Genomic DNA, 54,070 nt, shown 5'->3' with positions numbered 1-54,070 from the left:
GCGCCCCCGGCGAGAGGGGGGCGCCGCCGCTCGGCGTTCCCGCGGTGCTGTCGCCTCGAGGCGGTGCAGCGCGCCCGCGCCGGTCTGCGCTGGCTGCTCTCGCCGCTGCCCCTTCCCCTAGGGCCCTCTGACCGCCGGTTTTGATGCCCCTGCCCCAAAGGGGGCGGTGCAGGCCGCCGAAGAGGGGATTTTGATGCCGGTGGGCGAGGGGGGCGTTTTGTCCGGGCAAAATTATTTCTGTTAACAATTTTGCTATCATCGGGGGCGAAATATGGTGTACAATAAATCCGAATGGATGGATCTGGGATAAGATGCATAGAGATGGGATCGCGGGTGTTTCGCCGTCGGGCGGCCCCGCTCCCTTTTTCAAAATACAGGGCGCGCTGGCGCCCGCTGGGGGCAGAGAGATGGCATTTGTCGAGTTTCAGGACGTGGTCAAGGAGTACCGGATGGGGGAGGTGACCATCCGCGCGGCGGACGGCATCACCTTTTCCATCGAGAAGGGGGAGTTCTGCGTCATCGTCGGGCCCAGCGGCGCGGGCAAGACCACCGTCCTCAACATCCTCGGGGGGATGGACAGCTGCGACGGCGGCAAGATCTGGGTGGACGGCAAGGAGGTGAGCGCCTACTCCCGCAAAGAGCTCATCACCTACCGCCGCTACGACATCGGCTTTGTCTTTCAGTTTTACAACCTGGTGCAAAACCTCACCGCCAAGGAGAATGTGGAGCTGGCCTCCCAAATCTGCCGGGAGCCGGAGGACGCCGAGGAGGTGCTGCGCCAGGTGGGGCTGGGGGAGCGGATGAAGAACTTTCCCGCCCAGCTCTCCGGCGGGGAACAGCAGCGGGTGGCCATCGCCCGGGCCCTGGCCAAGCGGCCCAAGCTCCTGCTGTGCGACGAGCCCACCGGCGCGCTGGACTACGAGACCGGCAAGAGCATTTTGAAGCTGTTGCAGGACACCTGCCGCAACACCGGGACCACGGTGGTGGTCATCACCCACAACACCGCCCTCACCCCCATGGCGGACCGGGTCATCAAAATCAAAAACAGCCGGGTGCGGAGCATGGAGAAAAACGACGTCCCCACACCGGTGGAAAGAATTGAGTGGTAGACGGTGAAGAGACAGCGCAAGACCGCCCTCTGGAAGGACGCCTTCCGGGAGGTGCGCAAGACCAAAAGCCGGTTTTTCTCCATCTTCTTGATCGTGGCCCTGGGGGCCGGCTTCTTCGCGGGGATCAAAGCCACCGGGCCGGACATGAAGCTCACCGGCGACGCCTATTTTGACGAGCAGGATTTGATGGACATCAAGGCCCTCTCCACCTACGGCCTCAACGGGGACGACATCGCCGCCCTGGAGGCCGACGAGATGGTCAAGGCGGTGGAGCCGGCCCACTCGGTGGACACCCTGGTGCACGACGGCGAGAAGTCCAGCGTCATCAAGGTGCTGGGGCTGCCGGGAGAGGGGGGGATCAACGCCCCCCGGCTGATGGAGGGGCGGCTGCCCGAGGCGGAGAACGAGTGCCTCATCCAGTACGGCGGCCACCTGAGCCGGCGGCTGCAGATCGGCGACACGGTGACCCTCTCCCCCGGCAAGGAGGGGGAGGCGCTGTCGGACACCCTGCGGGAGAGCAGCTACACAGTGGTGGGGGTCGCCCAGTGCCCCCTCTACATCACCTTCTCCATGGGCACCACCAGCATCGGCAGCGGCACGGTGGACGACCTGCTGCTCATCCCCGATGAGGCCTTTGTCCTCGACTACTACACTGAGGCCTACCTGACCCTCAAGGGGGCGGCGGAGCTGGACTGCTTTGGGGAGGAGTACGGCCAGCTGGTGGCCGACGCCAAGACCCGCCTCGAGGGGGTGGGGGAGGCCCGCGCCCAGGCCCGCTACGACGAGATCTACGAGGAGGCCGCAGGCAAACTCGACGACGCCCAGGCCGAACTGGACCAGGCCAGGGCCGACGGGCAGGCCGAACTGGACGCGGCCAAGAAGAAGCTCGACAGCGCCGCCGCCGAGCTGCAGAGCGCCAAGAGCACCCTGGATGCCAGCGAGAAAAAGCTGGCCGACGCCAAGAGCCAGATCGCGGCGGGGGAGGCGGCCATCCCCCAAAACCAGGCCGCCTTTGACGAGAAGATCGCCGCCGGCCAGGCCGAACTGGAGCAATCCCGCAGCCAGCTGGCCCAGTTGGAGCAGGGGATCGCCGCCCTGCAGGGCCAACTGGCCGCCATGGGCGACCCCGCCCAGCTGCCGCCGGAACTGCAGGCGCAGTACCAGGCCCTGGCCGGGCGGATACAGGGGATGCAGGTCCAACTGGACGGGGGCCGCGCCCAACTGGCCAAGGGGGAGGCCGCCCTGGCCGCCGCCAAAAAGGACGGCCAGGCCCAACTCGACCAGGCCCGGGCCGACCTGACAAAGGCCAAGAGCGACTACCAGCAGGGCCTGGCGAAATACCAGACCGGGTTGGCCCAGTACCAGCAGGGCCAGCGGGAGTACCGCAGCGGCGCCGCCGAGTACGAGAGCGCCAAGGCAAGTTTTGCCACCCAGATCGCCGACGGGCAGGGGGAGATCGACGAGAACCGGGCCAAACTGGCGGACATCGCCCTGCCCAAGTGGTATCTCTACGACCGGGACGGGAACGTGGGCTACTCCGGCTTTGCCGACGACGCCGACCGCATCGACGCCATCTCCCTTGTCTTCCCGGTGTTTTTCTTCGCGGTGGCGGCCCTGGTCTGCCTGACCACCATGACCCGGATGGTGGAGGAGCAGCGCACCCAGGCGGGCACCGTCAAGGCCCTGGGGTACGGCAGCGGTGCGGTCATCTGCAAGTACCTGCTCTACGCCGTGACGGCGGCGGTGCTGGGGGCGGTCTTCGGCATCGTGGGGGGGCTGCTCCTCTTCCCCAACGTCATCTTCAACGCCTATGCCATCATGTACCGAATGACAAAGGTCATCGCCCCCATCCGCCTCGACTACCTCCTCTGGATCACCCTGGGGTCGGCGGCCTGTGCGGCCCTGGCGGTGCTCTACGCCTGTGTCAAGGAGCTGCGGGAGACTCCCTCCCAGCTGATGCGGCCCAAGGCCCCCAAGGCGGGCAAGCGGGTGCTGTTGGAGCGGGTGGGCTTTGTCTGGGATCGGCTGAGCTTCATCGGCAAGGTGACGGTGCGCAACCTCTTTCGCTACAAAAAGCGCATCGCCATGACGGTGCTGGGCATTGCCGGCTGCACCGCGCTGATGATGGCGGGCTTTGGGGTGAAGGACTCCATCTCCGACATCGTCAGCATCCAGTTCGGCGAACTGGATGTCTACGACGGGCAGGTGGTCTTTGACGAGGACACCCTCGCCGAGGACCGAGAGGACTTCGATGTCCTCCTGGCCGGGCAGTTGGGGCTGGGGGTGCACCAGTACGCCCGCGAGAAGTCGGTCACCGCCGGCAGCGACAGCCGCCAGCTGGAACTGACCCTGGTGGTGCCCGAGGAGCCGGAGCGGCTGGGCGAGCAGATCGTGCTGCGCACCCGCAAGGGGCACGAGCCCATCCCCCTCACCGACGAGGGGGCGGTCCTCAGCGAAAAGGCCGCCAACCTGATGGGGGTCTCGGCGGGGGACGAGATCTTCCTGGTGGCCGACTCGGGGGAGCAGCTCCCGGTCAAGGTGGCCGCGATCACCGAGAACTACGCCTTCCACTACCTCTACCTCTCCCCCGCCTACTACCGGCAGGTCTTTGGGGAGGAGATGCGCCCCAACACCCTGCTCTTGCAGATGGACGACCCGGGGCAGGAGGGGCAGGACGCCCTTTCCGGGGCGCTGTTGGAGCACGACGGGGTGCTGATGATCAGCTACACCAGCGGCATCAAAAACAGCTTTGGCGACACGGTGACCAGCCTCAACTACGTGGTACTGGTGCTCATCGTCTCGGCCGGGGCGCTGGCCTTTGTGGTGCTCTACAACCTCACCAACATCAACGTGGCCGAGCGGCTGCGGGAGATCGCCACCATCAAGGTGCTGGGCTTTTACGACAAGGAGGTCTCGGCCTACATCTTCCGGGAGAATGTGGCCCTCACCCTCATGGGCACCGTGGCCGGGCTTTTGGGGGGCATCTGGCTGCACCGGTTTGTCATCACCACCGCCGAGATCGACACCATCATGTTCGGGCGGACGGTGGCCCCCCTCAGCTACCTCCTCTCGGCGGCGCTGACCATCCTCTTCGCGGTGCTGGTCAACCTGGCCATGCACTTTCACCTGAAAAAGGTGGATATGGTGGAGAGCCTCAAATCGGTGGAATAGGGTTTTCGGCAGGGAAAAGGCGGTTGTGGAAACCGCCTTTTTTTGGTATAATGAACAGAAATTCTGGGAAGGAAAAGGGGGAGGTGACTCCCTTTTGGTGCTGGCGGTGCGGCTGGCTTCAATGCTGCCAATGAGGGGGATACTTGATTGAAAGACCTGCTGAAAAAGTACAAAGACGTTCTGCTCTACCTGATTTTTGGCGCCCTCACCACCCTGGTGAACATCGTCACCTACGCGGCCTTTACCCGGCTGGTGGGGATGGGGGAGATGGGGAGCAACGTCTGGGCCTGGGTGCTGTCGGTCCTCTTTGCCTATGTGACCAACAAGCTCTGGGTCTTTGAAAACCGGGATTTCGGGGCCCGCCATCTGGCGCGGGAATTCGGCTCCTTTGTGGCGGCACGGCTCTTCTCCGGCGCGCTGGACATGGGGATCATGTGGCTGTTTGTCACCCGGCTGGCCTGCCCCGACTTGATCGTGAAGATCGCCTCCAATGTGGTGGTGATCGTCCTCAACTACCTGTTCAGCAAGCTGTGGATTTTTAAAAAGAAGGATGGAGAGACAGCATGAGCGAGATCACCGTACTGGTTCCCTGTTACAACGAGCAGGAATCCCTGCCCTATTTTTACCCGGAAATCTGCAAGGTGGCCGGGCGGATGAAGGCCACCTACGGGGTGGATTTCTCCTTTATCTTTGTGGACGACGGCTCCAAGGACGGCACCCTGGGGGTGCTCAAGGAGTTGGCGGCGGGGGACGAGCGGGTGCGCTACCTCTCCTTCTCCCGCAACTTTGGGAAGGAGGCGGCCATCTTCGCCGGGCTGCAGCACGCCACCGGCGACTACGTGGCCATGATGGACGCCGACTTGCAGGACCCGCCCCAGATGCTCGAGGAGATGTATCGCGGCATCGCCGAGGAGGGGTACGACTGCGTGGGCACCCGCCGGGTCACCCGCAAGGGGGAGCCCAAGGTGCGCTCCTTCTTCGCCCGGCTCTTCTACAAGCTCATCAACAAGATTTCCGACACCGAGATCGTGGACGGCGCCCGGGACTTTCGGCTGATGACCCGGCAGATGGTGGATGCCATCCTCTCCATGAGCGAGTACAACCGCTTCTCCAAGGGGATCTTCAGCTGGGTGGGTTTCTCCACCAAGTGGCTGGAGTACGAGAATGTGGAGCGGGTCGCAGGGGAGACCAAGTGGTCTTTCTGGAAACTGCTGCTCTACTCCATCGACGGCATCACCGCCTTCTCCACCGCCCCCCTGGCCATCGCCTCCCTCATGGGGGTCCTCTTCTGCTTTTTGGCGGCCATCCTGATCGTGGTGGTCATCGTCAAGACCCTGGTCTGGGGCGACCCGGTGGCGGGTTACCCCTCGATGATGTGCTTTATCTTCCTCATCGGCGGCATCCAGCTGCTCTGTCTGGGCATTCTGGGGCAGTACCTCTCCAAGACCTATCTGGAGACCAAGCGCCGGCCGGTCTACATCCTCAAAGAGGACAACAAGAAATAAAAAAGAGGGGCGACAGCAATTTGCTGTCGCCCTTCTTTTTTTATGGCTTTAGCGCCCCACTCCCCAGCCCTTCCGGGGAAGTCACATTGCTTTCGCAGAGGGCTTCCCGAAAAAAAGAGCGTGAAGACGCAACAGGAAAAGCGATTTTGGGTTATAGATGATGCGAAATAGTCCCCGGGGCTGCCGGGTTGCCGGTGGCAGCGCGCGGAATGCGGGGCTGGGATTTCGGCGCTCCTTGCGGGGCTGGGCCTGTGCGGTGCCCTTTGGGGGCTGATGCCACAGCAGAGCAGCTCTTTGCCGGTGAGGCCTCTATCATGCCCGCAAAACGGCGTCCAGGGGCCGACCTTTGGCCAGTTCGTCCACCAGTTTGTCCAGGCGGCGGATCTCCTGCAGGAGGGGGTCCTCCACCGCCTCCACCCGCACGCCACAGACGGTGCCGCTGATTTTTTCCCGGTTGGGGTTCATCCGGGGCGCGCTCTCGAAAAAGGCGGCATAGCTGCCCTCTCCTGCGGCCAGCGCGTCGATCTCCCCCTGGCTGTACCCGGTCAGCCAGCGGATGACCTCGTCCACCTCGCCCTTGGCGCGCCCCTTTCTCACCGCCTTGTTGACGAGCAGGGGATAAATTTTGGAAAAGGGCATCTGCGCCGCCGTCTGCCGTCCCATCTGCCGCCCTCCTTCAAGAAGTTTGCCCGTGTCCCTCTCAGTTTGTCCGGGTGGCTTGCCAGTCATTCCCGCTGGGGGCGCGCCTTTTTTTGCAGTTGCCCGGCTCTGCGGGAAGGTGCGCCCTACTCCCCCACAAACTCCCGCCAGAACTGGAGGTAGCTTTCCTTGGTGTACTTGGGGACGAAGTTCTCCTTGACCCGCAGGGCCTCTGCCGCCCCGTCCCAGAGCAGGTCAACGGCGGTGGCGGCCATCATCTTGGCGGGGAGGATGTAGGCCATCTCCTCGTCGCAGATGGCGAAGTCCTTGGCATGGGCGCTGCCGCAAAATCCCCCCGCCACCGGGTGGATGGCCGGGATCACGTGGCTGAGATCCCCCATGTCCGACGAGCCGGCCCCCATTTTGGGGCCCACGGTGGCGTCGATGACGTGCTCCTCCCCCAGCAGGGCGCGGGCATTTTGCAGGAATACCCGGTCCAGGTCGGGGTTTTGGCGCATGGGCAGGTAGCCGGGCAGCTCCTTGATCTCGCACCGGGCCCCCACGGCGTAGGCCCCCGCCTCCAAAGCGCGGTTGACCTTGGCGCTGGCCGCCACCACCGCGTCGGTGTCCATCCCCCGCACATAGGTCTCGATGCGCACGTCGGCGGGGACGATGTTGACCAGGTCGCCCCCCTTGGTGATGATGGGGTGCACCCGGATGCCGTCGTCGTCTTTAAAGGTCTCCCGCTGGGCGTTGACGGCCATCAGCCCCAGCATGGCGGCGTTGAGGGCGTTGACCCCGTTTTCCGGCTCCACCCCGGCGTGGGCCTCTTTGCCGGTGTACTGCACGATCTTCCCCACAAAGCCGGAGGAGGGGGCCCCCACCACCGAGGAGCGGACGTCGGGGGAGCAGTAGGAGTGGACCATCATCGCCATGTCCACGTCGTCAAAGGCGCCCTCGGCGATCAGCTGCTGCTTGCCGCCCACAAATTCCACCTTGCCCTCGTCCCGCAGCTTCTGGCGGTACTCCAGCTCCACAAACTCCTCGGCGGGGACGGCCAGAAAGGCCAGGTCCCCGTCCAGCTGCTCCATCGCCCCCGAGAGGCAGAGACCCATGGCCGCCCCCAGCATGGCGGCGATCTGGGCGTTGTGGCCGCAGGCGTGGGCCGCGCCGGAGCGCTCGTCGGCAAAGGGGTGGGTGGGGGAGACCACTGCGTCCAGTTCCCCCAACAGGGCCACGGTGGCCCGGTGGTCCCGCCCGGCGGCCCGGGCCTTGACCCCGGTGAGCCCCAGCCCGGTCTGATAGGGGAGACCCAGCTCGGAAAAGACCGTCTGCACCAGTTCGCTGGCAAAGTGCTCCTTATAGCCCAGCTCGGGGTGGGCGAAGATGGCCCTGCCCGCGTCGATGATCCGCTCTCGGTTCTCGTCAATGGTTTGCAATACCCGCTCTTTCAGCGCCCTGTTGTCCATGGGTGCGCCCTCCTTGTTAAAGCGGCTGCCGCCGCAATCGATGTCCGCCTTTTGGCCCCTCTATGATACCGCGTTTTGCGGGCGGGGGCAAGCGGAAAGCCGCAGTAAAGAAAGGGGCGATGAGGTGCTGCCAATTGGATGAACTTTATCGAATTTTTGAGGGAAACAGCGAAAACCGGTGATTTTGAAATTTTATTTGAAGGGAATCCCCCAATTTGTCTCATAAAGGGGATATTCGGGGGATTTTTGTTGACGGGGGCCTGGGGGACCGATATAATGAGAGGGTGAGAAACAGGGCCGGCAGTGCCGGGGAAAGGCGGGTTGAACGTGATCGAGACCATTCTTCTCGCCGTTTGGTGGGCCCGGCGCAAGGGCTATTCCCCGGCCGGCCTCAGGCGGGCGAAGCTCCTCTATCCCGCCTATCTGCTGGAACTCTGCACCATCGCCTTTCAGGTCTGCGTCTTCTGCGGGGTCTACACCTTCATCCCCTACGCCCCCATCCTCAAGACCAGCTACATGCTGGCCCTGGCCCTCCCCCTTATCGGCTACCGGCTCTGGGACGCGGGTCTCCTGAGCGCAGGGTGCGTCTTTCTGGGCAGCTTTTTAAACAACCTGGTCATGGGCCTCAACGGGGGGAAGATGCCGGTTTTTCCCACCCTCTCCTACCTGACGGGGTATGTCAACAGCCGCAACCTCAACCTGGGCGGCGGCATCCACGTGCTGGGGGACAGCGGCACCCGCCTGAAGGTGCTCGCAGACTACATCGACATCGGCTACAGCGTGCTTAGCATCGGGGACGTGCTGGTGCGGGTGATGGGCTTTTTGGCCGTCTACGCGACCCTGCGCCACCTCTCGCAGAAGGCCGCTTCAAAGGAGTTGGGATAGATGATCTTTTTGGTGGAACTCTTGCTGCGCGACATCCCGGAGGTGCTGCTGCTCCTCTTCGGGCTCTATGTCTTTGCCGGCCAGCCGGTGGAGAGGCGGCAGTACTTCCTCTCCGCCGGGGTGCTGGTGATCACCACCATCATCACCCGGGCCCTCCCCCTGAACAACGGCGTCTACATCCTCCTCAACGTCATCGTCCTCATCTCCCTGGCCACCTATCTCTGCAAGATCGACCTGCTCACCTCCATCAAGTCCAGCCTGATCGTCACCCTGATTTTGGCCCTGTTGGAGGCGGTCAACGTCTTTCTCCTTCAGCTCTTCTTCCACGGCGACCTGGGGGTGGTCTTTGAAGACCGCCTCTACAAGACCGTCGCCGGCCTGCCCACCGTGCTGCTGTTGACGGCAGTGCTGCTGGGCGCTTACGGCCTCAAGAAAAAGCGGGCCGGGCGCGCCCGGCGGGACTGACCGGTGGGCTGGCTGGAAGGGGCGGCCCAGCGGGCGGCCGGGCGGGTGGGCAGCGCCCTGTCCTACCCGCCGGAGCGCGTCGAGGTGCTGGCCTACGGTTTTTTCGGCCTCTTTCAGACGGCGTTTCTCCTGCTGGCGGTGGGCGCGCTGGGCGGCTTGAGCGGCCGCCTGGGGGAAGCGCTGACCGCCCTGGTGGGCGGTTCCCTGCTGCGGCGGCTCTGCGGCGGCGCCCACGCGCCCAGCCCCTTTCTCTGCGGGGCGGTGAGCGCCCTCTCCTGCTGGGGGATGGCCCTCCTCTCCGGCTGGGCCCTGTCACTGTCTTTGCCCCGCCCCCTCTGGCTGGCGGGGGCGGCGGCCCTCTCCCTCCTCTCCATCCTGGCGATTTCCCTCTGGGCGCCGGTGGATCACCCCAACAAGCGGCTGCGGGATGCGCGGCTGCGGGCCGCCTTTCGCAGGCGGGGGGTGGCCCTGGCCTCCCTTTTGGCGGCCCTCTCCCTGGCCGGCGGCTTTGCCGGCGGCGGGTGGAGGAGCTGCGGGGGCGCGCTCTGCCTGGCGATCTGCTGGCAGGCGGCCTCCCTCACCCCGGCCGCGGTGCGGCTGGCAAAGCGATTGGCGGGCGCTCCGGCGCCCGCCGGGAAAGGAGGTGACATGACGTGAAAGGGAAGAAGTGGTATGCAGCGCTGGCGGCGCTGGCAACTGCAGCCGCGGCCCTGATGGCCTCTTCGGCTTGCCTGTGGTTTTTCTACCAGCCGAAGGAACCCGATTGCCTGAACAAGTAAGATGGCAAGGACTGCGAACCGCAAAAAAGAGCCGAAAGGCTCTTTTTTGCAGAACATCTGTCCTTGACAGGAGCACGCATCGGCCATACAATCGAGAGAGCAGCGACAAAAAACGACGGATGCCCGGACGACCTGTGCGCCCGGGCAGAAAGGGGGGCTGATGACAAGGATGGCAAGGATGACAAACATGACAAACAAAAAGACAGATCGCCTCAACATACAGGATTTTCTGTTCTCGGTCCGGCTCCTCTCCCTCTTCTTTGCCGCCATCGCCTTTTTGCAGTTTGCCTACTGGCAGGTGGATGCGGGGGCGGAGTTTGCCTCCTACGTCTGGTATGTCCCCCTGGCGGCCATTGCCATCGCCGCGTCCATCTACCTCTGCCTCTTCAACCTGCGCCGGGCCACCAAGCGGCAGCAGCGCTGGGGCAAGGCGCTGGAGTGCGGGCTGATGCTGGGGGTGTTCTTCTTCGCCATCGCCGTCACCGGCCTCTGGGAGAGCCAGTACAAGATCCTCTTTCTCTTCCTCATCATCAGCTACACCTTCGAGTCGGGGATGCGCGTCGGCCTGGGGCTGGCGGCCTTTTGCTCCCTGGCGATCGTGGCCATCGACGCGATCTGGGCCCCCACCCAGGGCGGGGTCAACCTGCAGATGCAAAACGACCTGCTCCTCTGCGGGGCCTTCATCGTCACCGCCTGGGCGCTGGGCTTTTACTCCCAGATCCGGCAGGAGTACATCGCCAGCTTGGAGAAGCAGGTGCGAGTGGACGGGCTCACCGGCCTTCTCAACCACCGCAGCTTTTACGACGCGGTGCAGGCGAGTTTTGAGCGGGCGGTGAAAGAGGACCAGCCCCTCTCCCTCATCTTTGCCGACGTGGACTACTTCAAGACCTATAACGACTGCCACGGGCACCAGGCCGGCGACACGGCCCTGGCGGCCATGGCGGGGCTCTTCACCCAACTGCTGGGGGGCGGGGAGCAGATTTTTCGCTACGGCGGGGAGGAGTTCTCCCTCATCCTCCCGGGGGTGGGGGAGGAGGAAGCCCGCGCCCTGGCCGAGCGGCTTCGCGCCGCGGTGGAGGAGCACCCCTTCCCCGGGGAGGAGGTGCTGCCCGGCGGGCGGCTGACCATCTCCTGCGGGGTGGCTGCCCGCACCCCCCAGCAGGTGGACTACAAGGAGCTGGTGCACAGCGGGGACGACGCCCTCTACCGGGCCAAGTTCTTCCGCAAAAACCGGGTGGAGGTCTACGTCTCGCTGCTGGAGCAGTTCCCCCGGGAGGGGAGCGAGGGGGTGGAGGAGGCCCTGGCCTCCATCAGGGCCCTCATCGCCGTGGTCAACTCCAGGGACATGTACACCTTTGGCCACACCGAGCGGGTGGTCTACTACGCCGACATGATGGCCCGGCAGCTGGCCCTCCCGCCGGAGGAGGCGGGGCAGTTGGTCTATGCCGCCTATGTCCACGACGTGGGGAAGATCAACATCCCCAAAGAGGTGCTGCTCAAACCCATCGGCCTCACCGACGAGGAGTGGGGGGAGATGAAGCGCCACCCCGAGGAGGGGGCCTACATCCTGCAAAACCTGCCCAGTTTGGCCTTTACCGCCGAACTGGTCCGCCACCACCACGAGCGCTACGACGGCAGCGGTTACCCCGACGGCCTGAAGGGGGAGGAGATCCCCTACCTGTCGCGGGTGCTCACCCTGGTGGACAGCTTTGACGCCATCCTCTCGGACCGGCCCTACAAAAAGGGGCGCACCTTTGAGGAGGGGATCGTGGAGCTGGCGCGCTGCCGGGGTACCCAGTTTGACCCGGTCCTCACCGACCAGTTCATCGAGGCCCTGCGCACCGTGCGCTGATGGGGGAGATGCGAAGATCGCCCAAAAGAGAGAGGGGGGACCAGTCGTCCCCCCTCTCTCTTTTTCATTCCCTGCCCCTCACCCCTCCTGGGGCGGGCGGCAGACGGCGTAGAGGTAGTGCAGCCGCTCGCCGCTGTAATAGCGGGTGAGAAAGGCCCGCTCCCGCTCCATCCCCAGGGCGCGGGCCACCCGGATGGAGGGCAGGTTGTCGGCTTTGATGACGGCGTGCACCTTCTCGGCCCCCAGGACCGTGAAGGCGTAGTTGACACAGGCGGCGGCCGCCTCCCGGGCGTAGCCCTGGTGCCAGCACCGGCGCTTGAGGAGGTAGCCCACCTCCAGCACCTCTGTCCCCTCGCAGGGCTGCCACGTCAGCCCTGCCTGGCCCACCATCTCGCCGCTGTCCTTTCGGCAGGCCGCCCAGAGGCCGTAGCCGCACCGGGCGTAGCGGCCCCGCTGCCGGTCCAGCCAGTCCTGCACCTCCTCGGGGGTGAAATCGTGCTCGTAGGCCAGCATCCCCTGCGGGTCCTGAAGCATCTGGGCCAGGTCGTCGAGATCCCCCTGCTCCATCTCCCGCAAAACAAGCCGCTCGGTCTCCAAAACAATGGCCATCCACCGCTTCCCCCTTCCAGTTTTGTCCGCCTATTTTACCAGTTTTTTGGCGGAGGGGCAAGGGCGGGGTGGACTGCGCTTGTCGGTGGGCCCCTCTTTCTGGGGGGGAGGGGGGGAAGGAAAACGCCCCGAGACGGGTCTGCCGCGGCCTTTGGGGCGGCCCTGCGGGCAGGGGCTTTTTCCCTGGTCTGCCCGCGGGGTCCTTCCCGGACCCCTGTACACGCCCAAAAAGGCGCCCGTCGCCCCCCGAAAAAGGGGGGGCGGCGGGCGCCAAAGGGCATTGGATGTTTTACTGGGCCTTGACGAATTCCCGCCAGAAGGCGAGGTAGGTCTCCTTGGTGTAGGTGGGCTTGTACTCGGCCTTGACCTGGCAGGCGGCCTCGGCCCCATCGCAGAGCAGGTCGACCACGGTGCAGGCCATCATCTTGGCGGGGTTGATGTAGGCCATCTCCTCGTCGCAGACCAAAAAGTCCATGGCGTGGGCGGTGCCGCTGAAGCCGCCGGCCACCGGCTGGATGGTGGGGATGACCAGGCTCAGATCCCCCACGTCGGAGCTGCCGCCCCCGGCGGGGATGGCGCTGGCGTCCACCACGTTTTTCTCCCCCACCAGCGCGGCGGCGTTTTGCATGAACAGGGCGTCCATCTGGCGGTTGGTGTCGATGGGCAGGTAGCCGGGCAGCTGCACGATCTCCACCTCGGCCCCCACGGCCATGGCCCCGCCCCGCAGGGCCCGGTCCACCTTTTTGCTGGCGTCGACGATGGCGTCGATCCCCCGGCCCCGCACATAGGTCTCAATGCGCACGTCGGCGGGGACGATGTTGACCAAATCGCCCCCCTTGGTGATGATGGGGTGCACCCGGATGCCGTCCTCGTCCTTGAAGGTCTCCCGCTGGGCGTTGATCCCCATCAGCCCCAGGCAGGCGGCGTTGAGGGCGTTGATGCCGTCGTGGGGGGCGGCCCCGGCGTGGGCCTCCTTGCCGCGGTATTTCACCAGTTTGCCCACAAAGCCCGAACAACCCGCGCCCACGGCGGTGAACTGGGGGGTGGGGGCCCCGGGCATCGAGTGGACCATCATCGCCATGTCCACGTCGTCAAAGGCGCCCTCGGCGATCAGCTGCTGCTTGCCGCCCAAAAATTCGATCTTGCCGTCGCGCAGCAGCTTCTCCCGGTACTCCAGCTCCACAAATTCCTCGGCGGGCACCGCCATGAAGACCGCGTCCCCGTCCAGCTGCTCCATCGCCCCCGAGAGGCAAAGGCCCATGGCCGCCCCCAACATGGTGGTGATCTGGGCGTTGTGGCCGCAGGCGTGGGCCGCGCCGGTCTGCTTGTCGGCGTTGGGGTGCAGGGGGGAGACCACCGCGTCCAATTCTCCCATCACCGCGACGGTGGCGCGGTGGTCCCGCCCGGCGGCCCGGGCCTTGACCCCGGTGAGGGCCAACCCGTTTTGGTAGGGCAGCCCCAGCTCCTCAAACATCTGCTGCACCAGGGCGCTGGTGCGGGTCTCCTTATAGCCCAGCTCGGGGTGGGCGAAGATGTCCTTGCCCAGGGCGATGAGCTTGTCCCGGTTTTGGTCGATGGCCGCGCAGACGGCCGCCTTGATCTGCTGTTTGTCCATTTGTCACTCGCTCCTTCTATCGGGCCGGCGCACAGCCGGCGAAATGGTCGCACAACAACACTATATCCGCCCGCGGCGGGGGCTGGCAATGGGGGCTTTGGCCAAAGTTTCACCCCCTTTTTTGGCGGCGGGGTCATTTCGCCCAAGGAAGGGCCGCCGCTTTTGTGAACTTTTGGCGAACAGGAAAAATCAGGGGTTTAAACGACAGGGGTTTTATAGTATACTGTTAGGCGTATAGGAGCGTTTTGAGCCGCCCTTTTGCAGCCGGTTGGGCGGCCTCTTTTTTTCGTTTGGAGGAGGGGTGCGCCGTGGGGGAGAAGCGGCCTTTTGTGTCGGCCATCGTGGTGGCCGCCGGCAGCGCCAGCCGAATGGAGGGGATCGACAAGCAGTTTGCCCCGGTGGGGGGGATCCCCTGTCTGGCCCGCGCCCTGCTGTGCTTTGAGGAGTGCCGGGAGATCGGCGAGATCGTGGTGGTCACCCGGGAGGAGTCGATCGCCAAGGTGGCCGACCTCTGCGCCCGCTGGCGGCTGGGGAAGGTGAGCCAGATCGTCCGCGGGGGGGAGAGCCGCCAGCAGTCGGCGGCCATCGGCCTTGCCTGTCTCGACGGGCGCTGCCAGTACCTGGCCGTCCACGACGGGGCCCGTCCCCTCTGCGACAAGGCCCTCATCCGCCGGGTGCTGCGCGACGCCATCGCCCACGGCGGGGCGGCGGCCGCCGTCCCGGTGAAGGACACCATCAAGGTGCGGGGGGAGGACGGCTTCATCGACTCCACCCCCGACCGGGCCACCCTGTTTGCCTGCCAGACCCCGCAGATCTTCGAGGTGGGGACCTACCGCCGCGCCATGGAGGAGGCCCTCGCCCAGGGGCGGGATTACACCGACGACTGCCAGCTCTTCGAGAGCGCCGGACGGCGCGTCTACCTCTCGCAGGGGAGCTATCAAAACATCAAGATCACCACGCCGGAAGACCTGGCTCTCTGCGAGCAGATCCTGGCCGTGAGGGGGGAGTAGAGATGCAAGCGATCCGCATCGGGCACGGGTATGACGTGCACGCCTTTTCGCCGGGGCGGCAGCTGATTTTGGGCGGGGTGGACGTGCCCTGCGACCAGGGGCTGCTGGGCCATTCCGACGCCGACGTGCTGCTGCACGCCGCCATGGACGCCATCCTGGGCGCCCTGGCGCTGGGGGACATCGGCGCCCACTTCCCCGACACCGACCCCATGTACAAGGGCGCCGACAGCCGCGCCCTGTTGCGGGCGGTGCGGGAGATGATGAAGGAGCGCGGCTACAAGCTGGGCAACCTGGACTGCACCGTCATCGCCCAGGCCCCCAAACTGGCCCCGTACATAGAGCAGATGCGCCGCAACCTGGCCGGCGACCTGCAGACCGAACTGGAAAACATCAGCGTCAAGGCCACCACCGAGGAGCACCTGGGCTTCACCGGCCGCCGGGAGGGCATTGCCGCCCACAGCGTCTGCCTGCTGCTGCCCATCGAGACCCCTCCCTCCCCCGACAGGGCGGGGGGACCCGCCCTGTAAACACCTGTAACCTTTGCCATAGAAGGGGGCTTATCCATGCAAGCCATCACCACGTTTTTCGACTCGCTGGTCAGCGTCATCAAGACCATCACCGTCATGGATGTTCTGGACGTGGCCATCGTCTCCTACATCGTCTATGTCGCCTTTATCCTGGTGCGGGAGACCCGGGCGGCCCAACTCCTCAAGGGGGTCATCGTCTTTTTGGTGGCCTATGTGCTGGCCTCCCAGCTGGGGCTGGAATCGCTGAAATTCCTCCTCAACGCCATCCTCCAATTCGGGGTGGTGACGCTGGTGGTGGTCTTTCAGCCCGAGATCCGCCGCGCGCTGGAGAAGGTGGGCCGCACCAAACTGCGCAGCCTGCGGTTTTTCTCCTCCGGCTCCACGGTGGACGAAGCCACCCGCAAAAAGGTGGAGAAGGCCATCGTCGTGGTCTGTGACGCCGCCGACATCCTCTCGGGCAAAAAGACCGGCGCCCTCATCGTCATCGAGCGGAAGACCAAGCTGGGGGACATCATCTCCACCGGCACCGTGGTGGACGCCGAGCCCAGCGTCGAGCTCTTCGGCAACCTCTTCTTCGTCAACACCCCCCTGCACGACGGGGCGGTGGTGATGCGCGACGGCCGCGTCTGCGCGGCGGGCTGCTTCCTCCCCCTCTCCCAAAACTTTGAGATCAGCAAGGAGCTGGGCACCCGCCACCGGGCGGCCCTGGGGGTCTCTGAAAACTCCGACGCGGTGGTGGTGGTGGTCAGCGAGGAGACCGGCCTCATCTCGGTGGCCTGCGACGGCCACCTCCACCGGGGCATCGAGCGCGACTACCTGCAGCGGCTGCTCTCCAACGAGCTGCTGCCCCAGGCCCCCGCCGCCGAGCAGAAAAAACGCCGCTTCCCCTTTGGCAGGAGGGAACACAGATGAAGAAACTCGATTTTCAGCGGCTGATGGACGACAGCCGCTTCATGAAGGTGCTCTCGGTGGGGGTGGCCATCCTCTTTTGGTTCGTGGTGGCCTTCACCATCAGCCCCACCATCACCACCACCGTCTCCGACGTGCCCATCACCATCTCCGGCAGCAACGAGACCCTGTCCTCGGTGGGGCTGGACGTGGTGGACGGGCAAAACCGCACCGTCCGCGTCAAGGTGGAGGGCCGCCGCGAGGTGGTGGGCTCCCTCAAGCCCTCCGACATCGTGGTCTACCCGGTGCTCACCAGCGTCACCGAGGCGGGGAAGTACACCTGTTCCCTGCGGGCGGTAAAGGCCGACTCGGCGGCCGACTTCACCATCCTCTCGGTCTCCCCCGAGCAGGTGGAGCTGACCTTTGACCGGGTCAAGACCCTCAAGACCGAACTGTCCGTCGCCGTTTCCGGCTACACCGCGGAGGAGGGCTACATCCTCGGCTCCTCCGCCGCCAACCCCAAGGAGATCACCGTCAAGGGGCCCGAGTCGGCGGTGGATCAGGTGGCCAAGGCCGAGGTCCGGCTGGACGGCAAGGACACCAAGTTGGCAAAGACCGCCAAGGTGGAGGCGGAGGTCCGCCTCTACGCCGCCGACGGCAGCGAGATCGAGCTGGGCAGCACCCTCTCTGTCGACACCCCCAAGGTGCAGGTGACCATCCCGGTGCTGAAAAAGGCCACCCTGCCCCTGAAGGTGGCCTTCACCAACCTGCCCAGCGGGCTGGACGGCAGCGCCCTGCAGTACGACCTGAGCGAGACCGCCATCCAGGTGGCCGGCCCCGCCGAGACGGTGGACCGGATGACCGCCATCACCCTGGGCTACGTCAACGTGCTGGACTTCGACTACAAAAACGGCTATACCTTCCAGGTGCAAGACCAGCTGCCCACCGGCTTTGTCAACCTGGACGACTTCGACTCGGTGGCCGTCAGCTTCGGCAGCCGCTACGACGGCGGCAGCTTCACCGTCTCCAACATCAACGTCATCAACGTCCCCGAGAACTACGACATCTCGGTGGTGACCCGCCGCCTCTACGGGGTGAAGTTCGTGGGGCTGCACGGCGACATCGACGCCCTGGAGGGGACCGACATCGTCGCCGAAGTGGACGGCTCGTCCATCGAGCTGAAAAACGGCCAGTACAACGTGCCGGTGCAGCTCTCCACCACCAGCGGGGCCATGGTCTGGCCCACCGGCAGCTATGAAGTGGTGGTGAAGGTGAGCGCCAAATAGGAGACCCACAAGAGATTTTTGAGAGAGGAGGCCGCCCCTTGGCCATCTTGGTGCAGAATATCCCCGTCCCCCTGGGGGAGGACCCGACCACCGCCTGCCAGAAGGCGCTCCGCCGCCTGGGGCTGAGACCCGCCCAACTGGCGGAGAGCCACCTGGCCAAGGTCTCCCTCGACGCCCGCCGCCGCGACCGGGTGCGCTATGTCTGCAGCGCCGAGTTGGCGCTGCGCGACCCCGCCCTGGAAGAGCGCCTCGCCGCCCGGGAGCAGGGGGTGCGCCTGGTGCGGGAGACCCCGCCCGCCTTTGCCCCCGCCGGGGCGCCGCTGGCCCACCGGCCGGTGGTGGTGGGCCTGGGCCCGGCGGGGATGTTCTGCGCCCTGGCCCTGGCGAGGCAGGGATACCGCCCCCTGGTGCTGGAGCGGGGCGCCCCAGTGGAGCGCCGGGTGGCGGCGGTGGAGCGGTTTTGGCGCACCGGAGAGCTGGACCCGGCCTGCAACGTCCAGTTCGGGGAGGGGGGCGCCGGCACCTTCTCGGACGGCAAGCTCACCACCCGCATCGGGGACGAGCGCTGCGGCTGGGTGCTGCGGCAGTTGGCCGCCTTCGGCGCGCCGGAGGAGATCCTGCACCGGGCCAAGCCCCACATCGGCACCGACCGGCTGCGGCAGGTGGTGCGAAATGTGCGGGGGGAGATCCTCCGCCTGGGCGGCGAGATCCGCTTCGATACCCGCCTGGAAGAAATCGAGATCGCCGGGGGCCGGGTGGTCTCCTGCACCGCCGGGGGGGAGAAGATCCCCTGTTCCCGGCTGGTGCTGGCAGTGGGCCACAGCGCCCGGGACACCTTTGCGCTGCTCTTTGACAAGGGACTGCCGGTGGCGCCCAAACCCTTTTCGGTGGGGGTCCGGGTCGAACACCTGCAGGGGGACATCGACCGGGGCCTCTACGGCGATCTGGCCGGGGACCCCCACCTGCCGGTGGGGGAGTACCAGCTCTCCCGCCGGGTGGACGGGCAGGGGGTCTACACCTTCTGCATGTGCCCGGGGGGAACGGTGGTCCCCGCCGCCTCCGAAGAGGGGGGCGTGGTGGTCAACGGGATGAGCGAGTACGCCCGCAGCGGCCCCAACGCCAACAGCGCCTTGGTGGCCGGGGTGGACAGCCGGGACTTCGGCCAGGACCCCCGGGCGGGCATCGCCTTTCAGCGCCAGCTGGAGCGGGCGGCCTTTGCCCTGGGGGGCGGCGGTTACCGGGCCCCCTGCCAGAGCGCCGACGCCTTTTTGGCCGGGCGGCCGGGGGCGAATTTTGGCCGGGTGGTCCCCAGCTACGCCCTGGGGGTCGCCCCAGCCGACTTCTCCCGCCTCTTCCCGCCCCGGGTGTACGGGATGCTTCAGCTGGGGCTGCGGGACTTCGGGCGCAAGCTGCCCGGCTTTGACGCGGCCGACACCCTCCTCACCGGGGTGGAGACCCGCACCTCCTCCCCGGTGCGCGTCCTGCGGGGGGAGGACCTCTGTTCCCCGGCGGCCTTCGGCCTCTACCCCTGCGGGGAGGGGGCGGGCTACGCTGGGGGGATCGTCTCGGCGGCGGTGGACGGGGTCCGGGTGGCCCAGGCCATCATGGGCAGCGGCAGCCCGGCCCGGTGAGCGAATGGATTTGAGAAAGACAACGGAAGGACTGTCATACATGGAACGAAAAACCCTTGCCGAGGGGATCTCCCTCACCACCCTGGGGGACGGGCGCTACGTCTGCAACCGCATCTCCGTCAACCTCTGCTTCCCCCGCAGCGAGGAGGCGTCGGCCCAGGGGGCGATGCTCTCCTACCTGCTGCGGCGGGGGAGCGAGCGCTACCCCGGCTTTGCCCCCCTCAACCGCAAGCTCTACGACCTCTACGGGGCCTACTACGACTGCACCCTCGCCACCCTGGGGGGCTGCCAGGTGTTGAGCCTGGCGGTGCAGACCATCGACGAGACCTTTGCCTGGAAGCGGGAGAAGATCAACGGCGAACTGGCCGACTTCCTCTGCGACATGCTGCTGCGGCCCAACGCCCCCGGGGGCGCCTTCCTCCCCGACGAGGTGGCGGTGGAGCAGAAAAACCTCTGCGAGGAGATCGACAGCGAGATCAACAACAAGCGGGCCTACGCCCTGGGGCGCAGCCGGGAGATCCTCTATGCGGGGACCCCCCTGGCCGGCTTCCGCCTGGGCACCAAAGAGGCGGTCCTGGCCCTAGACGGGGCGGCCCTCTACCGGGCCCTGCAGCGGCTGCTGGAGAGCGCCCAGGTGGAGATCCTCTGCAGCGGCCGGGGCGACTTCTCGGGCGCGGCCGAGGTCTTTGCCCGGCAGTTGGGTGGCCTGCCGCCCCGGCCCGCCGTCTTCTCCCTCCCCCCGCTGCCCTCGACCGAGGGCCCCAGGGAGGTGGAGGAGGCCCTCTCGGTCACCCAGTCCAAGCTGGCCCTGAGCTTCCTGCCCGCTCGCCGGTTCGCCCCCGAGCAGTACGGGGCGGTGCGGGCGGCCGTCGCCCTCTTCGGGGGGGCGCCCTTCTCCCGCCTCTTTGCCAACGTGCGGGAGAAGCAGAGCCTCTGCTACTACTGCGACGCCCGCTTCAACCGGGTGACCGGGGTGCTGACAGTGGACTGCGGGCTGGACGAGAAGGACGTCCCCCGCGCCGAGGAGAGCATCCGCCGCGAACTGGCGGAGCTGGCCGCCGGCAACTTTACCGACGAGGAGTTGCAGGACGCCAAGGCCTACCTGAAAAACAGCATGACCGCCATGGAGGACTCCCTGGCCGAGCTGGACCCCTGGTACCTGGGCCAGGTGCTGGAGGGGGACGCCCAGTCCCCCCAGGACGCGGCCGCCCAGATCGAGGCCGCCACCCGGGAAGAGGTCATGGCCGTCTGCGCCAGCTTCTCCCAGCGGCTCCGCTACCTGCTCAAGCCCCGGCAGCGGGCGCTCTAGGGGGGCGGCGAGATGGAAGACAAGCGACTGTTTGCGAGAGGAGACGGGATGGATTTGGTTCGCACCGAGACGATTCGCGCCAAGGGGTTTGCAGGCGGCTACCAGAAGGCGGTCATGCCCTCTGGGCTGACGGTCCTGCTCTACCCCACCGAGGGGCTCTCCACCGCCCACTGCCTGCTGGGGTGCAAGGTGGGCAGTCAGGACTGCGCCTTTTTCGACGGGGAGGAGGAAGTGCACATCCCCGCCGGGGTGGCCCACTTTTTGGAGCACAAGCTCTTTGAGAGCGAGGAGGGCGACCTCTTTTTGAAGTTCGCCAAGACCGGGGCCAGCGCCAACGCCTACACCAGTTTTGACCGCACCTGCTACCTCTTCACCGCCACCCAGAACGTGGCCCAGTCGGTGGACATCCTCCTGGGGCAGATCGGCGCGCCCTACCTGACCGACGAGAACGTGGAGAAGGAGAAGGGGATCATCGCCCAGGAGATCAAGATGTACGACGACGACCCGGACTGGCGCTCCACCTTCGACCTGCTGGGCTGCCTCTACCACAACGACCCGGTGAAGGAGGACATCGCCGGCACGGTGGACTCGATCCAAAAGATCGACCGCGCCACCCTGGAGCGGGTGCACCGCCTCTTCTACGACCCCCGCAACATGGTGTTGGCGGTGGCCGGCAACATCGACCCGGACGAGGTGCTGGAAGTCTGCCGGCAGCGCTGCAGTCAGGCCCCCGAGGGCCCCTTCTCCCTGCGCCGCGAGCGGGTCTACGAGCCGCGGGAGATCGTCAAGACCTACGCCGAGGAGAGCTTGCAGATCGCCGTTCCCCTGGTGACGGTGGGCTTTAAGGAGGCCCCGGTGGAGAGCCCCTTTGACCGAGTGGTGGACACGGTGATCCTGGAACTGCTCACCGGCGAGACCAGCGACTTCTACCGCGAGATGTACGAGGCGGGGATCATCGGCCCCACCTTCGGCTACGACGTGTTCAGCGGCGACAGCTACCACGCCCTCCTCTTTTCCTGCGAGACCCAGAAGACCGGCGAGTTCTCCTACTGCCTCTACGCGGCCATCGAAAAGGCCCGGCGGGAGGGCCTCCCCCGGGAGGACTTCGAGCGGATCAAAAAGGGCATCTACGGCCGCTATATCCGCACCTTCGGCCGGCCCGAGGCCATTGCCACCGCCCTGGTGGGGGCCCATTTCCAGGGCTGCACCCTGTACGACAGCATCGACTTCATCAAGTCCCTTCGCTTTGCCACCGTGCAGGCCCGGTTTGCCGAGATCCTGCGCCAGGAGCGCAGCGCGGTCTCCATCATCTGGCCCAAGAAAGAGGAGAGATAGCCGCCCGCGGGGCGGACCCACCACCCGACAAACAAGGAGGATTTTGCAATGGAAGTGCGTTTTCCCGGACTGGGGCTCGATCTGAAAATCAATGACGTGGCCCTCAAGATCGGCAGCTTTGAAATCTACTGGTACGCCGTGGTCATCTGCTTGGGGCTGGTGCTGGCGGTGCTCTACTGCTACCGCCGCTCCAAGCTCTTCGGGGTGAAGGGCGACGACTTTTTGGACGTGGTCTTTTGGGGCTTTTTCGGCGGCATCATCGGCGCGCGGGCCTACTATGTGGCCTACGCCTTTGACCAGTTCAAGGACAACCTCTGGCAGATCTTCAACTTCCGCACCGGCGGGATGGCCATCTACGGCGGGCTCATTGGGGCCATCCTGGTGGGGGCCATCGCCTGCCGGGTCAAGAAGATGAAGGTGCTGCCGGTGCTGGACCTGGCGGGGATGGGTTTCTTCATCGGCCAGGCCCTGGGCCGCTGGGGCAACTTTTTCAACCAGGAGGCCTTCGGCTCCAACACCACCCTCCCCTGGGGGATGTACTCCCCAAACACCGAGGCCTACCTCTCCCGCCACGCCACCGCCCTGGCCGACCTGGGGGTGGCGGTGGACCCCACCATGCCGGTGCACCCCTGCTTTTTTTACGAGTTCCTCTGGTGTCTGGCGGGCTTTTTGATCCTCCACTTCTACACCAAACACCGCCGCTTTGACGGCGAGATGTTCCTTATCTACATTGGCTGGTACGGCCTGGGCCGCTTCTGGATCGAGGGGCTGCGCACCGACAGCCTGATGATCGGCCGGCTGCGGGTCTCCCAGCTGCTGGCCGGGGCCTGCGTCGTCGCCGCCCTGATCACCTGGCTGATCGTCAAGGGCAAGATCCGCGCCGCCCACGACGAGAGCTACCTGCGCCCCCAGGCCTGGCAGTTGGCCCGCGCCGCGGCGGCCGCCGAGGGGGAGGGAGGACCCGGACCGTCCGCCCCGGAAGAGGGCGAGGCGGGCCCCGCCGACCCGGAGCCCGAGGCCTCTGACGCCCCCGACGCGGAGGACGGCCGTTGAGCGCCGCCCTCATCGACGGCAAGGCGGTGGCCGCCGCCGTCCGCGCCCGGGTCGCCGCCGGCTGCCGCGCCCTGCGGGAGGAGCGCGGCGTCACCCCCGGATTGGCAGTGCTGCTGGTGGGGGAGGACCCGGCCAGCCAGATCTATGTGCGCAACAAGGAGCGGGCCTGCGCCGAGGTGGGCATCTCCTCCCGGGTCTACCGCCTCCCGGTGCAGACCACCCAGGAGGAGCTGCTGGCGCGCATCGCCGCCCTGGGCGGCGACGATGCGGTGCATGGCATCCTGGTGCAGCTCCCCCTGCCGCCGCAGATCGACGAGCGGGCGGTCATCGAGGCCATCCCCCCCGACAAGGACGTGGACGGCTTTCACCCCCAGAGCGCCGGCCGGCTGCTGGTGGGGGAGCCCGGCTTTGTCCCCTGCACCCCCGCGGGGATATTGGAACTCATCGACTCCACTGGCGTCTCGGTGGAGGGCAAGCACTGCGTGGTCATCGGCCGCTCCAACATCGTGGGCAAGCCGACTGCCCTGCTGCTGTTGGGGCGAAACGGCACCGTCACCGTCTGCCACTCCCGCACCCAGGGCCTGCAGGAGATTGCCGCCCGGGCCGACATCCTGGTGGCGGCGGTGGGGCGGGCGGGCTTTGTCACCGGCGAGATGGTGAAGCCCGGCGCCCTGGTGATCGACGTGGGGATGAACCGGGACGCCGCCGGCAAACTCTGCGGGGACGTGGACTTTGCCGCCGCCCAAAAGGCCGCCTACATCACCCCGGTCCCCGGCGGGGTGGGGCCGATGACCATCGCCATGCTCATGCAAAACACCCTGCGCGCCGCCGGGGGGAGATAGGGGCGCAAAAACCGCGAAAAACGGCTTTGTCATGGGGATTTTCCCTTGACAGGGCGGGAGAAATTTGCTAAACTAGGGAAGCCGCATGTTCTGGGCAAACACAAGAGCGGGTCTCCCGCCGCCTATGTATACAGCGAGTCTAATGTAAAGCAGGTGCAAATATGTACGCAGTTATCCAGACCGGCGGGAAGCAGTACAAGGTTTCCCAGGGCGATGTCGTCTACATCGAGAAGCTCGACGCAGAAGACGGCGCCGACTACACCTTCGAGCAGGTCGTGGCCATCTCCGGCGACGACGGGCTGAAGGTCGGCACCCCCTTTGTCGAGGGCGCCAACGTCACCGGCAAGATCGTCAAGTCCGGCAAGGGCAAAAAAATCACGGTATTCACCTACCGCCCCAAAAAGGACTCCAAGCGCAAGATGGGCCACCGGCAGCCCTACACCAAGGTAGAGATCACCGCCATCAACGCGTAAGGAAATGATTCGCATCCGCTTTTGCCGCCGCGGCGGCGAGATCGTCGGGTTTCGAGTCAAGGGCCACGCCGGCTTTGCCGAGAGCGGACAGGACATTGTCTGCGCCTCGGTCACCTCTGCGGTGCAGATGGCGGCGAACGGCCTGACGGAGTGCGCGGGGCTGCCCGCCGACCTCTCGGTACACGAGGGGGACATCTCCCTTCGCTGCGAAGGGGGGGGCGAGGGCGCCAAGCTGCTCTTTGAAAGCCTGTACCTGCAGCTGTCGCTGCTGGCGCAGGACTATCCCAAAAACATTGTCATAACCGATACGGAGGTGTAGAGGAATGCTGAAACTCAATATCCAGTTTTTTGCCCATAAGAAAGGCGTCGGTTCCACCCGGAACGGCCGTGACTCCGAGTCCAAGCGCCTTGGCGTGAAGCGGGGCGACGGTCAGTTCGTGCTGGCCGGCAACATCCTGGTCCGCCAGCGCGGCACCCACATCCACCCGGGTGAGAACGTGGGCCGCGGGTCTGACGACACCCTGTTTGCCAAAGTTAGCGGCAAGGTGAAGTTCGAGCGCGTCGGCAAAGACCGCAAAAAGGTCAGCGTCTACGAGGCGTAGAAAAGCGACCCGGCGGTTTTTCGCCCTTTGCAGATGAGCCTTTTCGGAAATCCCGGGCGAAAGCTCGGGATTTCCTTTTGAAAAAAGGCCGCCGCTCCCCCGCCCGCCCGCATGGGCCCCGGCAAACCGGGAAAAGGTAAGGGGGAGAGGCAGGGCGGGAGAGCGCTCTCCGAGAAAGGCGCGCCAGCGGGCGCGAACGGGTGAACCGATGTTTGTCGATGTAGTGAAAATCAAGGTCAAGGCCGGCGACGGGGGGGACGGGGCCGTCTCCTTCCGCCGGGAAAAATATGTGGCCGCGGGCGGCCCGGACGGCGGCGACGGCGGCCGGGGCGGCAACGTGGTCTTTCAGGTGGACACCAACCTCTCCACCCTGGTGGACTTTCGCTTCAAGCGCAAGTTCGCGGCCGAGCGGGGTGAAAACGGCTCCGGCGGCAATCGCAAGGGGAAGAGCGGGCAGGACATCCTCATCAAGGTCCCCAAGGGCACTCTGGTGAAGGAGGCCGGCACCGGCAAGGTGATGGCCGACTTGTCGGGGGACGAGCCAGTGGCCGTGGCCCTGGGCGGCCGGGGCGGCGCGGGGAACGCCCGCTTCGCCACCGCCACCCGCCAGGTGCCCCGCTTTGCCAAGCCCGGCCAGCCGGGGGAGGAGTTCGAGCTGGTGCTGGAACTCAAGCTGTTGGCGGACGTGGGGCTGGTGGGCTTCCCCAACGTGGGCAAGTCCACCCTCATCTCGGCGGTGAGCGCCGCCAAACCGAAGATCGCCAACTACCCCTTCACCACCCTCTCCCCGGTCTTGGGGGTGGTCTCGGTGGAGGAGGGGCACTCCTTCGTCATGGCCGACATCCCCGGCCTCATCGAGGGGGCCAGCGAGGGGGTCGGCCTGGGACACGACTTCCTGCGCCACGTGGACCGCTGCCGGCTGATCTTGCACGTGGTGGACGTCTCGGGCCTGGAGGGGCGCGACCCCTGCGAGGACTTTGCCGCCATCAACCGAGAGCTGGAAAACTTCAGCAGTGAGCTGGCCCAGCGGCCGCAGATTGTGGCCGCCAACAAGTGCGAGCTGGCCAGCGATGAGCAGATCGCGCGCTTTGGCGCCTTTGTCCGCGAGCAGGGCTATCCCTTCTATGTGCTTTCCGCCGCCACCCGCCAGGGCCTGCGGGACCTGGTGAACGCCGTCAGCCGCGCCCTGGAAGAGCTGCCCCCCATCGTCCGCTACGAGAGCGATTTCGTGCGGGAGGAGGCAAAGCCCCTCGACTACAGCCAGTTCACCGTCCGCCGGGCCGACGACGCGGCCTACGAGGTGGTCTGCGACTGGGCCGGGGCCCTGCTGGGCTCGGTCAATATGGACGACTACGAGTCCCTTCAGTACTTCCAGCGAGTGCTGCGCCAGAGCGGCGTCATCGACCGGCTGGAGGAGATGGGCATCCAGGAGGGGGACACCGTGCGGGTGGGCGATTTTGAGTTCACCTTTGTCTACTAAAAGAGGGGGATGCCTTTGGAACACCCAAAACAGCTCAGCCCGCTGACCCTGGCCTTTCTCGGCGACGGGGTCTACGAGCTGGCGATCCGCCGCTACCTGGTGGAGGCGGGGGGGAGCATGCCCCCCAAAAAGCTCCACAACCTCTGTGTGCAGCACGTGCGCGCCTCGGCCCAGTGCCGGGCCGTGCGCTACATATACGACCGCCTCACCGAGGAGGAGCAGCAGATCTACAAGCGGGGGCGCAACGCCAGCGGGGTGACCGTCCCCAAAAACGCCAGCCCAGCGGAGTACCGGGCTGCCACTGGGCTGGAAGCCCTGGTGGGCTACCTGGACTTAAAGGGCGAGACGGCGCGGCTGAACGAGCTCATCGCCGCCATCTTAGAAATGGAAGAGCGGGAGGGCCCCTGTGACCCCACCCCGCCCGGCGAACCAAAATAGGAAAAAGGAGGACACACCATGTCGGGACATTCCAAGTGGAACAACATCAAGCGCAAGAAGGAGAAGACCGACGGCGCGAAGGCCAAGATCTTCACCAAGTGCGGCCGGGAGATCTCGGTCGCCGTCAAAGAGGGCGGGCCTGACCCCGCCTCCAACTCCAAGCTGCGCGACGCCATCGCCAATGCCAAGGCCAACAACGTGCCCAACGACAACATCGAGCGGGTCATCAAAAAGGCTATGGGCGAGGGCAAGGACACCTATGAAGAGATCCTCTACGAGGGATACGGCCCCGGTGGCACCGCCTTTTTGGTGGAGACCCTGTCGGACAACCGCAACCGCACCGCGGCCAACATCCGCCACTATTTTGACAAGTTCGGCGGCAACCTGGGCCAGTCGGGCTGTGTCTCCTTCCTCTTCACCCAGAAGGGGGTCATCGACCTGAACGCCGACGGGGTGGACGAGGAGGCCTTTATGGAGGACGCCCTGGAAGCCGGGGTGGAGGACTACACCTTTGAGGACGGGGTGATCGAGTGCACCGTCGCCCCCGAGGGCTTCTCCGCCGCGCGGGAGTACTTTGACAAAAAGGGATTTGTCTTCTACTCGGCCGAGGTGGCCTATCTCCCCAGCACCACCACCCACCTGGACGACCCCGACCAAATCAAGAAGATCGGCCTGCTCATCGACCACCTGGAAGAGGACGACGACGTGCAGGACATCTGGCACAACTGGGACGAGGAGGACGGCGAGTAGCCGTTTGCTCACCCTCACCCCCTGTCGCTGCCGTTTTGGGCCCGCTTCGGCCCCTCCCCGCTTTTGTGCGGAGGAGGCGCCGGCGGGCCCTTTTTGCATCTGTAAAGCGGGTCCCACTTGACAGGCTGTTTTCTTTGGGGGATAGTGGAGAAAAACCGAGAGAGAAAGAGGAGAACCAAATGAAGATCAAAAGCGCCCAGCTCATCTATTTCAGCGCCGCCGGCACCACCGAGCGGACCGCACGCCTCATCGGCGAGGGACTCACCCTCCCCACTCAGGGGCGCAACCTCCTGCGCCAGCCCCTGACGGAGGAGTGGGCCCTTTCCGCCGACTGCCTGGCGGTGGTCTGCGTCCCGGTCTACGCCGGGCGGGTGCCCGCCCTCTGTGCCGAGAGCCTGCGCCGCCTGAAGGGGGAGGGTGGGCCCGCCCTGGCGGTGGCGGTCTACGGCAACCGCGACTTTGACGACTGCCTGGTGGAGCTCTCCGACCTGTTGGAGGCGGGAGGCTTTCACACGGTGGGGGCGGCCGCGGCGGTGGCCCAGCACTCCATCTTCCCCACCGTGGGCCAGGGCCGCCCCGACGGGGAGGATGCGGCCTTTCTCGCTCGCTTTGCCGCCGAGGGGAAGGCGGCGGCCGAGGCCCTTGACCCCGCCGCGCCCCTGGCCCTCCACCTGCCGGGCGGCCGCCCGTACAGGGAGGCGGGGTCCGTCCCTCTCCACCCCTCCGGCGACCGCCGCTGCACCGGCTGCGGGGCCTGCGCGGCCGTCTGCCCGGCCGGGGCCATCGACCCCGCCGCCCCCAAAAAGACCGACGGGGAGCGGTGTATCTCCTGTGCCGCCTGCATCGCCGTCTGCCCCACAGGGGCCCGCGCCTTTCGGGGCCCTGCCTACCGGTTGGCCCGGAAGGGCTTTGAAAAGAAGTGCGCTGCCCGCCGGGAGCCGGTGGCCTTTTTCGGGTGATCGCAGTCCAGTGCGGGCGGCGGGAGCCGATTGCGTTTTTGCCGGGGGAGAGGGACCGGGCCGTCTTTCCCCGCCATCGGCTGCCGGGAGGACGCTCACTCCGCCCCGCCCCGCGTAGAGGGGCACGGCTGCCGCCTTTTCCCCAGCAGCTGCTCTCGGACCCGCCGACTTGGTGCCGGGAGGGCGCTCACTCCGCTCCGCCCCGCACAGAGGGACACGGCAGCCGCCTTTTCCCTAGCAGCCGCCTCGGACCCGCTGACTTGGTGCCGGGAGGGCGCTCACTCCGCTCCGCCCCGCACAGAGGGACACGGCAGCCGCCTTTTCCCTAGCAGCCGCCTCGGACCCGCTGACTTGGTGCCGGGAAGTGTGAAGTCGGCGGCGCAGAAAGCCTCACCGACCGCGATCGCCCCTCCGGCGGGGGAAGCGATCAGAGGGGTCTCACCGCCTGATCGCCCGTCCAATATGACCGCCGGCGGGGCCTGTTCCCCGCGAAGACGGCGCGGTTGCCCCCTTTGGGAGCTGGGGGAGGGGCAACTGAAACGAACACCCCCTGTCAGCCGCAATTGGTGGTTTTGGCCGCTGTGGTGGGGTAGAATACAGCCATAGGAGGTGTGAAAAATATGATTCATGAGAATTTGCAGTTTCTGCGCCGGGCCCACGGTTACTCCCAGGAGGAGGTGGCCGAGCGCATCGGGGTCTCCCGCCAGGCCGTCGCCAAGTGGGAGAGCGGCGAGACCATCCCCGACCTGCCCAACACCCAGGCCCTGGCCACCCTTTACAACATCACCCTGGACGAACTGGTCAACCACCACGACAGCCAGGGCGGGGCGCTGCTCACCCCGAAAGGCAAGCATCTCTTCGGCCTGGTGCGGGTGGGTGAGCGGGGACAGATCGTCATTCCCAAGCGGGCCCGGGAGGTGTTCTCCATCTCCACCGGGGACCAATTGCTGGTTTTGGGGGACGAGGAGCAGGGGATCGCCATCGTCAAGGCCGACCTGGTGCAGTCCTTTGCCCACGAGCTGATGAAGGCCGCCCAGCGGGAGAAGGCCCCGCCCCGCAGCGAGAGAGGGGGCGAGGGGGAGTGAACGCCATTGAGACCAAGGCCCTCACCAAGCGCTACCGGGACAAACTGGCCCTGGACGGGCTGGACCTGTGCGTCGGGCAGGGAGAGCTGTTTGCCCTGCTGGGGGTCAACGGGGCGGGCAAATCCACCGCCATCAAGCTGCTCTCCTGCCTGATTGCCCCCACCGCGGGGGAGGCCTGGCTGATGGGCCACAGCATCCTCCGGGAGAAGGAGCGGGTCAAGGCGGTCATCAGCCTCTCCCCGCAGGAGACGGCGGTGGCCCCCAACCTCACCGTCCGCGAAAACCTGGAACTGATGGCCGGCATCGGCGGCTGCAGCAGGGGAGAGGCCCGCGCCAAGGCGGCCCAGTCCATTCGGGAGGGGGACTTTGCCCAGGTGGAGAGGAAACAGGCCCGCACCCTCTCGGGCGGCTGGCAGCGGCGGCTGAGCATCGCCCTGGCCCTCATCACCGACCCCCAGGTCCTCTTTTTAGACGAGCCCACCCTGGGCCTGGACGTCCTCTCCCGGCGGGAGCTCTGGCGGGAGATCCAGCGCCTCAAGGGCCGGGTGACGGTGGTGCTGACCACCCACTACCTGGAGGAGGCGCAGGCCCTGTCCGACCGCATCGGCATCCTGGCCGAGGGGCGGCTGCGCACCGTCGGCACCGCCGGGGAGCTGATGGCCCAGGCAGGCGCGTCCAGCTTTGAAGACGCCTTTGTCGCCCTGGCGGGGGAGAGGGGGGCTGCCCTGTGAACCGGACCCTTGCCTTTGCGGGCAGGAACGCCAAGGAGATCGTCCGCGACCGCATCAACCTGCTGTTTGGGATGGGCTTCCCGGTCATTCTCCTGCTGCTGCTCACCGCCATTCAGAAAAATGTCCCCACCGAGCTCTTTCCCATTGCCCGGCTGGCCCCGGGCATCGCGGTCTTCGGCCTCTCCTTCATCTCCCTCTTCTCGGGGATGCTCATCGCCCGCGACCGCACCAGCGCCTTTGTCCAGCGGCTCTTCACCTCCCCCATGCGGGCGGGCGATTTCCTGCTGGGGTACATCCTCCCCCTCTTTCCCATGGCGCTGGCACAGGGGGCGGTCTGCTACCTGACGGCTCTCTGTCTGGGGCTCCCCGTCACGGCAAACCTGCTGCCGGCGCTGGCGGTATTGCTGCCGACAGCCCTTTTATTCATCGCCATCGGGCTGCTCTGCGGCAGCCTCTTTACCGACCGGCAGGTGGGCGGGCTCTGCGGGGCCCTCCTCACCAACCTCTCCGCCTGGCTGTCGGACACCTGGTTCGACGTGAGCCTGGTGGGCGGCGCCTTTGAGCGGGTGGCGGACGCCCTCCCCTTCATCCACGCGGTCAAGGCGGGGAGGGCCGCCCTGGCAGGGGATTGGGGCGGCGTCTTCCCCCACCTCTGGTGGGTGGTGGGCTACGCGGTGGCGGTGCTGGCGGTGGCCGTCTGGGTCTTTCGCCACAGGATGCGCGGCTGATGAAAGCGGGCCCTGCTTCTACAAAGAGGAGCAGGACCCGCTTTTTTGGTTGCCGCCGCAAAAAAGGAGCGCAGAGGGGCGGCGCCTTGGCCCGAAAAAGGCGGTGCCCGCCGCGGCCGCCGCGCGGTGGGAAAATGCGGCTTGTCTGTCGGTGGAAGGGGGAAAATCCCCGTCTGCAAAACGGGCCGTTGAAACCGCCGGACGGCCGATGTGGGGGCCGCCCGCGGAGAGGGGAGAAGAGCTTCCCCCTCCTCTTTGCGGATGGGGAGGAGGGGTCCACCGAGTCGGGCGCACCCCTTGCCTCCGGGGCGGCAAAGGGTTTCCAAAAGGGGGGGCGCAGCGCCAATTCGGCGCGGCGGGCGCAGGACCGGCAGGGTGGGAAAGCTGCCCAAAATTTCCCCGCAAAAGAGGGCAGATGGACGAATGTGGGCGGTTTTCCTAGGCAGCGCCCTGCCCTTCGGTGTATGATGGCAGTGAGGTGATGGAGATGAAAAAAAGCGCAGAGAGATGGCCCGGCATCCCCCTGGGGATCGCTTCCCTGTCCCTCCTTGTCTGGGGGGGAGAGGTGGCCTACCAAACGGGGATCGCCCGGGACGAATACGCCTTTTGGTACCAGGACAGCCTGTTGCGGGACGGGCTTCTCTACGCCCTTGTCCTCCTGCTGGCGGCAGCGGCCCTGGCCGCCGGCGCAGTGCAGTTTCTGCGCCGCAGGGGACTGGGGCGCGGAGGGGTGGCCGCTCTGGCGGTCCTCTCCGGGGCCGCCCTGGCGGTGGTCGCCTACAGCGCCCACTACAATCGCACCCTCATCCGGGATCACCGGCCCGACGGCCCCTTCTCCCCCATTTCGGCAGAGGAGGTGGAGGCGCGGCTCCTCACCGCCGAGAGGAAGGGGGATCTCCTCCTCTACATTGCGGGTGAGGGGCCCGGCGATGCGGCCGTAACGGCGGCCCTGCGCTCCTATTTGGAGGAGCGGGACGCCCAAATCTTTCGCTACACCCCGCAGGGGGACGAGAGGGACACGGCCCTGCTGGCCAAACTGGGCGTCGAGGAGACGCCGGTGCTGCTGCGGGGGAGCAGCCTCAAGCAGAAGTACGGGGGAGAGGAGATTTTGCGGGAGTTGATTGCGGGGGACCGGCTCCTGGCCGGATGACGCGGTGTTTCCCCCATACCTGACAGACTGCTGTCCAGTTCTCTTTGCTATCCTGTAAAAAAAGAGAACACCCTTTACAGGAGGAATGAAACATGGCTGCACTGGACTACAAAAAAGCAGAGAGCTCCCTTTATCTCCCCGGCGAGACGCCATCCCTCATCGAGGTGCCGCCCCTCCCCTTTGTGGCGGTGGAGGGGCGGGGCGACCCCAACGAGGAGGGCGGCGAATTCTCCCGGGCGGTGTCCGTCCTCTACGCCGTCTCCTACACCATCCGCATGAGCGAGAAGGGCGGACACCCCATCGACGGGTTCTTTGCGTACGTCGTTCCCCCGCTGGAGGGCTGGTGGTGGAGCGAGGGGGGCGCAGACGCCGACTTTGGCGACAAGTCCTCCTTCTGCTGGCGGGCGGCCATCCGCCTGCCCGACTTTGTCACCGACCAGGTCTTTGCCTGGGCGAGGGAGGAAGCCGCCCGCAAGAAAAAGCTGGACACCAGCGCCGCTTTTCGGCTGACAGTGGACGAGGGGCTCTGCGTCCAGTGCCTGCACCGGGGCAGTTACGACGATGAGCCCCAGACCCTGGCCAGGATACACGCCTACCTGGCGAAGGAGGGGTACCGCCCCGACTTGAGCGAGGGGCGCCGCCACCACGAAATCTACCTGGGCGACCCCCGCAAGACACCGGTGGACAAGCAGAAGACCGTTCTGCGGCTGCCGGTGGCGCCCCTCTGACAGCACCCCTGTTTTGCCGGGGGCGGCCCTTCCCGCGGGGAGGGGCCGCCCCTTTTTCGTGTCCGGGAGGGGGTGGAAAAAATCTCCGCCTATTGGGGGGACAAAATGGGGGATCCAGCCCTCTCTGGCGCTTGCAACTGGGCGGGAAAAAGGGTATGATAAGATGAATGGCCGAGGGGGAAAAGCGCCCTGTGGGCCGCCTACCTCGGCAGAATTTGTCGATTTTGATCCATCTGTTTGCGCCCAGCGCCATCACACCACAGTAGGAGAGAACGCCAGATGAACATAGATACCAACCGCTGTATCCACTGCATGACCCCGCTGGAAGAGGGTCACTGCCCCCGCTGCCACATCGACCAGAACACCCCCAACCCCCACCCGGCCCTGCCGGTCCACACGGTGGTGGCCGGCCGCTTTTTGCTGGGCCAGGTCATCCACATGGACGGCGAGGGGATCGACTACCAGGGCTATGACTGCCAGGAGGAGCGCCGCGTCACCGTGCGAGAGCTGTTCCCCACCGGTCTGGTGGACCGGGAATTCAACGGTTCCGCCGGGGTGGCCGTGGGGGAGAGCATGCACTTTAAGACGGTGGTCGAATCCTTTGTCGACCTCTACAAGTCCCTCGCCCACATCGAGGCGGCCGAGGCCCTCTGCCAGGTCTACGGCGTCTGGAAGGACCGGGGCACCGTCTACGCCGTGACCGAGCACTTTGACGGCATCTCCCTCTCGGTGGTGCTCTCCCGCACCATCGGCGAGATCGACAGCGCCGCCACCCTCAACATCCTCAAGCCCTTTTTCAAGACCCTGCGGGAGATCCACAAGCTGGGGATGGTGCACGGCGGCATCTGCCCCGACAACATCCTGGTCAACGGGGAGGGGGAGGTCCGGCTGGTGGGCTTTGCCACCTCCGCCCTGCGCACCAAGGGCTCGGAACTGCAGTGCGAGCTCTTTCCCGGCTACTCGGCGCCTGAGCAGTACAGCGTCACCGGCTGGCAGGGCTCCTGGACCGACATCTACGCCGTGGGAGCCACCATCTACCGCTGCATCACCGGCACCCGCCCCCAGAGTGCCGACGAGCGGCTCACCGCCGACGCCCTGCTCCCCCCGATAGAGGTCAACCACACGGTGGACAGCCGCCTCTCCCAGGCGGTGGCCGCCGCCCTGGTGCTCCCCTCCAAGGGGCGCATCCGCACCATTGAGGAGTTTGCCACCGCCCTGCTGCCCCGGCAGGCCCCCACCCCGTCGGAGGCCCCCACCAAGGAGGCAGTCCGCATCACCGACGAGGAGGAGCCCCGCCCCGCCGCCCAGTCGCCCAAGAAGGGCGGGAGGGACTCCGGCGGCAACAAGAAGTTCATCTGGATGATCGCGGGGATCGCCGCTGCCCTGGTGATTGTCGGCGCGGCCATTGCCGTCTGGCTCTACACCCGGCCCACCGAAGACCCGGCGGGTGGCTCCTCGTCAACCCCATCTTCTTCTACAACCAGTTCAGAAGAGACAAAGGAAATTATCGTTCCCAGCGTAATTGGAAAGCCTTTAACAGAATTCAAAAATGAATATGATGATATTCCATATCGTGTAGTCACAGAGTATAGTAGTGAATACGATAAGGATGTTATCTGTAATCTTTCTCCTAAAGCGGGTGAAGTACTAAAAGAGGGAGAGATTCTTACTATTACTGTTAGCAGTGGACCAGAAAGTATTGATATGCCAGATATAGTTGGGAAAAGCTGGAACACAGTTAAAAGTGAACTGGATTCTAAAAAAATTCAATATACCATGACGCCATCTTATACCGGGGATCAGGCAATTGGTACAGTTGTTTATTCAAGCGTTGAAGCGGGTACAAAAATAGTTCCGGGGAACACAAAGAATAGTGTAAAAGTCAGTATCATGGTGAGGCAGGAAAAAGCAAATTAGTAGAATGTAGCACCGTTCTCGCCACCGACCCCTCGGCCGGCACCAAGGTCACCCTCGGCAGCACGGTGGTCACTGTGCGGGTGCTGCAAAAACAGAGCTAGTTGATTTGAAACAGGATTGGTTGCAAAAAGGCGAAGGGAGCCATCCCCTCGCCTTTTTTGGTGTGGGGAGAAGGCGCTTTCGACAGTTTGCCGGGCGACCCTTCGATCGGGTTGCCGAGGAAGGAGGGGGGGACGTGGACAGAGGATTCTCCTCCTACCCTCTATGTATCGCCCCTGTCTGGCGGAGGAGTGCAGAGACCGAGGAGAGGGCTTTACCGTGTATGGGACTCCAATTTCAGTATAATTTTATATAAAATATACAAATTGGAAAGAATGAGAAGGGAAACCGGTTGAAAAAGATGAAGATCCAGCCGGTATTTGCCGCTTTGCGGGGGAGCACCTCCTCGGGAAAAAGCAAAAGGGCAGAAAAAGGGAGCGCAGTCAGATTGACTGCGCTCCCTCATCTTTTGGGAAAGGAGAGGCTTTGGTTAGGGGAAAACTAGTGTTTCCGCTTTTTCAGGGACAGGGCCGCCAGGCCGGAGATGGCCAGCGCCGAGAAGGCGATCAGGGAACCGGTGCTGTCGCCGGTATTGACCGAGTCGCCCTTTTCCTTGCCGTCGTCAGGGGTGGTGACGTCGGGGTCGGGGTTGGTGTCAGAGCCGCCGCCCTGGTTGACCACAGTGTAGTTGGCCTGCAGGGTGATGGACTTGTGGCCGGCGTAGTCGCTGACATAGTCGGCGGCGCGGCTGCCGTCCTCGGCGATGGCGCAGAGGTCGTGCAGGCCGTTGTCGATGCCGGGCACGGTGATGACGCCGTTCTCGTCGGCCGTGTACTCGCCAAAGGCCTTGCCGTCGATCTCCACCTTGGCCCAGGCGCCGGCGGCGGGGTTGCCCTCTTTGTCCAGCAGGCTGACGGTGGCGTCGTACTTGGTGGCGGTGTAGCCGGTGTTGATGGCCTTGATCCGCCCGGTCTCGCTGAGAACGCAGATGCCGTCCTCGTTCCCAGGTTGGCCCATCAGGTACTTGATGTAGTTGGTCAGGAAGACGTCGTTGGAGGTGTCGGCCCCCACCACGCTGACCTGCCCGTCGTTATAGTAAGCGGGGTCGCACATGTAGTAGCCGTCGCCGCCGCCCACTTCGTAGGAGCCAGTCATGATCAAAACGTACTTGTCGGTGGCGTTTTTGTCGATGGCGGTGCCGTCATCCAGGGTGATCTTGGTGACCCGGTTGCCCATCTTCTTGGCTTCCGAATCGGTGGCGGTCTTGGTCGGGTCGTACTCGTAGCTAAAGCCGGAGGGGATGAAGAACCGGCCCTTGTTGCCGAAGATCTCGCCGGTGTTGGCGGTGTCCGCCCCCTCGGCGTTGACGGAGATCAGGCTGACGCCGTTCTCCACCATCTCCCACAGGGCTTTGTGGCTCATCTTCAGGTAGCGGGTCTCGCCGCCGAAGGGCAGCACGGTGATGATGTCCTTCTTGGTGATGTCCCCGGCGGGGATGGAGGCGCGCACGCCGCCACCGCCGGTGAAGCCGACGACCGGCAGGTTTTTCAGCTCATCCGGGGCGGTCTTCTGCCACTGCAGGGTCTGCCAGCGGTTGGCGTCGGCCACCAGGTCGGCCATGTTGCTCTCGGCGCGGCGGCAGATGGGGGTCCCGCCGTAGAGGCCGATCTTGGTCTTGCCGATGACCTCGGCGTACTTCTCGTTGACCTCTTTGGCGACTGCGTCGGCCACCGTCTTGACGGCGGGGTCGGGGGTGTAGCCGTTCTTCATCGACTCGTTGGTGATGCCCTCGGACTTGATGTCCACAGTGCCGTCTTTTTTGACGGTGATGGTCACTTTGCCCACAAAGGCCAGGGCGGTGCCGGTGGAGACGATGGTGGTGTTGCCCTGTTTGATGGCGCCCTTGTTGTTCTTATCGTACTGGCCGGCAGTGCCCATCCGCTCCAGGTGGTCGTGGCCGTCCACGATCAGGTCGATGCCGGTGACGTTTTTCGCCAGGTCGACAGAGGTCCACTTGTTGGAGGACTCGCCCAGGTGGCAGAGGGCGATGACCACGTCGCAGCCCTGGTTGGTTTTCAGGTCGTTGACGGTGTTCCGGGCAACGGTTTCCAGGTCGCTGCCGTGGAAGTTGAGTTTGCCCACCTTGGCGGGCTGGCTCAACTCAAAGGTCTCGGGGGTGTCCAGCGCAAAGACGCCCACCTTGACGTTGTCGTAATTGAAGACCTTGGTCTTTTTCAGCTTGTTCAGCCCGTCGACGATGTTCTCGGGGTCGTCGATGTTGGTGTTGAGGATGTCGAACTTGGCTGCCTTGATGTTGGCGGAAATCTCGGCCAGGGAATAGTCAAACTCGTGGTTGCCCAGGGCGGCGGCGTCATAGCCGACCTCGTTCATGATTTTGATGGCGCTCTGTCCCTTGGAGTCGGCCACAAAGGGCGTCCCCTGGGAGTAGTCGCCGGCGTCCACCAGCAGCACCTTCTGGCCGCCAGCTTCCATGGCCTTTTTCATGCCGGCCAGGTAGTCCAGCCCGGCATGGGAATCGTCGCTCACCACAGCGCCGTGGACGTCGTTGGTGTGCAGTACAGTGATGACGGTATCCTCTGCGTTGGGGGTTGCAAACGCGGTAGCCGCCATGCTCACCGTCAGGGCCGCTGCCAAAACGGCAGAAAGTCCCTTCTTGAAAAGCGGTTTCATCGTGTGTTTTCCTCCTTCTTTCATTTCCAGAGCCACAGGATGCGGCCCTCCAATCGGAAAATCGTCCCGCTTCGGCCCGCTCCCTGCGGCCTTTCCCAATCCGCAGGTCCAGAAGAGCAGGGGGGAATAACAGTTCGATCCCCAGTCGAAACGGGAAACAATTTCCATATAGGTATTATACAACATTTACATATTTGTACAACAAAAAAAAAAAAAATGGATGCTTTGACGAATAACCAAAGTTTCTGTAAAAATTATGTAAAGTGTAGTGAAAGACAGAGAAATCAGGGGCAAGTGAGGGGGAGATTTTTCATCTTCCTTTAGAAACCGCAGGTTTTGACAGATTTTTTATGGGCTGGTTTCCACCGGGAGAGGGGAGGGAGCTGCTCCCTCTTTTTGCCAGCTGAAGAGCTGTGTCCGCCCGGTGGAGGAGAGGGGGCAAACACAGAGATTGCCTGCTGAACCGCTCCGGTCAAAGAAGCCAGGGGGAAAGGGCATTTGGCCGGGCAGTAGCTCATTTCGCGGCGCCGAGGCGGGGCAGCTCCTTGTTGCCTCTTTTTCCAGGCGCTGCTTCCGGGCGATTTTTGGAGAGAGAGGGGCGCAGCCGCCTTTTTTGCCAGGTGCTGCCGGGCCTGTCTGTGCGGGGAGAGCCCTTTTTGCAGCAAAGGGTCTCCGCCATGACGAGATGTAGGCAAGTCCGAGAAAAAGCGCCATTTGGCAGCGGCTGGGGCAAGTCTCGCCGGCCGCCCTTTTCGGGGCAGAGAGTATTTGCCGGCCGGAGAGAGGGGACCACCGCTGCTTTTTTGACCTGTTCCGGCCGTTTGATTGGCGGGGAGCGTCCACAGCGGCGGAGGAGAGATAGGCACAACCGCCGACAAAGCCGATGCCCTGATTCGGCCCTATGGGGGCTTGGCGCCGGCAGGCGACTCAGGGCACACTGAAAAAATTTTGCCTGCCCTGCGACTCGCAAACCGGCAAACTTGCCTTTCTGATCGTGCCCCCTCCCGACAGCAACTCCACTGCCGACAGTTCGCCCTGTTCGATGGTCCCGGCGAAAATGTTTTCGAGGCGCTCCCCCCAGCAGGAGCGGGGAGGAGGGCGCTGACAACAAAAAGAGCGCCGACCCTTTTAGGGGTCGACGCTCTTGACAGAGACAAGTGAAGTCCGGCTGCCTAATTAGTCGTTGGTGTAGGGCAGCAGGGCCAGGTGACGGGCGCGCTTGATGGCGGTCGTCAGGGCGCGCTGGTGGAACGCGCAGGTGCCGGTCACGCGGCGGGGGACGATCTTTCCCCGGTCGGACAGGTACCGTCTGAGCTTGCTGATGTCTTTGTAGTCGATGGTCTCGGCCTTGTCGGCGCAGAAAGCGCAGACCTTGCGGCGGCCGCGTTTGCCGCCGCGGAACCCGCCGCCTCTCCGGTCGCGGTTGTACTCCCGGGGCTCGCGGTTCTCGCGGGGGGCCGGAGCGGTGCTGGAAGCAGCGGCAGGGGCCGCTGCGGTGGTGGTTTTCTCTTCCACGGTCGTTTCCTCCTTGTGTTAGAATGGGAGATCGTCGTCGCTGGCGATCTCTTCAAAGTCACCGGTGCTGCCCGACGAAAAGCTCATAACGTCGCTCTGGGGGGGCTGCTGCGGCATGGAGAAGGTCGTCCCGCCGCTCTGAGAAGCGGAGGATTTGCTCTCGCAAAAATGCACGTTGTCGGCCACGATCTCAAAGGCAGTGCGGTTGTTGCCGTCGCGGTCCTGGTACTTGCGGGTCTGGATCGACCCGTTGACGGCGATCATATTTCCCTTTTTGAAGTAGCGGCAGACAAATTCGGCGGTGCTGCGCCAGGCCACAACGTTGATGAAATCGGTCTCGCGCTCCTGCCCTTGGCGGACAAAGGAGCGGGCCACCGCCACCGAAAAGCTGGTGACGGGCACGTTGTTGGGGGTGTGGCGAAGCTCCGGGTCGGCTGTCAATCTGCCCATGATGGCTGCGATGTTCAACATAAGCCGTTCCCCTTTCCGCTTACTGCTCTTTTTTGATGATCAGTGTGCGCAGGATGCCGCTGGTGATCTTGTAGACGCGGTCGAGTTCGGCGGGGAACTCGGGCTCGCAGCTGAAGTTGATCAGCACGTAGTAGCCCTCGTTCTCGTGGTCGATCTCGTAAGCCAGGCGGCGTTTGCCCCACTCGTCCACCGAGTCAACGGTACCGTTTTGAGCGATCAGGGTCTGGAATTTCTCGACGAGGGCTTTGATCCCCTCTTCCCCCTGTTTGGTGCTCAGCACGATCACGGTCTCGTAATTTACCTTTGCCATTTTGAATGCACCTCCTTTTGGACATTAGGTCCCCGCGAAGGGGACAAGGATGTTGCTAAGCGCAACAAAATAATTATACCAGAAAAAACCGCAAAGTCAACGCGGGCTCGGCAGATCGCGCAAAAAAAGCCGCGAAAAATCGGCGTTTCCACGGCTTTTGGGCGGGTTTTACAGCCGGCCGGCAAAGTCCTTGAGGTAGGCGCGGAAGTCCTCTCCGATCTCGGGGTGGTCGATCCCCACCTCGACGATGGCCTTTAGGACCCCCAGCTTATTGCCCATGTCGTAGCGGGTGCCCACATAGTCGACCCCCACCATCCCTTCCGAGAGGGCCAGTTCCCGCATGGCGTCGGTCAGCTGGATCTCGCCGCCGGCCCCGGGGGCGGTGTGCTCGAGGATGTCGAAGATGTCGGGGGTGAGGACGCAGCGCCCGAGGATCGAGAAGAGGGAGAGCACCTCCGCCTCGGTCTGGGGCTTCTCCACCATGTTGTCGATGGCGTAGAGGTTCCCCTCCAGCGGCTTCACCGCCAGGGAGGAGTACTTGGAGATGTCGGCCGCCGGCACCTCTTTGATGCCCACGCAGGCCTTGCCGTAGGTCTCATAGGCCCGCATCAACTGGCCGCAGACCGGGTCTTTGGAGACGATGACGTCGTCGCCGTAGAGGACGGCGAAGGGCTCGTCCCCCACAAAGTTTTTGGCCTGCAGGATGGCGTGGCCCAACCCCTTTTGCTCCTTCTGGCGCAGGTAGGTGATGTTGGCGATCTCGGCGATGGAGACCACCTGGTCGTAAAGGGCCTTCTTCCCGCCGTCGAGGAGTTTCTGCTCCAGCACGGGGGAGCGGTCGAAGTGGTCTTCCATCACCCCTTTGCCCCGGGAGGTGATGATGAGGATCTCCTCGATGCCGGCGGCGGCCGCCTCCTCTACAATGTACTGGATGGCGGGCTTGTCCACAATGGGGAGCATCTCTTTGGGCATGGCCTTGGTCGCGGGCAGCACCCGGGTGCCCAGGCCGGCGGCGGGGATGACGGCTTTGCGAATTTTTTGCATCGTCTTTAGCACTCCTATCGTCGGTATGGTTGGTGTGTGGTCGGTGAAATCAGAACCCGGCGGCGGTCAACAGGGTGCCGACCAGGCTTGAAATCATCAGCAGCAGGCCCACGGTGAGGACCGCCCAGCGGCAGACCCCGCCCTTTTTGTGGTAGAGGCGCAGCGTCTCGGTGCGGTCGAGCCCCATGGCCTGGATCCGCTTGATCTTTTTGACCACCGAGCGCCGGTAGATGGCGTTGGCGAAGAGGCCGAAGAAGATCTGCACGGCCATCATCAGCAGGCTGGTGACGGTGTAGGCCACGGCAAAGGGGCCGGTGAGGAGGGTGTTGATTTGGGATTCAGGGGTCAAAAAGAAGATGATGCCGGGGATGTTGAGAGTGATGTTGAGCAGGATGGAGAGCAGGGCCACCGGCCAGACCTTGCGAAAGAGCATGTAGAGGGGGGTGATGAAGAACCCCGACCAGGAGAAGGAGAGCTTGCGCCCCCGCATGTCCATGTTTTTGAACTGGTAGAGGTAGTAGCCCGAGCTGGGGCCGATGAATTCGGCCATGTCCTCCACCCGGATGCCGTCGATGGTGTCTTCGGGATCGACCCCGCCGTACTTGATGTTTTGCTGGTTCGCGGCCATCGGCCCAAACCCCGGCCCAGCGGCGTATTGCTGCTGCTGGCTCTCCAGCGGCTTGCCGCAGGAGATGCAGAAGAGGGCGCCCGGCGGGTTGGCGGCGTGGCAGTGGGGGCAGGGGCGGGAGAAGCCGTCCCCCTCCTGCCCGGGGGCCGCGCCCCCCTCGATCCCCGGCGCGGCGGCCGGGGCCTTTTTCTCCGGCTGCCAGGCAAAGTCCTCGCCGTGGCGCTCGGCGTTGGCGCAGTGGCCGAGCTGAAAGTAGCAGTCCCGGTGGTGGGGGGTGCCGCACTCCGGGCAGACGACGATCTGGTCGCCGTCTGCAAACGCCTTGTGACAAACCGGGCATAATTCGCCCTTGTATGAAGCCAAGAAAGGTTCACCTCCGTAAAAAAGGGGCGGACGGCGACCGTCCGCCCCTCGGCCGCTGCCGGGGTGTAAAGGCCCGCCGGCGCGGCGTCTTTTTGCCCCAAAAGGGCAAAAAGAGATTCTTCTATATTATATCGCACCGCCCCCAAAAATCCAATAGATTGTGTGAAAGAATTGAAAACAGAGGGAAAATGAGGGGGCGCGGCGGTTGAAAAGCCGGGCGGCGGGTGGTAGAATACCCAGAGGACAGCGGCCATTGCCGCGCCCGCTCCACACTTGTTTTTTCGGAAGGGGACACCAATGTTATTGCAGATAGAAGAGCTCAAACAGCGCTTGGAGGGGCTGGAAACCCCTCTGAAAGAACTGGGGGTCTCCCTGGACTTGGAGGGGAAGGCCGCCGAGCTGGCCCGGCTGGAGAGCCAGTCCGCCGACCCCGCCTTCTGGGAGGACATGAAGGCCTCCCAAAAGATCCTCAAGCAAATCAGCGACATCAAGGACGTGCTGGCCCGCTATCAAAAGCTGCAGGGCGCCTATGAGGACGCCGCCACCCTCATCGAGATCGCCCTGGAAGAGGGCGACGAGTCGATGACCGAGGAGATCTCCGCCGCCGTCGCCCAGGTGGAGGAGGAGCTGCAGAGCCAGCGGCTGTCCACCCTCCTCTCGGGCGAGTTTGACGGCAACAACGCCATCCTCACCTTTCACGCCGGGGCCGGCGGCACCGAGGCGCAGGACTGGGCCGAGATGCTCTACCGGATGTACGGCCGCTACGCCCAGCGCCACGGCTTCAAGGTCAAGGTGCTGGACTACCTGGACGGGGAGGAGGCCGGCCTCAAATCCGCCTCCATCCTCATCGAGGGGCAGAACGCCTACGGCTATTTGAAGGGGGAGAACGGGGTGCACCGGCTGGTGCGGGTCTCGCCCTTTGACTCCTCCGGCCGCCGCCACACCTCCTTTGCCTCGCTGGAGGTGGTGCCCGAGATCGCCGACGACCTGGACGTGCAGATCCGGGACGAGGACCTGCGGGTGGACACCTACCGCTCCAGCGGTGCGGGCGGCCAGCACGTCAACAAGACCGAGTCGGCCATCCGCATCACCCACCTGCCCACCGGCATCGTGGTGGCCTGCCAGAACGAGCGCAGCCAGCACCAGAACCGGGAGGTGGCCATGAAGATGCTCCTCTCCAAGCTGATGAAAATCAAGGAGCAGGAGAATTTCGAGCGCATCGAGGACATCAAGGGCGACCAGAAGGAGATCGGCTGGGGCTCCCAGATCCGCTCCTACGTCTTCATGCCCTACACCATGGTCAAGGACCACCGCACCGGCTTTGAGGTGGGCAACGTGGGCGCGGTGATGGACGGCGACCTGGACGGGTTCATCAACGCCTATCTCACCGCCGCCAGCCTGGGCAAACTGGCCAAATAGCGCGTTTTAAAAAGAGAGGGCCGCACCCTGACGTGCGGCCCTCTCTCTTTTGCGCCCTTGCGGGGCGAGGCGGGGTCAGAGGCAGGCGATCTGCCCGAGCAGCCAGCGCTGCAGGTCGCCGGCCACCAAGTCGGTGAAGGGCTCGCCGGTGAGCTCGTTGTTGGAGATGACGCGCACCCCGATGCAGGGGACCCCGAAGCGGCGGCAGCACTCGTAGGTGCCCACGCTCTCCATCTCCTCGCAGAGTTCGCCCTTTTTCTCCTGCATCCAGCGGATGCGGTCGATCTCCCGGCTGAAGAGGTCACCGCTCCCCAGCACCCCTGCCACCGCGCGGCCGTGCGGCCAGGGGACCTGGGCGAAGTGGCGCAGCAGCGCCTCGTCCGAGGGGATGGGCACCGAGCGGGGGTCGAAGACCCAGTCGAAGGGGGCGCAGCCCTCGCCCGCGGCCCGGGCGGGGCTCTGCATCCCGTGCAGGGCTACGGTGGCGGTGCCCACCACCAAATCGCCCACCGCCAGCTCCTCCACGTGGGCCCCGGCCAGCCCCTGGTTGATGACGGCCCGGGGGGCGTAGGCGCCAATGCCCACGGCGGTGGACAGGGCGGCGTTGAGGGTGCCGATCTGGGTCTCGCTCACCACCAGGGGGTGGCTCTCCACCGTCCCGGTGGAGAAGGAGAACCCGTGCAGGGTCTGGTCCTCCCGCCCCTCCAGGGCCTCGCGCAGGGCCGCTACCTCCACCGGCATGGCCCCCTGGATCAAAATGGGTTGCTGCTGCATCTCGTCTGCCTCCTTTTTTGCATTCCTGATTTTCCCCTCCCGCAAAGCGAAAGGAAAAATAGTATACGGCGGCGGCCGTCCGGCTGTCAAGGGCGGCGGGAAACATTGTGCAATCCGGCAAAAAGAGGGGGTGGATTTTGTCGAAAAGGCGGGCTTTATTTGATAAAAGGGGCGCAAACCGTGTCGATTTTCGCCCGGCGGTGATATAATAAAAAGCACAGGTAAACGAAAAGGCGAAGGGGGGCATTTTTCGCCCCTTTGCGCATTGCGGCGCTTTCTCTCTCCTTTGCGCACCGCGGCGCCCGGTGATAGAGAACGCGTGCGGACAGGAAAAGCAGAGGGGACGTTTTCCTCCCCTTCGCATACTGTGGCGCTCGGAGATAGAGAGCGTGCACGGGCAGAAAAAATAGAGGAAGTGCTTTCTCTCCTCTTCGCGCACCGTGGCGTTTGGGGATAGAAAATGCGCGCGGATAGAAAAGATAGAGGAGGCGCTTTCTCCCCCCTTTCGCGCACTGCGGTGCTCGGGGATGAAAAGAGCGCCGTGCCATGGCGGACAGCGACCTCTGCGGGGGAGGGGCGGCCCCCCTTTCGGGCGGGCAGCGGCAGGGGTGGAGAAAGCCGCCTTACAGGTTGCCGGGGGAGGGCCTCCTCCACAGAGGTCTTTTAGAGGAGTGGCCAGGGGCCCACTGGCCGCGTTGGATTTTTGCGGGATGGGTCTCCCTCCCCCTTGCTCCCCTCTGCGAGGGGGCAAAAGAGAGCGGCCCTGCCCGGTGAAAAGAGAGGAGCACATCTCATGGAAAAGATCACCTGCCGCTACCCCCTGACACGGGAACTGCTCTGCCGGGCCTCCGACGTCCGCTACCGGGCGCGGGGAAGGTGGGTGCGGCTGGCCTGCGCCGCGGTGGGGGGATTGGCGGGACTCTATCTGGCCCTCAGCGCCGCTGGATCCTTTCGCACCTACTTCTGGCAGCCCCCGCTGGCGACGGCCCTCCTGATTGGCGGGCTGACGGCGGCCCTCTGGGGCAACCGGCTCTTTCTCTGGCAGGGGATGCGGGGGCTGCGCCGCCCCTGCCGCCGGGGGGCGGAGGCGACCCTCACCCTTTCCCCCCAGGGGCTGGTGTGGAGCGCCCCCGGCCTGCAGGTGGAGGTGGGCCCGGGCGGGTGGCAGGTGCTGGAGACAGGGGAGCTGCTGGCCTTTTTGGTCGGCCGCCGCTGTATCCCCCTCCCCAGAGACGCCCTGCCCGCCCCACCGGAAGAGGTGTTGACCCGGCTGCGGCAGTGGAGCGGCGGCCGGTGGCGCAGATGCCCAGCCGCCCCCTGTCCCGCCCTTTGGCGGCAGTGGGAGGAGGGGTGGAGCCGCCGCTTTCCCGCGGGGGAGACGCCGCCCTGGCGGGCTGCCCAGTTGCGTCCCTACGGCCGAGTGTTTCTCTGGGCTGCGCTGGTGCTGGGCGGGGGGCAGCTCTGCTACTATGCCGCCGTAGTGGGGGAGCGGGGGTGCCGCTATCTCTGGTCCTGGCTGGCCCCCCTCCTCAACGGGTTGACCTTGTTGGCGGCTCTGGGGGCCGCTCTCTGCCTGGCGCGGCGCAGCCGCCTCGGCCGGGCGCTGCTGGCCGCCTTTTTTGGGGCCCTGTTGGGGGTCAACGCGGTCTGTGCGGCGGCCGACGCCCTCACCACCCACCGGCTCATCGCCCCTTCGCCCGACTTTCGACAGGTGGCGGTCCTGCGGAGAAACACCGCCTCGGGGCGGATGATTTTTTACCGCTCGGTGGGGGGCGTTTTCATCCGCCCGGAAACCAGTTTGCAGGGCTGGCTGGAGGGGGGAGAAGTCAAGCTTCGGTGGCTGCGGGACGACGTCTGCGCGGTCAGCTACCGGGGGGAGGACCGCCAGCCCCACGCGGCCGTCTTCCTCTTTGGAGGGCGGGAGGGTCGCCCCCTCCTGGAGCGGCTGGAGGGCCGCTGGCAGAGCGATTCGGGCAAGTTTCACCTCACCTACGAGAGGGGGGTCTTTCAGCTTCGCCGGGGCGGAGGGGTCGAGACCTATTCCATCGCCAGCTGCAAAAAGATCGACCGGACGGCGGTGGCCCTTTTTGACGACAAGGGAGTTCCCCACTGGATCGTTCTCCCCCAAACCCCCGCCGACACGGGAGAGGGCCGGGCGGATGCCCTTCTCCTCTACCAGGTGGCCCTGGACGAGACGGAGCCGGTGACCCTGTTGCCTCGGCCCTAGGGTTGCGCCCCCGCCCCCTCCTGTGGTAGGATGGAGACGCCGACAGGGAGAAGGGGGGATTTGGTTGTGACAGCGCCGCAGTACGAGCGGGTCCGCCGCTGGTTTTTGGCCCGGCCCGGCCGTCTGGCCGCCCTCAAAGCGGCCAACCGCTGGTTGCCCCGGCTGGTCTACTGCGCCTACCCCCTGGGCCTTTTGGCCCTGGCTTGGCGGCGGGATGCCCGCTTTTGGAAGGTGCTCTGGGTGCCGGCGGCCGGCTTTTTGCTGGTGAGTGTCTTTCGGCGGCTCCACAACGCCCCCCGCCCCTACGAGGCCCTGCCCATCGCCCCCCTCATCGGGCGGGAGAAGGCGGGCCGCTCCTTCCCCAGCCGGCATGTGGCCTCGGCCTTTTTGATTGGCTGCGCCTTCTGGTACCTCTCCCCCTGGCTGGGGCTGCCGGTCTTTCTCGCCGGGGCGGGGATGGCGGTGGTCCGCCCCCTGGCGGGGGTCCACTTCCCGCGGGACACCGCCGCCGGGGCGGCCTTCGGGCTCCTCTTTGGCTTTGCCTGTCTCTACGGCCTGCCGCTTTAGGCGGGCCTTTTTTGTTTGCCGCAGAAAAGAGAGGGCCGACCCCACAGGGGCCGGCCCTCTCTTTCGCGGGGCAGGGGGAAAGCGTTCGGGCAGGGGCGGTGTAAAGGAGGGCAGAGAAGAAAGTCAGGCCGCCTTCTGCGCCCCGCCCTTGGCGGTTTTGACGTAGCTGTCCACCTGCTGCTGCAGGATGTCCAGGCTGGCGGGCCCGGTCTCCAGCAGCACCCGGTTGAATTCCACCGGGGAGAAGCGCTCCCCCAGCTGTTCTTCCGCGCCGTCATACAGGTCCTGGTAGGCCATGCCAGTCAGGTAGTACTGCAGGTAGTTGGTGGGGGTCTCCAGGTTGAGGTAGAACTGGGAGCGGAGGACCTCGTCGTCCATCTCGTCGCCGAAATAGGTCTTTAAAAAGGCGGCAAACTGGTCGTAATTCCACCCGTCGTAGTGCAGCCCGATGTCCGCCAGGGCGATGACGCACTGGGTGTAGCGGTCGTTGTAGGAATAGAGCTCGGCCAGCTCCCGGTCCTCGGTGGCGTATTTGTAGCTGCTGTTTTCCACATAGGTGGCCCACCCCTCGGAGTAGCCGTTGTAGTCGATCATATAGCGGATGGTGGGCAGCTGCAGGTTTTGAAAATAGGTGTTTTGGTACATGTGGCCGGGGTAGCCCTCGTGGGCGATGGTGGAGAAGAGGTCGGTGCTGTATTCGCCGTTGATGTAGATCATCTGGGGGCTGCCCAGGGGCTTGTCGATCCGACTTTTCAGGTAGGCGGCAGGGGAGAAGTTGTCCTTCATCGACTCGTCCACCGGGCGGATCTGGTAGGTGAGGTTTTCGGTGGCGGGAAAGTCCTGCAACATGGCCTCCCCCAGGTAGTCCAGCGTCTCCTCCACCGACGAGAAGCGGGAGTAGGCGGGGGTGGCCCCCTCCATCAGCTCCCGGTAGATGGCGGGGTCGCTCTTTTGCAATTCCTGCATCCGCTTGCCCATGTCGGTGGCGGCCTGGGCCATGTGGGTGTGCAGGAAGGTCTTGACTTCATCCATCTCCCAGTCGATGCCGGTGGTCTTTTGCAGCAGCGCCAGGTAGTAGTCCTTGCCGCCGGGCTGGTGGGCGAGGCCCAGCTCCTCCTCGGGGGCGTCGATCTGCGAGAGCTCCCCCGCCAGCTGGCGGTAGGCGGCCATCAGCTCCCCCTCCAGCAGCCGGCGGCTGGTGGCCTTGGCCTCGGCCTTCTCCCCCTCGCTCAAAAAGGCGCAGCCGTCGATCTTCTCGTCCATGATGGGCACCAGGTAGGGGGTCTCCTGGGCGGCGAAGGTCTCGCACTGCTCGATGACCTTGTCGAGGATGCTCTGGCACATGCCGCAGCCGTTTTCCTGGCGCGCCCGCTCGTTCTCGGCGTAGAGGTGGAAGGTCTCCCCGCAGGTGCGCAGGATGTTAAAGTAGCTGTCCAGGTCGTTTTGCCGCTCGAAGTAGAAGTTTTCCAGCAGCATGGGCAGCTGGGCCTGAAAGCCGAGGAAGCTGCCCAGGTAGTTGTTGTCCAGATAATAGTCGTCCAGGGTGAGGAGATTGCGCTGAAAGGAGTCCTTGAGGATCTGCAGCGTCAGCCGGGAGGAGGGGTCCAGCGACTGCTCGTCAAAGCCCTGCAGGGTCTTTAGGATCTCCTGGCAGGTGGCCTTGCTCTCCCGGTAGTCCTCGGCGTCGGCGTAGGGCAGCTGCAGCAGTTCCAGGGAGAAGCCGTGGGCCTCCGGGTCCTGAAACAGGTAGTTGACATCGAGGGAATCGCTGTCCAAGATGGCGGTGGGCAGGGTGGAGAGGTACTGGTCAAACCGGGCCTGCTCCCCCTTTTTGACGCAGCCGGAAAGGGAGAGGGCCAGGCCCAGGGCCAGTACCCCCGCCACAGCTCTGCGGGCCAGATGGCGACTTGTTTTTCTCACGGCAAAGAACTCCTTTTCACAGTGACTTGGCAGGGCGGCGACCCCCGAGGGGGGGCGTCCTGCCCTTCAGTATACCACATCCCCCGCCCGGTGAGACCAAATTGCAGGAAAAGGTTGGAAATCTTCCCTTTTTGCGGCCAATGACCCGCCGCTTGTATTGTAAGTACCCATTCGGATATGTTACAATAATGACAAATTCCCTTTCTCCGCTAGGGAAGAAACGAGGGAACCGGCCGCCATGGGAAAACGCGCAATGCGGGCGCTGTACGCGCTGGAGCAAAATCGGGTGCTCTCCTCTATCAAAAAGGGGTTTATCACCCTTGTCCCCCTGCTGATGGTGGGGGCTTTTGCGCTGCTCCTGCGCAGTTTTCCCCTGCCCGCGTTTCAGGAGGCCCTGCCCACCCTCTGGGGCGGCGCGCTGGACCGGTTCCTCGCCTGCGTGGGGGAGAGCACCTTCGGTCTGCTCTCCATCTTCGTGGCGGGGGCGGTGGGCTTTCACTACGCCGGCGCCTGCCGGGAGGGGGACCTGTTCACCCAGGTGACGGCCATGGCCCTCTCGGTGGCCTGCTTTGTGGCCACCTTCGGCCAGTCCGCCCCGGCGGAGCGGCTGGCGGGCTTTGGCTCCACCGGGGTGTTCACCGCCCTGCTGTGCGCGGTGGCGGGCACCAGGCTCTTTGTATTTTTGGGCGAGCACGCCCCCCGGCGCTTTCGCTTCTCCACCGCCGGGGCGGACGAGGGCTTTCGCGCCGCCATGGGGGGGATCGCCCCCGCCCTGCTCTGCGTGGCCGTCTTTGCCGCGGGCAACCTGGCGCTGGACTGGCTGGCCGGGGTGGCCAGCCTCAACGAGCTCATCACCGCTGGGGCCAGCGCCCTCTTCTCCCGCGCGGGCAACGACCTGTCCGGCGGCATCCTCTTCACCGCCCTGCAGGGCACCCTCTGGATGTTCGGCATCCACGGCGGCAACGCCCTCGACCAGGTGGCGACCCGGCTCTTTGTCCCCGCCAACGCCGACCCCACCGCCGTCGTCTGCAAGTCCTTCCTCGACAACTTCGCCCTCATCGGCGGCTGCGGCGCCACCATCTGCCTGCTGCTGGCGCTGCTGCTCTTCTCCCGCTCCAAGGACGACCGCCGCCTGGCCGGGGCCTCGCTGCCCTTCGGCCTCTTCGGCATCAACGAGATCTTGGTCTACGGCCTGCCGGTCATCTTGAACCCCATCTACCTCATCCCCTTTATCCTGGTGCCCATCTGCTCGCTGTGCATCGCCTATTTCGCCACCTGGGTGGGCTTTCTGCCGGTGGTGACCAAGACCGTCGCCTGGACCACCCCGGTCCTCTTCAGCGGCTACATCGCGGTGGACTCCTGGCGGGGGGCGGCGGTGCAGCTGGTGATCGTGGCGGTGGGCACCGCCATCTACGCCCCCTTTGTCAAGCTCTCCGACCGGGTGCGCTCCGGCCGCGAGCAGGAGATGCTGCGCGCCCTCACTGACGCCTTTCAGGCGGGGGAGCGGGCGGGGGAGCGGCCCCGCTTCCTCGACCGGGGCGGGCAGCTGGGGGCGGCGGCCAAACAGCTGGCCTCCCGCCTGCGGGCGGACCTGCAGTCCGGCGCGGTCCCCTTTTGGTACCAGCCCCAGGTGGACGCCGACGGCCACGCCTTCGGCGCCGAGAGCCTGCTGCGCTGGCGCTTTGGCGGGCAGCTGGTCTACCCGCCCCTGGCCATCTCCCTGGCGCAGGAGGAGGGGGTCTACGGCCAGCTCACCGAGTTGGCGCTGCAGCGGGCCTGCCGCGCCGCCGGGGCCTTTCGGGCGGCGCTGGGGCGGCCCTTCTCGGTCTCGGTCAACCTGACGGCCACCCAGCTGGACGACCCGGCCCTGGTCGAGCAGATCATCGCCATGGCCCAGGGCGCGGGGGTGCGGCCCGGCGGCCTGGGGCTGGAGGTCACCGAGGAGACCACCCTCATCGACCGCGAGCACGTGTCGGAAAACATCGGCCGCCTCTGGGCGGCGGGGATCCCCGTCTCGGTGGACGACTTCAGCATGGGGCACACCTCCCTGCGCTATCTGCAGGAAAACCCCTTCCGCTACGTCAAACTGGACGGCTCCCTGGTGCGCCAGGTGACCGAGAACGCCCGCAGCCGGGAGATCGTCTCCTCCCTGGTGTCTTTGGGGACGGGGCTCTCCTTCGACACGGTGGCCGAACAGGTGGAGACCGCGCAGGTGCGCGACGCCCTCATCGCCCTGGGGTGCACCCGGTTTCAGGGCTACCTCTACAGCCCGGCGGTCCCCCTGGAGGAGTGCCTCGCCTTCTGCCGGGAGGAACCCTGGCGCTAGGTCTTGCAGACCGCTCTGCTCAGGAGTATAATATCAGCGAAAAGAGACAAAGGCGTCTCGGAGAAAGCCCTCTCCGAGACGCCTTTTTTCTCGCTGTTTGGCATCTGCCAGCTGCCCCCGGGGCAGACTGGCAGAGAGGGGAGTGAGGGATCTTGAGAGACGGATTTTTAAAGGTGGCGGTGGGCAGCCCCGACCTGCGGGTGGCCGACTGCGCCTACAACGCCGCGGCCAGTGTCCAGCTTCTGCGGGAGGCGGCGGCCCAGGGGGCCAAACTGCTGGTGCTGCCCGAACTGGGACTCACCGGCTACAGCTGTGGCGACCTCTTTTTGCAGCCGACCCTGCTCCAGGGGGCCGAGGCCGCCCTGGGGCGTCTGCTGTGGGCGAGCGGGGAGATGGGCGACCTGGTGGCGGTGGTGGGGCTGCCGGTGCGGGCGGGGGGCAAGCTCTACAACTGCGCCGCCGTCTTGCAGGGGGGGCGGCTGCTGGGGGTGGTGCCCAAGCGAAACCTCCCCAACTACGGCGAGTTTTACGAGGGGCGCCAGTTCACCCCCGGCCCGTTTGGCGGGGAGGACCTCTCCCTCTGTGGGCAGCGGGTCCCCTTTGGGGCCGACCTGCTCTTTTGCTGCCGGGAGCTGCCCGACTGGGTGCTGGGGGTGGAGATCTGTGAGGACCTGTGGGTCCCCCTCCCGCCCTCGGTGGGACTGGCCCTGGCCGGGGCCACCGTCCTCGCCAACCTCTCGGCCAGCAATGAGGTGGCGGGGAAGGCCGCCTACCGCCGCCGGCTGGTGGTCGGGCAGTCTGCCCGCCTGCTGGCGGGCTACCTCTACGCCTCGGCCGGGGCGGGGGAGTCCACCGCCGATTTGGTCTTTGCCGGGCACAACCTCATCGCCGAAAACGGCGTTCTCTTGGCCGAGAGCCCGATGCTCCAGGGCGGGCTTACCTGCGGCGAGCTGGATCTGCAGCGCCTGGCCTTTGCGCGCAGCCGGAGGGACGCCTTCCCCGCGCCGGAGAGGGGATACCGGCGGATCCCCTTTTCTGTTCAGATAGAGGAGACCGCCCTCACCCGCCCGGTGGAGCGGGAGCCCTTTGTCCCCGCCCCCGGGCCGGGGCGGGAGGAGCGGTGCGGGGAGATCCTCGCCCTGCAGGTGGCGGGGCTGGCGGGGCGGTTGCGCCACACCAGCTACCGCCCGGTGCTGGGGGTCTCGGGGGGACTGGACTCCGCCCTGGCCCTGCTGGTCTGCGCCGGGACAGCCGACGCCCTGGGCCGCCCCCGCGCAGACGTCCTGGCGGTGGGCATGCCCGGCTTTGGCACCACCCCCCGCACCCGGGAAAACGCCCGCAAACTGGCCCTCTCTCTGGGGGCCTCCTTTCGGGAGATCTCCATCTCCCGGGCGGTGGAGGGGCACCTGGCCGACATCGGCCACCCCCAAGGGCGCACCGATACCACCTACGAAAACGCCCAGGCGAGGGAGCGCACCCAGGTGCTGATGGACCTGGCCAACGCCGAGGGCGGCTTGGTGGTGGGCACCGGCGACCTGTCGGAACTGGCCCTGGGCTGGGCCACCTACGGCGGCGACCAGCTCTCGATGTACGCCGTCAACGCCTCGGTGCCCAAGACCCTGGTGCGCCACCTCGTCGCCTTTGCCGCCGACCGAGCGGGAGGGGAGTGCGCCGCCGCCCTGCGGGATATACTGGCCACCCCGGTCAGCCCCGAACTGCTCCCCGCAGGGGCCGGGGGCGAGATCGCCCAGCGCACCGAGTCGCTGGTGGGCCCCTACCGGCTGCACGACTTCTTTCTCTACCATGCCCTCCGCTGTGGCGAGCCGCCCCGCAAGGTCTACCGGCTGGCCTGTATCGCCTTTGCCGGGGCCTTTTCGGCAGAAGAGATCCTGCATTGGCTGCGCCTGTTCTACCGCCGCTTTTTCGCCCAGCAGTTCAAGCGCTCGGCCCTTCCCGACGGGCCCAAGGTGGGCGCGCTTTCCCTCTCCCCCCGGGGGGACTGGCGGATGCCCAGCGATTCCAGCGCCGCCCTCTGGCTGGAGCAGCTGGAGGGGTTGGAGGGCCGGGACTGAGCCCAGGTAAGGCGATTGCGTTTTTGCCCCCGCCCTGGTACAATGGAGAAAAGCCAGCCAAGGAGGACTGCCAGATGGTCAGTGAAGTGCCAATCGTTTGGAAAGACCGCAAGCGCATTTTGGGGATGCCCATCACCTTTACCCGCTACTCCATGTCCGAGGACCGCCTCTTTTTGGAGACCGGCCTCCTCAACACCCGGCAGGAGGAGGTGCTCCTCTACCGGGTGCGGGACATCAGTTTAAAGATCACCCTGGGACAGCGCATCTTCGGGGTGGGCTCGGTGCTGGTCCAGTCCTCGGACAAGACCATGCCGGTGCTGGAACTGAAAAACATCCGCCGCCCCCGCGAGGTCAAGGAGACCCTCCACCAGCAGGTGGAGAAGATGAAGCTCTCCCGCAAGATCCGGGTGGGCGAGCTGCTGGACGACGGCGGCCACGCCTGCGACGACGACTTTCACGACGGCGAGCAGATAGACGGGGAGGACTGGGAGGACGAGCGCCTCTAGCCCTGTTCCCCTGTCAAAACCGCGGGGCCCATCTCGCGGCACCGCCCCCTCCAACCAGAGGGGAGAGAAGCCCCTGGCGCGCCGGGGGCTTTTTTGCCGCCCTTTTGCGCCGCGCCCCTGCCCCAGGGCTGCGCCCCGCCGCCCCACAGCCAAAAGCGGCCCCCGGGGGCGCGGGCTC

At 65.3% G+C, this 54,070-nt stretch carries 49 protein-coding genes; 37 read left to right on the top strand and 12 right to left on the bottom strand.

Annotated features, from left to right (window positions below):
- The first annotated feature begins 407 nt into the window (after positions 1-407).
- The 4 genes from ACTNAU_RS10885 (at position 408) to ACTNAU_RS10870 (ending at position 5,785) form a co-directional block, all read left to right on the top strand.
- A complete protein-coding gene (locus ACTNAU_RS10885) occupies positions 408-1,109 on the top strand; it encodes an ABC transporter ATP-binding protein (RefSeq protein WP_441098433.1) in 702 nt (233 codons plus the stop codon).
- A 3-nt stretch (positions 1,110-1,112) separates the two neighbouring features.
- Positions 1,113-4,280 (top strand): FtsX-like permease family protein, encoded by a 3,168-nt coding sequence (locus tag ACTNAU_RS10880; RefSeq protein ID WP_441098432.1) that lies wholly within the window; start codon positions 1,113-1,115, stop codon positions 4,278-4,280.
- 147 nt (positions 4,281-4,427) lie between these two features.
- Complete coding sequence (locus ACTNAU_RS10875) at positions 4,428-4,847, top strand: GtrA family protein (protein ID WP_441098431.1); 420 nt, start codon at positions 4,428-4,430, stop codon at positions 4,845-4,847.
- Entirely contained in the window at positions 4,844-5,785 is a 942-nt protein-coding gene (locus ACTNAU_RS10870) for a glycosyltransferase family 2 protein (protein ID WP_441098430.1), read from the top strand. The genes ACTNAU_RS10875 and ACTNAU_RS10870 overlap by 4 nt, the downstream gene beginning before the upstream one ends.
- 312 nt (positions 5,786-6,097) lie before the next feature.
- On the opposite strand, the gene ACTNAU_RS10865 is transcribed toward ACTNAU_RS10870, so the two are convergent.
- Together ACTNAU_RS10865 and ACTNAU_RS10860 are read right to left on the bottom strand one after the other, a co-directional pair.
- Positions 6,098-6,448 (bottom strand): DUF2200 domain-containing protein, encoded by a 351-nt coding sequence (locus ACTNAU_RS10865; protein WP_441098429.1) that lies wholly within the window; start codon positions 6,446-6,448, stop codon positions 6,098-6,100.
- 122 nt (positions 6,449-6,570) lie between these two features.
- Positions 6,571-7,893, bottom strand: a complete 1,323-nt coding sequence (locus ACTNAU_RS10860; protein WP_185914672.1) for an amidohydrolase — start codon at positions 7,891-7,893, stop codon at positions 6,571-6,573.
- Between the two features lie 327 nt (positions 7,894-8,220).
- On the opposite strand from ACTNAU_RS10860, the gene ACTNAU_RS10855 reads away from it, so the two are divergent.
- The 5 genes from ACTNAU_RS10855 to ACTNAU_RS10835 all read left to right on the top strand — a co-directional run bounded on the left by ACTNAU_RS10855 (position 8,221) and on the right by ACTNAU_RS10835 (position 11,874).
- On the top strand, positions 8,221-8,778 hold the full coding sequence (locus ACTNAU_RS10855) for a DUF5317 family protein (protein WP_185914673.1): 558 nt from the start codon (positions 8,221-8,223) through the stop codon (positions 8,776-8,778).
- Positions 8,779-9,243, top strand: coding sequence for a hypothetical protein (locus tag ACTNAU_RS10850; RefSeq protein ID WP_216401503.1), 465 nt, complete (start codon positions 8,779-8,781; stop codon positions 9,241-9,243).
- Between the two features lie 3 nt (positions 9,244-9,246).
- Positions 9,247-9,900 carry an accessory gene regulator B family protein gene (locus ACTNAU_RS10845; protein WP_441098428.1) on the top strand — a complete coding sequence of 218 codons (654 nt, stop codon included), beginning with the start codon at positions 9,247-9,249 and terminating at the stop codon, positions 9,898-9,900.
- The gene (locus ACTNAU_RS10840) at positions 9,897-10,022 is read left to right on the top strand and encodes a cyclic lactone autoinducer peptide (RefSeq protein WP_044993103.1); all 126 of its coding nucleotides are present in this window, start codon (positions 9,897-9,899) and stop codon (positions 10,020-10,022) included. The genes ACTNAU_RS10845 and ACTNAU_RS10840 overlap by 4 nt, the downstream gene beginning before the upstream one ends.
- Before the next feature lie 187 nt (positions 10,023-10,209).
- Positions 10,210-11,874: a bifunctional diguanylate cyclase/phosphohydrolase gene (locus tag ACTNAU_RS10835; RefSeq protein WP_441098427.1), complete on the top strand. Its 1,665-nt coding sequence runs from the start codon at positions 10,210-10,212 to the stop codon at positions 11,872-11,874.
- Positions 11,875-11,952: 78 nt separating this feature from the next.
- Here ACTNAU_RS10835 and ACTNAU_RS10830 read toward each other — a convergent pair whose 3' ends face one another.
- Together ACTNAU_RS10830 and ACTNAU_RS10825 are read right to left on the bottom strand one after the other, a co-directional pair.
- Positions 11,953-12,483: a GNAT family N-acetyltransferase gene (locus ACTNAU_RS10830; protein WP_207721182.1), complete on the bottom strand. Its 531-nt coding sequence runs from the start codon at positions 12,481-12,483 to the stop codon at positions 11,953-11,955.
- Positions 12,484-12,772: 289 nt separating this feature from the next.
- Positions 12,773-14,098: an amidohydrolase gene (locus ACTNAU_RS10825; protein ID WP_256136579.1), complete on the bottom strand. Its 1,326-nt coding sequence runs from the start codon at positions 14,096-14,098 to the stop codon at positions 12,773-12,775.
- A gap of 290 nt (positions 14,099-14,388) precedes the next feature.
- On the opposite strand from ACTNAU_RS10825, the gene ispD reads away from it, so the two are divergent.
- The 22 genes from ispD to ACTNAU_RS10715 all read left to right on the top strand — a co-directional run bounded on the left by ispD (position 14,389) and on the right by ACTNAU_RS10715 (position 35,020).
- Positions 14,389-15,108, top strand: a complete 720-nt coding sequence (gene ispD, locus ACTNAU_RS10820) for a 2-C-methyl-D-erythritol 4-phosphate cytidylyltransferase (protein ID WP_441098426.1) — start codon at positions 14,389-14,391, stop codon at positions 15,106-15,108.
- 2 nt (positions 15,109-15,110) lie between these two features.
- Positions 15,111-15,635, top strand: coding sequence for a 2-C-methyl-D-erythritol 2,4-cyclodiphosphate synthase (gene ispF / locus ACTNAU_RS10815; RefSeq protein WP_207721183.1), 525 nt, complete (start codon positions 15,111-15,113; stop codon positions 15,633-15,635).
- Positions 15,636-15,671: 36 nt separating this feature from the next.
- Positions 15,672-16,547 carry a diadenylate cyclase CdaA gene (gene cdaA / locus ACTNAU_RS10810; protein WP_441098425.1) on the top strand — a complete coding sequence of 292 codons (876 nt, stop codon included), beginning with the start codon at positions 15,672-15,674 and terminating at the stop codon, positions 16,545-16,547.
- Positions 16,544-17,809: a CdaR family protein gene (locus ACTNAU_RS10805; RefSeq protein ID WP_441098424.1), complete on the top strand. Its 1,266-nt coding sequence runs from the start codon at positions 16,544-16,546 to the stop codon at positions 17,807-17,809. The genes cdaA and ACTNAU_RS10805 overlap by 4 nt, the downstream gene beginning before the upstream one ends.
- Before the next feature lie 38 nt (positions 17,810-17,847).
- Positions 17,848-19,440, top strand: coding sequence for an NAD(P)/FAD-dependent oxidoreductase (locus ACTNAU_RS10800; protein WP_441098423.1), 1,593 nt, complete (start codon positions 17,848-17,850; stop codon positions 19,438-19,440).
- Between the two features lie 40 nt (positions 19,441-19,480).
- Positions 19,481-20,749 carry a M16 family metallopeptidase gene (locus ACTNAU_RS10795; protein WP_441098422.1) on the top strand — a complete coding sequence of 423 codons (1,269 nt, stop codon included), beginning with the start codon at positions 19,481-19,483 and terminating at the stop codon, positions 20,747-20,749.
- Between the two features lie 12 nt (positions 20,750-20,761).
- A complete protein-coding gene (yfmH, locus tag ACTNAU_RS10790; protein WP_185914683.1) occupies positions 20,762-22,084 on the top strand; it encodes an EF-P 5-aminopentanol modification-associated protein YfmH in 1,323 nt (440 codons plus the stop codon).
- Between the two features lie 48 nt (positions 22,085-22,132).
- On the top strand, positions 22,133-23,137 hold the full coding sequence (lgt, locus tag ACTNAU_RS10785; protein WP_441098421.1) for a prolipoprotein diacylglyceryl transferase: 1,005 nt from the start codon (positions 22,133-22,135) through the stop codon (positions 23,135-23,137).
- Positions 23,134-23,979 carry a bifunctional methylenetetrahydrofolate dehydrogenase/methenyltetrahydrofolate cyclohydrolase FolD gene (gene folD, locus ACTNAU_RS10780; RefSeq protein ID WP_441098420.1) on the top strand — a complete coding sequence of 282 codons (846 nt, stop codon included), beginning with the start codon at positions 23,134-23,136 and terminating at the stop codon, positions 23,977-23,979. The genes lgt and folD overlap by 4 nt, the downstream gene beginning before the upstream one ends.
- 161 nt (positions 23,980-24,140) lie before the next feature.
- Positions 24,141-24,452, top strand: a complete 312-nt coding sequence (gene rplU, locus ACTNAU_RS10775) for a 50S ribosomal protein L21 (protein WP_021659952.1) — start codon at positions 24,141-24,143, stop codon at positions 24,450-24,452.
- A 4-nt stretch (positions 24,453-24,456) separates the two neighbouring features.
- Positions 24,457-24,771, top strand: coding sequence for a ribosomal-processing cysteine protease Prp (locus ACTNAU_RS10770; RefSeq protein ID WP_021659951.1), 315 nt, complete (start codon positions 24,457-24,459; stop codon positions 24,769-24,771).
- Between the two features lie 4 nt (positions 24,772-24,775).
- The gene (gene rpmA / locus ACTNAU_RS10765) at positions 24,776-25,054 is read left to right on the top strand and encodes a 50S ribosomal protein L27 (protein WP_021659950.1); all 279 of its coding nucleotides are present in this window, start codon (positions 24,776-24,778) and stop codon (positions 25,052-25,054) included.
- A gap of 208 nt (positions 25,055-25,262) precedes the next feature.
- Complete coding sequence (obgE, locus tag ACTNAU_RS10760) at positions 25,263-26,534, top strand: GTPase ObgE (RefSeq protein ID WP_441098419.1); 1,272 nt, start codon at positions 25,263-25,265, stop codon at positions 26,532-26,534.
- A gap of 15 nt (positions 26,535-26,549) precedes the next feature.
- Entirely contained in the window at positions 26,550-26,972 is a 423-nt protein-coding gene (locus ACTNAU_RS10755) for a Mini-ribonuclease 3 (RefSeq protein ID WP_243147926.1), read from the top strand.
- Between the two features lie 18 nt (positions 26,973-26,990).
- Positions 26,991-27,722, top strand: coding sequence for a YebC/PmpR family DNA-binding transcriptional regulator (locus ACTNAU_RS10750; protein ID WP_021659946.1), 732 nt, complete (start codon positions 26,991-26,993; stop codon positions 27,720-27,722).
- Positions 27,723-27,901: 179 nt separating this feature from the next.
- Positions 27,902-28,681 (top strand): 4Fe-4S binding protein, encoded by a 780-nt coding sequence (locus ACTNAU_RS10745; RefSeq protein WP_441098418.1) that lies wholly within the window; start codon positions 27,902-27,904, stop codon positions 28,679-28,681.
- A gap of 620 nt (positions 28,682-29,301) precedes the next feature.
- Complete coding sequence (locus ACTNAU_RS10740) at positions 29,302-29,766, top strand: helix-turn-helix domain-containing protein (RefSeq protein ID WP_216401491.1); 465 nt, start codon at positions 29,302-29,304, stop codon at positions 29,764-29,766.
- Positions 29,763-30,497, top strand: coding sequence for an ABC transporter ATP-binding protein (locus tag ACTNAU_RS10735; RefSeq protein WP_441098417.1), 735 nt, complete (start codon positions 29,763-29,765; stop codon positions 30,495-30,497). Before ACTNAU_RS10740 ends, ACTNAU_RS10735 begins: the two co-directional genes overlap by 4 nt.
- Positions 30,494-31,225, top strand: coding sequence for an ABC transporter permease (locus tag ACTNAU_RS10730; RefSeq protein WP_441098416.1), 732 nt, complete (start codon positions 30,494-30,496; stop codon positions 31,223-31,225). Before ACTNAU_RS10735 ends, ACTNAU_RS10730 begins: the two co-directional genes overlap by 4 nt.
- A gap of 460 nt (positions 31,226-31,685) precedes the next feature.
- Positions 31,686-32,375: a hypothetical protein gene (locus ACTNAU_RS10725; RefSeq protein WP_441098415.1), complete on the top strand. Its 690-nt coding sequence runs from the start codon at positions 31,686-31,688 to the stop codon at positions 32,373-32,375.
- Positions 32,376-32,467: 92 nt separating this feature from the next.
- Positions 32,468-33,103: a GyrI-like domain-containing protein gene (locus tag ACTNAU_RS10720; protein ID WP_441098414.1), complete on the top strand. Its 636-nt coding sequence runs from the start codon at positions 32,468-32,470 to the stop codon at positions 33,101-33,103.
- A gap of 279 nt (positions 33,104-33,382) precedes the next feature.
- The gene (locus tag ACTNAU_RS10715) at positions 33,383-35,020 is read left to right on the top strand and encodes a PASTA domain-containing protein (protein ID WP_441098413.1); all 1,638 of its coding nucleotides are present in this window, start codon (positions 33,383-33,385) and stop codon (positions 35,018-35,020) included.
- 540 nt (positions 35,021-35,560) lie between these two features.
- Here ACTNAU_RS10715 and ACTNAU_RS10710 read toward each other — a convergent pair.
- From ACTNAU_RS10710 to ACTNAU_RS10685, 6 genes are all read right to left on the bottom strand, one after another.
- Positions 35,561-37,750 (bottom strand): bifunctional metallophosphatase/5'-nucleotidase, encoded by a 2,190-nt coding sequence (locus ACTNAU_RS10710; protein ID WP_441098412.1) that lies wholly within the window; start codon positions 37,748-37,750, stop codon positions 35,561-35,563.
- Positions 37,751-38,926: 1,176 nt separating this feature from the next.
- A complete protein-coding gene (gene rpsR / locus ACTNAU_RS10705; RefSeq protein ID WP_021660838.1) occupies positions 38,927-39,265 on the bottom strand; it encodes a 30S ribosomal protein S18 in 339 nt (112 codons plus the stop codon).
- 18 nt (positions 39,266-39,283) lie between these two features.
- On the bottom strand, positions 39,284-39,736 hold the full coding sequence (locus ACTNAU_RS10700) for a single-stranded DNA-binding protein (protein WP_021660837.1): 453 nt from the start codon (positions 39,734-39,736) through the stop codon (positions 39,284-39,286).
- 19 nt (positions 39,737-39,755) lie between these two features.
- Complete coding sequence (gene rpsF / locus ACTNAU_RS10695; RefSeq protein ID WP_021660836.1) at positions 39,756-40,046, bottom strand: 30S ribosomal protein S6; 291 nt, start codon at positions 40,044-40,046, stop codon at positions 39,756-39,758.
- Positions 40,047-40,214: 168 nt separating this feature from the next.
- On the bottom strand, positions 40,215-41,090 hold the full coding sequence (gene galU / locus ACTNAU_RS10690) for a UTP--glucose-1-phosphate uridylyltransferase GalU (protein WP_216401483.1): 876 nt from the start codon (positions 41,088-41,090) through the stop codon (positions 40,215-40,217).
- A gap of 49 nt (positions 41,091-41,139) precedes the next feature.
- On the bottom strand, positions 41,140-42,081 hold the full coding sequence (locus ACTNAU_RS10685; protein ID WP_021660834.1) for an RING finger protein: 942 nt from the start codon (positions 42,079-42,081) through the stop codon (positions 41,140-41,142).
- A gap of 297 nt (positions 42,082-42,378) precedes the next feature.
- On the opposite strand from ACTNAU_RS10685, the gene prfB reads away from it, so the two are divergent.
- A complete protein-coding gene (prfB, locus tag ACTNAU_RS10680; RefSeq protein ID WP_185914697.1) occupies positions 42,379-43,500 on the top strand; it encodes a peptide chain release factor 2 in 1,122 nt (373 codons plus the stop codon).
- Positions 43,501-43,575: 75 nt separating this feature from the next.
- Here the strand turns inward: prfB and ACTNAU_RS10675 are convergent, their stop codons facing one another.
- The gene (locus tag ACTNAU_RS10675) at positions 43,576-44,274 is read right to left on the bottom strand and encodes a 5'-methylthioadenosine/S-adenosylhomocysteine nucleosidase (protein ID WP_441098411.1); all 699 of its coding nucleotides are present in this window, start codon (positions 44,272-44,274) and stop codon (positions 43,576-43,578) included.
- Between the two features lie 793 nt (positions 44,275-45,067).
- On the opposite strand from ACTNAU_RS10675, the gene ACTNAU_RS10670 reads away from it, so the two are divergent.
- The gene (locus tag ACTNAU_RS10670) at positions 45,068-46,501 is read left to right on the top strand and encodes a hypothetical protein (protein WP_441098410.1); all 1,434 of its coding nucleotides are present in this window, start codon (positions 45,068-45,070) and stop codon (positions 46,499-46,501) included.
- Between the two features lie 66 nt (positions 46,502-46,567).
- The gene (locus ACTNAU_RS10665; protein WP_441098409.1) at positions 46,568-47,068 is read left to right on the top strand and encodes a phosphatase PAP2 family protein; all 501 of its coding nucleotides are present in this window, start codon (positions 46,568-46,570) and stop codon (positions 47,066-47,068) included.
- 123 nt (positions 47,069-47,191) lie between these two features.
- On the opposite strand, the gene ACTNAU_RS10660 is transcribed toward ACTNAU_RS10665, so the two are convergent.
- Positions 47,192-48,988 carry a DUF885 domain-containing protein gene (locus tag ACTNAU_RS10660; RefSeq protein WP_441098408.1) on the bottom strand — a complete coding sequence of 599 codons (1,797 nt, stop codon included), beginning with the start codon at positions 48,986-48,988 and terminating at the stop codon, positions 47,192-47,194.
- A 238-nt stretch (positions 48,989-49,226) separates the two neighbouring features.
- Between ACTNAU_RS10660 and ACTNAU_RS10655 the strand changes: the two genes are divergently transcribed.
- From ACTNAU_RS10655 to ACTNAU_RS10645, 3 genes are all read left to right on the top strand, one after another.
- Complete coding sequence (locus tag ACTNAU_RS10655) at positions 49,227-51,314, top strand: PTS sugar transporter subunit IIC/EAL domain-containing protein (RefSeq protein WP_441098407.1); 2,088 nt, start codon at positions 49,227-49,229, stop codon at positions 51,312-51,314.
- 152 nt (positions 51,315-51,466) lie between these two features.
- Positions 51,467-53,386, top strand: coding sequence for an NAD(+) synthase (locus tag ACTNAU_RS10650; RefSeq protein WP_441098406.1), 1,920 nt, complete (start codon positions 51,467-51,469; stop codon positions 53,384-53,386).
- 74 nt (positions 53,387-53,460) lie between these two features.
- Complete coding sequence (locus tag ACTNAU_RS10645) at positions 53,461-53,892, top strand: PH domain-containing protein (protein WP_441098405.1); 432 nt, start codon at positions 53,461-53,463, stop codon at positions 53,890-53,892.
- Positions 53,893-54,070 lie beyond the last annotated feature (178 nt).

The organism is Bittarella sp. HCP28S3_D9, from assembly GCF_052065655.1.
Taxonomy (GTDB): Bacteria; Bacillota; Clostridia; order Oscillospirales; family Ruminococcaceae; genus Bittarella; species Bittarella massiliensis.
Note: the sequence above shows the minus strand (reverse complement) of the source record. Positions and strands in the feature narration are given on the sequence as shown.

Coding starts and splice junctions, on each gene's coding strand:
- ACTNAU_RS10865 (WP_441098429.1), bottom strand. CDS start 6,448: ATGGGACGGCAGACGGCGGCGCAGATGCCCTTTTCCAAAATTTATCCC.
- ACTNAU_RS10795 (WP_441098422.1), top strand. CDS start 19,481: ATGGAACGAAAAACCCTTGCCGAGGGGATCTCCCTCACCACCCTGGGG.
- ACTNAU_RS10870 (WP_441098430.1), top strand. CDS start 4,844: ATGAGCGAGATCACCGTACTGGTTCCCTGTTACAACGAGCAGGAATCC.
- obgE (WP_441098419.1), top strand. CDS start 25,263: ATGTTTGTCGATGTAGTGAAAATCAAGGTCAAGGCCGGCGACGGGGGG.
- ACTNAU_RS10770 (WP_021659951.1), top strand. CDS start 24,457: ATGATTCGCATCCGCTTTTGCCGCCGCGGCGGCGAGATCGTCGGGTTT.
- ACTNAU_RS10710 (WP_441098412.1), bottom strand. CDS start 37,750: ATGAAACCGCTTTTCAAGAAGGGACTTTCTGCCGTTTTGGCAGCGGCC.
- ACTNAU_RS10850 (WP_216401503.1), top strand. CDS start 8,779: ATGATCTTTTTGGTGGAACTCTTGCTGCGCGACATCCCGGAGGTGCTG.
- ispF (WP_207721183.1), top strand. CDS start 15,111: ATGCAAGCGATCCGCATCGGGCACGGGTATGACGTGCACGCCTTTTCG.
- ACTNAU_RS10860 (WP_185914672.1), bottom strand. CDS start 7,893: ATGGACAACAGGGCGCTGAAAGAGCGGGTATTGCAAACCATTGACGAG.
- rplU (WP_021659952.1), top strand. CDS start 24,141: ATGTACGCAGTTATCCAGACCGGCGGGAAGCAGTACAAGGTTTCCCAG.
- ACTNAU_RS10825 (WP_256136579.1), bottom strand. CDS start 14,098: ATGGACAAACAGCAGATCAAGGCGGCCGTCTGCGCGGCCATCGACCAA.
- ACTNAU_RS10830 (WP_207721182.1), bottom strand. CDS start 12,483: ATGGCCATTGTTTTGGAGACCGAGCGGCTTGTTTTGCGGGAGATGGAG.
- prfB (WP_185914697.1), top strand. CDS start 42,379: ATGTTATTGCAGATAGAAGAGCTCAAACAGCGCTTGGAGGGGCTGGAA.
- ACTNAU_RS10715 (WP_441098413.1), top strand. CDS start 33,383: ATGAACATAGATACCAACCGCTGTATCCACTGCATGACCCCGCTGGAA.
- ACTNAU_RS10670 (WP_441098410.1), top strand. CDS start 45,068: ATGGAAAAGATCACCTGCCGCTACCCCCTGACACGGGAACTGCTCTGC.
- ACTNAU_RS10675 (WP_441098411.1), bottom strand. CDS start 44,274: ATGCAGCAGCAACCCATTTTGATCCAGGGGGCCATGCCGGTGGAGGTA.
- ACTNAU_RS10740 (WP_216401491.1), top strand. CDS start 29,302: ATGATTCATGAGAATTTGCAGTTTCTGCGCCGGGCCCACGGTTACTCC.
- rpsF (WP_021660836.1), bottom strand. CDS start 40,046: ATGGCAAAGGTAAATTACGAGACCGTGATCGTGCTGAGCACCAAACAG.
- ACTNAU_RS10655 (WP_441098407.1), top strand. CDS start 49,227: ATGGGAAAACGCGCAATGCGGGCGCTGTACGCGCTGGAGCAAAATCGG.
- ACTNAU_RS10885 (WP_441098433.1), top strand. CDS start 408: ATGGCATTTGTCGAGTTTCAGGACGTGGTCAAGGAGTACCGGATGGGG.
- ACTNAU_RS10805 (WP_441098424.1), top strand. CDS start 16,544: ATGAAGAAACTCGATTTTCAGCGGCTGATGGACGACAGCCGCTTCATG.
- ACTNAU_RS10700 (WP_021660837.1), bottom strand. CDS start 39,736: ATGTTGAACATCGCAGCCATCATGGGCAGATTGACAGCCGACCCGGAG.
- rpmA (WP_021659950.1), top strand. CDS start 24,776: ATGCTGAAACTCAATATCCAGTTTTTTGCCCATAAGAAAGGCGTCGGT.
- lgt (WP_441098421.1), top strand. CDS start 22,133: ATGGAAGTGCGTTTTCCCGGACTGGGGCTCGATCTGAAAATCAATGAC.
- ACTNAU_RS10720 (WP_441098414.1), top strand. CDS start 32,468: ATGGCTGCACTGGACTACAAAAAAGCAGAGAGCTCCCTTTATCTCCCC.
- yfmH (WP_185914683.1), top strand. CDS start 20,762: ATGGAAGACAAGCGACTGTTTGCGAGAGGAGACGGGATGGATTTGGTT.
- ACTNAU_RS10835 (WP_441098427.1), top strand. CDS start 10,210: ATGACAAACAAAAAGACAGATCGCCTCAACATACAGGATTTTCTGTTC.
- cdaA (WP_441098425.1), top strand. CDS start 15,672: ATGCAAGCCATCACCACGTTTTTCGACTCGCTGGTCAGCGTCATCAAG.
- ACTNAU_RS10645 (WP_441098405.1), top strand. CDS start 53,461: ATGGTCAGTGAAGTGCCAATCGTTTGGAAAGACCGCAAGCGCATTTTG.
- ACTNAU_RS10745 (WP_441098418.1), top strand. CDS start 27,902: ATGAAGATCAAAAGCGCCCAGCTCATCTATTTCAGCGCCGCCGGCACC.
- ACTNAU_RS10750 (WP_021659946.1), top strand. CDS start 26,991: ATGTCGGGACATTCCAAGTGGAACAACATCAAGCGCAAGAAGGAGAAG.
- galU (WP_216401483.1), bottom strand. CDS start 41,090: ATGCAAAAAATTCGCAAAGCCGTCATCCCCGCCGCCGGCCTGGGCACC.